Genomic DNA, 57,671 nt, shown 5'->3' on the forward strand with positions numbered 1-57,671 from the left:
CGACCACCGAGATCTACACCTCTCTATTCGTCGGCAGCGTCAGATGTGTATAAGAGACAGGTATCAGCCCAACTCAAGGAGCGGACTTCCTGGGACCTACTGCTATCATTAAATCGGTTTCGAAGATGGCTTGTGACGATATGAACATAGGTATGGTTCACAACTTTAAGTTCATGTCTGGTTTGCTCGACACACCTGAAGGGGAAAATGGCATAATTACATTGCTGAGAACTGCATCTACACTTGGCAACGGCCACATGCAATTCAACTACCTGGATAATGAAACATTGCTTGAAGCACAGAAACATCCTGAACAGTACCGTGACCTGGTAGTTCGTGTGGCAGGGTACAGCGCATTCTTTGTAGAATTGTGCAAAGATGTGCAGGATGAGATCATCAGCAGAACAATGCTAAAAAAAGTTTAAAATAAATGAGTGAGCTTGAAAAATAAAGATCAGTTCAGCAGGTGATCGAGGATGAGCAATACAGATGCGGAAGCAATTGAACAAAAAGCTTCCATTTTCAACGTGCAAAGGTTCAACATATATGATGGACCCGGAGTGAGGTCCATAATATTTTTCAAAGGATGCCCACTGCGTTGTAAATGGTGCTCAAACCCCGAAGGCTTAGGGTCAGGATATGACGTGATGTTTAAAAGCAGTGTGTGTACCGATTGCGGTGAATGTGTAAAGGTCTGCCCTGTGGGGATACACACAATCCTGGAAAGCAATAATAAGCATAAGGTGCGACGCGACATTAAATGCATCGGCTGTCGCAAATGCGAGAGTGTTTGCCCCGCATCTGCTTTATCTATATCAGGAGAAGAAAAAAGTATTTCTGAGCTTTTAGAGATCATCGAGAAAGACAGAGCTTTTTATGATACTTCGGGCGGAGGAATTACCATTGGCGGCGGCGAACCTCTGTTGCAGCCAGAAGCTGCCGCAAATTTGCTAATGAAATGTAAGCAGGAAGGGATAAACACTGCAATCGAAACATCCGGTTATGCAAAGCAAGAGGACCTGTTAAAAGTGGCAGAGTTTGTGGATTTATTCCTTTTCGACATAAAACATATTTCGCCGGAGAAGCACCTGGAATTTACGGGAGTTCGCAATGAGCTTATTTTAAGCAATCTGCAGGAACTTATTAGGCGCGGATATAATGTGCTTATCAGAATGCCTTTGCTTAAAGGTGTAAACAGCAGCAAAGAAGACATAGAAAAGGTCATTGAATTTTTAAAACCTTTCCGTGAATGCAAGAATTTTAAAGGCATAGATCTGCTTCCATACCACAAGATGGGGGTACATAAGTATCAGCAGCTTGATAAAGAGTACCTCTGTAAAGAGGAAGCGAGCTTAAATGCGGAAGAGATGAAAGAAATTGAAGGTTGGTTCAAAGCGCAAGATTTCAATGTGAGAATAGTCAACCATTAAAATGCTTTTCATAAGCGCAAAATAAACAGAAAATCTTTAGCTGTATAGAATTAACACATATATAATATTTTGAATGTTGTTGAAGATTGGGGGTTTAACATGATTTTGGGGAATAAGAAGATAGTTGTTGCTACGGATGGATCTGAGAACGCAAATAGAGCAGCCGAATGGGCAATTGGCCTGGCAAAAGATAGAGGTGCAAAAGTATTTGCTGTTCATGTTGTGCAGTATACTGGTGCAGTTGGAGCAATCGCATTAAAGGCTGATGGAGAAAGAGCTACTGCATATGTAGCGGAAATGGGGAAAGAAGCAGGTGTAGAAGTCGAGTCTGTAATAGTTGAAGACAGGATCCCTGCCGAAGGCAAGAGCACTAAGATGTCTGCCGTAGGCAAGAACCCTGCCGAAAGCATCATAGATATTGCTGAAGAGAAAGATGCAGACCTCATAGTGGTGGGAACAAAAGGTATGACAGGACTTAGTCATATCCTGCTTGGAAGTGTTGCAGAAACTGTGGTTCGCCATTCAAAAAGGCCAGTACTTGTAGTTCGCTGATTCCGGGAGGCATACCTGCAGAGAATGTCAATCCTTCCAAAAAGTGAATTTTCAGAATTGGCAGGTAGGTGAATAATATAAATGTATATAACTTGATGCTTGAACGATACTTCTAAGGTCAAGTAACAAATATAGGAGTTACGCAGTTGACTCTTAGCATCTCGATTTTCTCAACTCCCTTTTTATATAAATTAGTTTAATGTGTACAGAGGGTTATTTAAATATGCAGTCACTGCCACTTTTCTAATTTTCATGGCACTTGCAAACCATGATATTCCACTTTTAATTCTCTGTAATTATAGTCTGAGGAAAGCTCTTAATGAGAGCATTATATGTGCTCTTTGTGCCTCTTCCTTTCTTGCCTGACACTTTTTGACACCACAGAACAAATTCTGGATTAAAACCACGTTCTTTGGCTTTGTCAAGCATATCGAGGAAATGGTCATTCTTTGTTTTGTCGTCTTCATCGATGTTATAAATTCTGAAATCGATAGGTATAACGGTTGTACCGTTTGTCCAAACTAAGGTAATCAGACCTATCCCCTTTACAGTACGATGATGTTTACCACTCCACCGATACCGAACAAAACCCATCTTTTCAGAATAAGGTTTATCCAATACTGTATTGTCAACAATCAAACAACTTTCTTTAGGAGTAACAAATTTCCTTACTTCAGCCCATAAAGATTCTGTATCTGGAGATTGATTTTGAAGAAGGCGAGTAAAACAATCATGAGAAAGGGCATTGACTAAAGATGAATGACAGCGAGCAGCTTCGGTACAACTAAAAACGGTAGATGCTGCAATAAGAAAATCGATGTAAGTAAGGTCATTACATTTAGGTGGGTTTACGGGTAGAACTCCAACAAATATTATATTATATAAAGCAGGGTATTGATGATTACGAACATCAACACCGTGGTTGGCGGAAGGCCTGTAAACAATACAATTAGCAAGAGAAGGAAAAGCACAAGTGACGGAAGCCAAAGCAAGCGCAAATCCCGTAAATTATCCGGTTCCTTTCCCGCTACTTCGGGCCACCATTTCAAATAGGTAATAACCCCGAGCAAAAAGACCGCTGCAGTTAGCACCCCGAAGATGATCTGATTTTTTGCCAGTTCATCAAGCTGCGTGGGCTTTCCCCCAACCTGCAGCAATTCTCCGCCCAGTACGATAATAACCCAGATTGCAAATATTACCAGTGAAGTAGGCCATGGTTTTCTTGATGAATTTATATTTATCTTCCCCAATCTGATTAGATACAGGCGTTGGGCTCAGTCCAGGAGGTTAACTGCTGGAATTAGTGGGCTGGATGTGATCCGGGTGCTAACTGCCTGATTCTTGCACCCGGTTTCAGTTATTATATGTCAGTAAATGTCAGCCTTAAAGCACCTGACCTGTTCTCTTTCCGCCTCCACTTTCAGGTGCTTCCGATTCCCTGCAAAAGCTTGTCCATTACCTGATCGACGGTAAAGCTGGCCGCTTTCTGACGTGGGGGGTACTCTTTAAAAGTTGCCAAAAAGTCTCCCACGACACCCTGGGCAGGCACAAGCAGGAAGGCATGGTCCAGAAGCCAGTCGTAATAGGTGTTTGAGGTCTGGTCCGCCCTTTCATAAGGGTCGGTGCGCAGGTTGAACAGCTTTGGGACGCGCAGCGGGATAAAAGGTTCAGCCCAGACCTGTAAAGTGCCGATGGCACGTTGCTCCATGAAAACAAGTTTCCAGTTATCGTACCTTAGAGCTACCAGGTCGCCGTCATCGGAAAAGTAAAAGAACTCAATGCGCGGGGATTTTTTCTCCTTTCCTGTAAGGTATGGGAGCAGGTTATAGCCGTCAAGATGCACCCTGAAAGTTTTGTCCCCTGCTTTGTAGCCTTTTTTGAGCTTTTCCTTAATATCCGGCTCTCCGGCTGCTGCAAGGAAAGTTGGCAGCCAGTCAAGGTGGCTCACCATCTCATTAGAAATCATGCCTGCCGGAATCCTGCCAGGCCAGCGTACTGCCTCAGGAACGCGGAAAGCCCCTTCCCAGCAGGAGTTTTTCTCGTTTCTGAACGGGGTCATGGCTGCATCGGGCCAGGTGTTCATATGTGGGCCGTTGTCCGTGCTGTAGGCAACGATGGTATCCTCTGCGATGCCAAGTTCGTCCAGCAAATCCAGAAGCATTCCCACTTGCCGGTCGTGTTCGATCATGCCGTCGTGGTATTCCGACTGCCAGCGCCCTGATTGCCCCCTTATCCTGTCCGGGATATGGACCCGGAAGTGCATCCAGGTGGTATTGAACCAGACAAAGAAAGGCTTGCCGGCCGCGTGCTGGCGCTTGATAAAATCGATGGTTGCCTCCAGAAACTCCAGATCTACGGTTTCCATGCGTTTTCTGGCCAGCGGGCCGGTGTCCTCCATGTGCCCGTTGGCATAGCTGTGGATTACCCCCCTGGGAGCATAGTTTTTCCGGAAATTGGGGAAGTCCTCCTCAGGAGGATAATCGGGGTTTTCAGGTTCTTCCTCAGCATTCAGGTGATAGAGGTTGCCAAAGAACTCGTCAAACCCGTGGTTGGTGGGCAGGTGTTCATCCCTGTCACCAAGATGGTTCTTTCCGAACTGTCCCGTGGCATAACCCTGAGCTTTTAACAGTTCGGCGATGGTCGGGTCCTCGGACTGTATCCCTACCTTAGCCCCTGGCATGCCCACTTTGCTCAGCCCCGTCCGGAAAGCGCTCTGCCCGGTGATAAACGAAGCTCTTCCGGCGGTGCAGCTCTGTTCCCCATAAGAGTCGGTGAACCGCATGCCCTCATTTGCGATCCTATCGATGTTGGGCGTTCTGTAGCCCATCAGGCCGTCGCTGTAGCAGCTGAGGTTGCTAATTCCTATATCATCTCCCCAGATGACCAGAATGTTCGGTTTCTTTTCTGCCATTCTTAACCCCCCTGGAATATATTGGTTGATTGATTGGTTGATTGATTGATTGATTGATTGATTGGTTGATTGATTGGTTGGTTGATAAATATCTCAAATCAACACTTATTAGCAGTCTTTAGGTGCTTAATTGAACAAAATATGGATTTCTTCTTCTCTACTCCCCACTTTGTTCCTTTCAGAATCGTACAACAGGTCCGGACTGCGGCTGATCCCTATTCTTTATCTGCTTCCGGTCCTTCCTTTCAGGTCCGTTTTTCTTGAGACCGTGACAGCGTTTGAACTTGAGCCCGCTGCCGCAGGGGCAGGGATCGTTTCTTCCTGCCCGGGCAAAAGCGTCTTCAAGAGCCATGACCCTCATCACCTCTGGTGCCGGGTAGCCCCTGCGTATCAGGCCTGTCATGATCTGCATCGGAAAGTCGATGTGCCGGAAGAAAGCTTTCCAGCCTTCGCAGAGGTAGTTCAGTCCCGGTTCCCCTTCCGTGGTTGTCAGGAAACGGTTTTTAGGACATTCCCCCATGCAGGCAAAGAGCACATCACATTCCCGGCATACCTGCGGGAGAGTGTCTCGTTTATCCTGCCCGAATTTGTACTGCTTTTCCGAAGCTGCAAGCTCGCCTATCTCTTTCTCCATGATATTGCCCAGCAGGTATTCCGGCTCCACAAAATGGTCGCAGGAGTAGAGGTCCCCGTTGTGCTCCAGGGCAAGTCCCATACCGCATGTTTCCTCAAAAACGCACATGCATGAAGGCATCCCCAGCCATCTACGTGCAGAAGCTTCAAAAGTCTGCACGAAGACCCTTCCCACATCATTTCTCACCCACTCGTCAAAAATGAGGCTCAGGAAACTTCCAAACTGTTCGGGTTGCACTGAGCGGTCCGAAACCGTGTTTCCCTTCTGGTAAAGGGTCTGTCCCTCCTCATTGATTCGCTCTACGACCGGAATAAATTGAATCCAGTCTGTCTTTGCTTCATCCCGCAGGAAGCGGTAGACCTCAAGCGGATAATCGGCATTTCTGCGGTTGACAGTGGCCAGGACGTTATATTCCACGCCGTGTTTTTGCAGGAGCCGGAGCCCCCTCATGACCCGGTCAAAACTCCCCTCCCCCTTTTTGTCCACCCTGTAGGCGTTGTGAAGTTCACGTGGGCCGTCGATGCTGATCCCTATGAGAAAGTCGTTTTCCTTAAAGAACAGGCACCATTCGTCGTCCAGCAGCGTGCCGTTGGTCTGCATTGTATTTTCAAATGTCATTCCCGGCTTCCTGTACTTTTCCTGCAGCTTGATGGCGCGCCGGTAAAAGTCGATTCCCATCAGGGTAGGTTCGCCCCCCTGCCAGGCAACGGTCACCTGTGGGCTGCGGTGGACTGCGATAAGTTGCCGGATGTAGTTCTCCAGCACTTCATCTGACATGCGAAACCTGCTGCCTGGATAGAGTAACTCCTTGTCCAGAAAGAAGCAGTAGGAGCAGGCCAGGTTGCAGATTGCCCCGGTAGGCTTGGCCAGCACATGGATTCTGGGAGGCAGATAGTGTTGTGTCATTTAGCATTTCCTCCCTGCGCCGGGATTCCCAAGCTCAAATTTGAGCTCCATGCTTCGGGCCACGATTCTGATCATGATCTGGACCATACTTCGGGCCACTATTAGGACTTCGTAAGGTCTGCCTGTATTTTCTGTCATTTGAAATTCTCCTTTTGTCCCGTGCATCCGGACCATCTACTCCTCTGCAAAAACTCCTTCCTCGCGTAAGCGGTGCACCGTCTGTATCGCTACTGCAGTCAGCGGCACGGCCAGTATCATGGCCAGGGCTCCCCCGACAACGCCGGCTGCGATTGTGACCAGGAACACGACCAGCGGGTGAACCTTGAGAGTCGTCCCCAGAGCCCACGTATTTATGGCATTCTGCAGCGCCCCGTTGGATATGGTCACCGCCACCGCAATAATCAGCGCTGTTTCTGCTCCCCCTGAACCAAAGGCGATAATCACGGCAAAAGCCCCTCCAATGAAGGCGCCTATGTAGGGGATAAATGAAGTAAAAAAGTACAGGATTAGAATCGAGCCTATAAGGGGCACTTTGAGGATGATCAGGGGCACGGCCACCACGACCGCCGTAATCGCCGCAGTAAGCGCGGTGCCCCGGAAATAGAGGCGTATTGACCGGCTGATGTCAGCAACGATAGCCGTACCGGTCCCGGGTTTTAACTTGAACTGCCGGGCCAGCCAGACCTCCATTTCAGGCCCGTCCCGCAGGATGAAAAACAGAATGAACACACTGAAATATACCCCAATCAGGAGCGTGGCAGCACTCGAAAACGTGCTGCTGAGGAGCCCGATAATCCCCTGACCCAGCGCAGGCAGGGCATTTGCGATTGCGGTGCTGATGGAATCGAGGGTCTCCTCTTTGACCGGGAACTGCAGCAACCAGGCCTCCAGGCTGTACCAACCTGCTTCGAGCTGGCGTACGATCTCGGCTCCCTGATAAATAAAACCCCTTATCAGGATAACAAACAGGGCAGCGGCACCCAGAAATATAAACAGCATGGTCAGCACCGTGCCGATATTACGGTGAACACGCCGCCGCTCCAGCATGTCTACCAGGGGCCGAAAGACAATCCCTATAACCACCGCAACGAGCAGTGGGACGGTGATACTGCTCACTGTCGCAATGACGCTAAGGACGGTGCTGGAGGCGAGCACGATGCCTAAGAAGAGCCAGCTAAACACGCCGGCACGGCGCAGCCAGTAAGGTGCGCTCCGGGCAAAGTCACTTCGAGGTTGTTTGTCCGTAATGATTCTCCCTCCCGGGATAGGACTGGAAGTTCCCGGATCGCCTGGTTGCCTGCCAGTCCTCTGTCCTATCCTGTCCGATCCAGTCTTCCGTTCGATCTGCCTGGCCAGAGCCGTGCAGATATCGGTTTCGTGGATGGTTAAGCTGTTTACTGCCTTGCCATAACTATCCGCATCTCGGCTTCCTTGTCCTCGATTAGCTTGCCGCTCACATCCACGGTCACACTGTAGATCTTGCCGGTGAACTCAAAGGGAGGCTGGTAGTCGGGAGTAACCGGAGCCCCAGGAGCTGAGCCACAGGTGACTCCGCTGGTTAGCCCGAGTGCAAGCGGAGTCGTTACCGGGACCTCAGCCTGTCCGACCAATTTCCCGTCTATATAGAGCTGAGCCCTGCCGGGTGCGCCCATGCCCCTGACCAGGTCCGGCTTGCCTGTAACTTCGAACTCGAAACGGAGTTTATGCCGCCCCTCGGGAACGTTTTCTATGGACTCGACGTGATAGAGAGTCCTGGATACGTAGTTGTGAACCCAGTGTAGCTTTCCACCTTTCATATAGAATGAATAGCCGGAGTCGATGCCCCCATGGGCCAGCAGGACTCCTTCAGCCCCACCGGCAGGGATCTCGACATCAGCGGTGATGCTGTGCGGGCGGTTGAGGACCCTGACCGCTGCATTTGAAGGAACCCCCTGAGTTCCTGGATAGTAAGTGTAGCGTGTCCGGTTGGTGGCAATCTGTGGCCTTTCATCTGCAAGGCGCATCACTCCGCGGCCGTCTATAGGCAGCACGTTGTATTTTCCGGCCTCTACATACCAGGTGGCAATCATCTCGATCAACGTCGGCCGGTTTTCCGCAGCTACATCATGGTTTTCAGTCCAGTCCTTCTCAATGTGGTAAAGTTCCCAGCCTTTTGCATCCAGCTCGGCCAGCTTTTCTGCCGGGATCGGTTCCCCGAAAGACTTCCCTGCTTCGGCAAACGAAGGCCCCGGCCAGGGGCATACAGCCCTCCATCCATCGTGGTAAATGGAGCGGTGCCCCATCATTTCAAAGTACTGGGTGTGGTGCTTTGAAGGCGCGTCGGCATCTTCGAAGGTAGGTGCAAAACTGACGCCTTCGATGGGAGCCTGGGTTACCCCTTTGATAACCGTCGGGGACTCAATTCCCAGGCATTCCAGTACGGTAGGTACCATGTCAATAGCATGGGCATACTGGGTGCGGACCTCGCCTCCGGCCTTTATTCCCACTGGCCAGTGGACGATAAAGGGGTCGCTGATTCCGCCGCGGTATGTTTCCCGCTTCCAGCGGCGGAAAGGCGTATCTCCCGCCCAGGTCCAGCCCCAGGCATAGTGGTTGTAAGTTTCCGGGCCCCCCAGCTTATTTAGGGCTGCGAGGTTTTCCTCCAGCGATTCGGGTACATTGTTGAAGAAGAGGTTCTCATTGACTGAACCCGTGGGGCCCCCTTCGGAACTTGCACCGTTGTCGGAAATCACCATGATTAAAGTATTATCAAACTCACCGATATCTTTCAGGAACTGCAGCAGCCTCCCGGTGTGGTAATCGGTATGTTCCAGGAAGCCGGCAAAGACTTCCATCATGCGGGCGTAGAGCTTTTTCTCCTCAGGCGAGCATTCATCCCAGGGTTTGACATCCGGGTCGTGACGGGATAGTTCGGCGTCTTTAGGGACTATGCCCAGTTCCTTTTGACGGGCAAAGGTCTTTTCCCTGTAAGCCTCCCAGCCGTCATTGAACTTGCCTTTGTATTTGTCAGCCCATTCTTTGGGGACGTGGTGAGGAGCATGCATGGCTCCGGTGCAGAAGTACATGAAAAAAGGCTTGTTGGGTGCGACCTGTTTGGCATCGGCAATGAACTGGATGGCTTTGTCCGCAAGGTCCTCATTCAGGGTGTAGCCCTCTTCGGGAGTTTTGGGGGGATGTACGGAGTGACTATCGTAAACCAGCTCAGGATAATACTGGTGCGTTTCGCCTCCTAAAAAACCGTAGAAGCGCTCGAAACCCCGGCCCAGAGGCCAGCGGTCATAGGGCCCTGCTGCCGAGATCTGGTCTGCCGGTGTCAGGTGCCATTTGCCCACGGCATAGGTGTTGTAGCCGTACTCCAGAAGGATCTCTGACAAAAACCCATTCTCAAAAGGTATGTAGCCGTTGTAGCCGGGATAGCCGGTTGAGCCTTCGGTGATGCAGGCCATGTTGTTCGAATGGTGGTTCCGCCCGGTCAGGATACAGGTGCGAGTGGGAGAGCACAGTGCTGTTGTGTGCATATTGTTGTAAACAAGGCCTCCCTCTGCCAGGCTGTCCAGATTGGGTGTTTTGATAGGGCTTCCATAGCAGCCGAGTTGTCCGAAGCCGGTGTCGTCCAGCACGATAAATAACACATTTGGTGTGCCTTCTTTAGCCCGCAGGGGTTCAGGCCAGGCGGGTTCTGACTGGTCCGTCGTCCTTCCTATGACGCCGGAGAAGGCAGTTCCGGGTTTGTATTCTTTTAATGGCATTTATCCTCCGATAATTGCTTGGATTTTCCGGAAAAAACATGAAAACAAAAATGGGGAAAGGAACTGACTTTTCGCTCCTCTCTCCTAATTCTTTTTATTCAAGAATCGATATTTTCCTGTTTTACAGGCAGTTTCCGGGAATGCAGGTATCCCCGAGGTGGCGGTTTTCAGGTCAAAGCTTACATTGCCGGAGCTGCCTCTTCTTCTTCGGCAAACATCTCGCGCATCTTGTCCTCTTCTTCTTTGGACAGGTTGGAAGCAATAATTTCGAACTTGAGGCCTTTGACAGCTTCTGCTACCTTATCATGCACAGCATCGCTGGTAAGCAAAAAGAGGGCAGAGGTGCCTTCGGTCACTTTACTGCGGACCGACTTGATGAAATCATCACTGATTCCCACGTCAGCAAAGGAGCCGGACAGTGCACCGACAGCAGCTCCGACGACCAGGCCAAAGATCGGGACCAGGAAGATCAGGCCGAACAGCATGCCCCAGAATGCGCCGCTCAGTGCACCTACTCCGGTCATGCTGGTTAATTGTTTCGTTTTTGGCTTTTTTTTGCCCATCGGCCAGGAAACGATTGCTGCATCCTGCAGGGTGATCAGCTGCTTCTTGCTCAAATCCTCTACCACTTCAAGTGCATGTTCTGCACCGCCAGGAGTGTCAAATTTTAAAACTGTTAGAGTTGCTATATTCAAACCTCCTTTTATATTCACATTTTTTCTTTGTTGCTTTGTTTTTATGCCAGCTTGCCAATCAAGGCGGAACCGGCATCTCCACTATCGTTTTGTAATTCTTGAAAAAGCCGGGGTACCATGTCTTCTTCTCTGGCTTACGCATTTTCTGCTGGCTTAGCAGCAGCATAGTAACCGGGAAAAAGCCTTACTCAAAGCCCACAAACCGTTTTGTGCCGAGGGTCAAGGAATAATCACTTCTGGCAATCGCTTCTGACAGGGAAATTTACAGTATTTTTTTTCATTTGTTGTCCCATGTGAGTTTTATTAATGTGATTTCACAGGGTCTAAAGATACTGATATTCTGCCATAGCCAGAGCTATTCAGAGCGAGATGAATTCCATTTAAATGTCTTTTTTGACTATTATCGGTTTGAGCCTGAAGGCTTGAGATTCGTCAGGTGTCTTTTATTATTCCTGAAAACCGCCTGTCAGGTATCTACCGTAAATTTTGATGCCGTTAACCCCCACTGAACCTTCGAGATCACTTCCCCCAAGCTCGATGTTCAATTATTCGCTTTATATAATTCTTCTTTTATACATATTACCCTATGCATGTTGATTTATTTTATCGGGTCTGCCGAAATGGATTGCTCCTTTCTATTGGAGAAAGGGGACTAAATAATATATCTATCTGATCCGTGCAACATTATTTGCTATCGGTTTCGTTCTTGTCACACTCGACTCAGGAGAGCGGTCTTTCCCGCAAAAAAGCCCGAAAAGAAGATCGAAAATAAAAGTCAGCAAGCAAAAACGATCGAGGAAACCGTAATATCGAGGAAACTGTAATATCGAGGAAACCGTAAGACCCAACAAAAAAGAACAAATCAAATTCTGCCTGAAAAATACTTTTTTAAGTCTCTTTTTCTGCTCTTTTTCTGCTTTTTTTGCAGGGCCGCCAGACAAGCTGGCGGAGGCGCTTGGATTTACCTGTAAATTAAAAAGCAGCCTCGTGGGTATTAAAGAAGATATTTTTTTCAGTCCCCGGGGCATTTCTCCAATGTATTGTTTCTCTTTATTGCGGTGTTGTTTTGTCGGGCACTTTTTATCTGGCTGGCAGGCTGGCCCAAGCTCCGGGCGACACAGGGAAAGAAAACTGAAAGCTCCCGTCTCCGGGCTCCGGAATAGATCAACTGATTAATCAGGAATCCCCCGAATCCTTTTCCTATCTGGAAATTTTCAGCTCCTGATCCGGGTCCGCAAAGTGAACAATGATGTCGGAAGAAGGATTAATATATTCGCATTTATCAGGGCTTTATATATTGCCGTGTTGAGCCTGTCCTCTGAAACCCAGATTTCCACGTAATTTTCTATCCCGCATCTGGCTTTGAACTCCACTCCTGATCCGGTAAACCTGAGTAAGAGAGCCTGTACAGGTTGTTCATGCATGATCCAGGTTTCCTGCTTCATAGCCTCAATAATCAGAACATAATCGTCAGTTATATTTCCTCTTCACTATCTATTATAGGTCAAAATCCTCTCCTGCTGCCTGATCCCCCCGCATTCCAGGTAATGAAAAATAAAGAAAAAAAAGTAACTTTGCACCTTCTCATGCTCACTGCCTTTAAAAACGAGAAAATGAAAGCTCTATCTTCCGTTTTCCTCCGGGTTTTCGGTACTGATCCGGAGCAGAGTGTCAGGTCTTAAAACATTCGTAAAATCGGCGTTTAAGTTTTGGTATTTTTCAGGGTGTCGCTGCTGCCATTCCAGGCTTCTTTTCCTCTGCAAATTTTACCGCTTCTGCCAGTTCCGCTCCAACTAAAGCAAGTAGTTCAGGTGTTAGCATGCCCTGGGAAACCAGCACTCCGCCCGCGTCTCGAATCGCCTGTTTGAGATTCTTTGCCCAGAGGTGTTCGATGATAAGGATGGCAGCGGCAGTACCTTCCGGGATGGCATCGGTTACCTCCAGAATATCTTCATCAGTGATCCCGTAGTTTTCCTGGGCGGCTGCCAGAATTCCTGCCTCTGTGCCTTCCCTGGCTCCCTCTTCGCCTCCGGCTCCATAACCGATAAGTCCTCCTACGACGGCTCCGAATTGCATTTTCTCCTCCTGGTCCAGTTGTGTGGCTTCCATAGACTTAATGTTCCCTTTTTCATCTTTCCATAAGAACAGCAGGTCAATGAGTCTTACCATTCCTTTTTCCATGACAGATTCAAGTTCTCGGCGGATCTGTCCATGGAATTTTGGATTATCGAATACAATGACTAAGAGCTGCATAGGTCCATACATTGCTTCGGTCATTTGTTTTCCCCCTTTTGAAGTTCTTCTCCCTCTTCTTCTGCTGCCCCGCTTTCCGTTGCCTAACTTTCCATTTCTCTAATCCTGATCGATGACCTGGGGATTATCCGGATAAGCCGCGAAATCTCCTCACTTTTCCGGCGGCTATTTTCTCCTTCCCCTTCGCCTTGTCCGGAACTCAGCACCCGAAAAACAGATTCAGCAGCATTAACAATGTGATATATAAGTCCCAGTTTATATAAAATTGAGCACATATAAAAATGCACTTAAGATCAAAAATTGCTGGAAAGCAGGGAAGATAGATTTAACTCCGCAGGCTGAAAACTCCTTTCTTCAAAAGCCTGAGAGAGGGGGAAAATTCCCCGTCCTTTCTGCCCATGTTCTCTGCAGTATTGACGGCTCTAAAGAGTGTTTTTATTCTTCTGAGTCCCCATTTCCTTTTCCCTGCTCTCTTATCGCTCCTTTGCTCTATCTTCCGTTGAAACGCTCATCAATCTGCTCAACAACCGCTTCTCTTTGAGATTCCCAGGGATTATTTTCAAAACCATGTATTTTTGAAATTTGTAGTCTTTAAAAATCTCAGGATTCATTATTGTCCGCGTTTTCCTCATCCTGACCTCTATCCCCACTTGATTCCATCAGTTTAGCCATCAAGTATGTTTCGTCGGAACTTTCCAGAATTATCTTTACAACTATTGTAAGGGGTACGGCAATCAAAGCACCTGCAGCTCCCAGTATGAAAGACCAGTAAAACAGGGAAAGAAATACAATCGTGGGAGATAATTTAAGGCCTTTTCCTGCAAGGGACGGGAAAAGAACATTTTCCACGAGCATATTGATAAGACTAATACCGACAAGGACAGCCACTGCCCCTATAGGCCCATACTTGAACAGGCCAAGGAGCATAGGTGGAACAGCGGCCAGATAAAAGCCCAGGTAAGGTATATAACCGAACAGGAATGTCAGGAATCCCCAGAGAAGAGCAAAATCTATACCCCCAATAAAGAGCAGTATGGCAGTTCCAATTCCCCCAAGCAAATTGGTCTCAGTCCTCAGGAGCATGTAATTTATAACTTTGCTGCTTAATTCGGTAAACTTCGAAAGACGGACTGGTTGATCTTCAACTTCTTTTTGAACCTTTTCTGGCGCACTTGCAGAATCCAGAAGTAAAAACGTTGTCGTGATAACAATGAGCACAATTGTTGATCCGGCACCTAAGGCCCCTGAAATAATTTCCCCAGACACTCTGAAAGCAAATGCTGCAATATCGCGCAGTACCGATTCCACTGAAACTCCAGCTATAGGCAAATATGTTGAAATACTGTTCAGAATACCCTGCAACTGAGTTTCATAGTTTGGAATCTGGTTACTGATCTGGATTAAAGAGTTCACAAACAGAACTGCGGTTCCAAAAAAAACAAAAATGAAAAAAAGGATTACAAGAAAAACGCTAACTGTTCCCGGAACCCCTTTCCTCATGAGCCAGCGAACCAGAGGAGCAAAGATTAGAAAGGCAAAAAGAGCGAAAAAAACCGGTACCAGTATAGTTGAAATCGCTTTCATACCAAGTGTAAGAAGAACTGCAGCAGTGCTGTAAATTAGAATTTTGGCTGGCGTTGAACTGGTATTTGCATTTATATTTACATCCCCCAAGCTTTCTTACTCCGGATTTTTCTTTTGCTGCCTCTTTTGTTTTTCAAATTTTCATAGATCAACTTCCCTGTCTTGCTCTCTAATTTCCATGCATTTCAATTGAGAAGAATTAAAAATCAGTAACTTCGCATCCTGTCTTTTTAGCTGCCATTTTAATAAATGAAGAAAGTAAAGACTCCAGCTCCCCCATCTAAAGAAAGAAGATAAAAACCCCAATCTCCTCTCATTTTTTAATTAAACTATTAAGTCACTGAATGGGCACAATATATGTATAAATCCCAGAATATATATAAATTAGCACATATAATTTTAGGATTTTCTCTTCTATATTTCCTTATTTTCTTTTTCCCCCTTTCCTTTTTCCCAGTTTCCTTTTTGCCTATTTTCTCTTTACTTAGTTCTCTCCCTGGAGTTTTTTAGCACGCCTTCGGTAGCGGTAAAGCCCTGACGTGCAGGCAGTTCCTTCACTTCCATTCTTTCCGGCACATCCTCAGGCAGTGCAGCTACTATCCGTGAATACCATTCGCCTGCAGGGCCTGCGGAAATTCCGTGGGCAAAAATACTTATGAGGACTGTGGTGAGCACGACAAGAACTATCGTTTCAAGCCCCGGAATCCCTTTTGCCTCTTCCACAGCAATGAGCAGAAGGACGACCGATGCCAGGCCTCTCGGGCCGAACCAGCCAAGGAAGAGGACGGTTTCGCGGTGCAGACCCGCACCAATCAGAGAGATTGCTACAGGGACCATACGAATTACAGTGAGGCTCAGTACTGCATAAACGACCTCAGACAAACCGATGGCTGGAAGCCTTGTTGCGGTTACGACCCCGAATATGAAGAAAACTGCAAGGCTCAGGATGCTCCCTTCGGCTTCCGTAAGAATTATCTCTTCCTCCTCGACCTTTCTGCCCATAGCCCCGCTTGCCATTCCCGCTAAAAAAGCCGCTATGAATCCGCTTCCTCCCAGCGTATCGGCCACAAGCCAGGAGATGATGGCAAGTGCCAGAAATTCAATCCTGCGGTAAAGCGTGGAAGTCCATCCTGCCCTGATAGCCCTGCCGGAAAGCCATCCTCCAAGCAGACCCAGTGTGATACCGACCAGAGCTCCATACCCTATCTGTTCAATTGTTAGGGATAAAATAGTAGCTATCGGCTGGTTAAGTTCCTCTCCTTTAGCCAGTGTAAGGAAGAAGATGAAAAGAGGAATTGCTCCTCCATCGTTGAGCCCGCTTTCGATGTTTAGGCTCTGTCGGATCCGGACAGGTATTTTCGGGTTGCTTACGATAGGCTGGCCCAACCCGGCATCTGTAGGGGCAAGAATAGCTCCCACGAGTGCAGCTTCGGCAAAGTTCAGGTCCAAAAATATGATAGCAGCAGCAACAGTCCCTGCGATAATAATAAGGGGCAGGGCAAAAAAGAGGAGGCGGTTTTGCAGACCTTCCTTCTGGCCCAGTGACCTCAGTTTGATCCTGGAAGCATCGGCGAACAGTGTGAGTACCAGAGCCACCTCAGCTACCTTGAGGATGAAACTGCTCCCTTCTGGAAATTCTACCATGTCGAGCCCTTCCGGGCTGAGCAGCATTCCGGCCGCAACAAAAATTATCGGGGTAGTGACAACGGTTTTAGAGATTCTTTGGGAGACAAGGCTATAAACAAAGAGTAGTGCAGCAAAGGCAATGACAAAGCTTGTTGTTTCTGCTGTCGTGGAAATTCCTTCTGCTTTCGGGTGCAGACTGTCACTTTTGCGCCATCAGTTTTTTTGAGCTCTCAGCTGCTTTTTTGCATCTCCCCTTCACCTTGCCGGTTCCGTGGAAATTTTTTCTGGGGTACTGTCAGGGAGAACCCCCATGCCCAGTATGCTGGTAAGCACGAAGATCAGTGTGGCAAGGACGCCTACAGTCTCAAGGATATTCAAAAAAGAGGTGGTTTCACCCCTTCTTTTCTCCCCTCTTTCCCCTTCTTTCAAACCTCTCCCTTCAGTCGTGTGCCATCTGGTCAACAGCCACAGTAATTGCCAGGATTAGAGCAGCATCCTGTCCGGGAGAAATCTCCACTCCATAGGTATCTCTTATCCGGAACCACTTTTTGGAGACCTCTGCAACTTTATCTCTCCCAGCTTCAATCTTGTATTCGTGGTCCAGAATATTGCCCTGGACATTCATTTCAGGACCATTTGCGACTTCAACTTTCCAGCGGTCGCGGAGAGGCGTTATCAGGGCTTTTTTTATTGTTGCGGCTGTTTTGCCGTCCCCATCCTGGATTTCCAGCGTATCCCTGATCCTGAGTAGCTTCTCCTTGAGTTTGTACAGCTCGTGTCCCTGCACATCCTTGATGATCAGGGTGTCGCGAATACGGAGAGCTTTGCCGTCAACATAGAATGCCCTCTCCCCAGCCTCATTTTCGATCCAGTAGTCATCCCCTATGGAAATGAGTTTTTCGTGCATTTTGTAGCGTTGTGTGCTTTCTGCTCCTCGGCCTCTGAGACCGCCCAAGATTCGTCCCATTAAAAATCACTCCCCTTTTATTGTATTCCATGTCTCTTCCCTTGTAGAGTGTATAAATATAAATGATATATATTCAAATTGATTTATAATTTGGCATCAATACATGACTTTTTTTCGATCACATAGCTTTCCTGTAAATTTCAATTACATCTTTACGATTTCTCTAACCCGTGCAACCATATTCGCTATATTGAGTCGATTTTGTCCCGCTCAACGCAGGAGAGCGATCGTTCCCACAAAAACAGAAAGAAGACAGAAAGAAGAAAGAGAACGGAAAGAAGAAAGAAGACAGAAAGAAGAAAGAGAACGGAAAGAAGAAAGAGAACGGAAAGAAGAAAGTGACAGCTGTTGGATGTGTTTGTGAGTAAGCACGAGAACTATACAAACAAACAGGACTAAATTTCGGTCTTCATTTCTCTTCCATTTATTCTGCTTTTTTCCTTTGGGAAGGGCCGCCAGACAAGCTGGCGGAGGCACTGATATTTAGCTGAAATTAAAAATTGGTTTCCGGTTTTAAGAAAAGTACCCTTCGGACAGGGAAGACAGTTCTGAACTCCATTTTTCTTGGTGACGGTATGAATGCGAATGTTACTTTTTTGCGTTGCATAAGAGACAACTTCACCCTGCAAGGAGCAGAACAGAAATACAAAAGATTCCAGCTTCGAATATTTTGAATAATATCAACCGTTAACTCGGAACCACGAGAGTATGCAAAGATGAGTCAATAGTTCGCAGACACGGATTGTTTTTTCAAGACGTGCAGCTATTTAAGAATTCAACCCTAATTAAATATACATGAGTGGGGGCAGGCTTGGAGCAGATTTTCTTTCAACGTATGAAGAGGGAATAAAAAGAGAATGGATTATAGGCAACGGGCTTGGAGGATATGCTTCCTCTACAGTCATCGGGGCAGGGACCAGGACTTACCACGGACTGCTTATAGCAGCTCCGGAGAATTCTCCGGGGAGGCTTTTGGTGCTTTCTTCCCTTGATGAGGAAATCTCAATCGATGAAGAAGTATATCGGCTTGCGACCCATAAATACCCGGACAATATTTGTCCTATGGGCTTCAATTACCTTTCCGAATTCACTCGTGCCCCATTTCCCCTCTGGGTTTACCAGCCCGGTGATTTTGTCTTAAAGAAAAAAGTCTTCATGGTCCATAATAATAACACAACCTTCGTTCTCTATGATATTACATCCGAAAAAGAGGGAGCTTTGCTAAGAATTTACCCTCTGGTAAGCTCAAGAGACTTTAATCTCACTGCTCGCTCCGGATACCTTTCCTTCTTCCAGAAAGCTGGTCCTGCGGGAGTAGAACTGGCAAGTTCTAATGGTTTTACTTTTTCGCTTTCATCCAATCTCCAGTACCATGCCGAACCAAAGTGGTACTATAACCTGGAGTATGATGCTGAGAAGAACCGGGGACTTAACTTTCAGGAGGATATCTTTAATCCGGGTTATTTTGAAAGCACACTCGAGCCGGGGACTTCCCGCTTTTTTATTGCTGCTTCAACAGGAGATATTTCTTCTCTTACTCTCGAGAAAGTTGATAAACTCTATACAAGGGAAGCAAATCGGCAGAACCTTCTTGTTCTCGATTCGAAGCTTACTGAGCCATTTGCTCTCAAACTTCTCAAGGCAACTGACCCTTTTGTAGTGAAAAATCACTTTACAGGTGAAAACACAGTTATTGCAGGATATCACTGGTACTCTGACTGGGGAAGAGATGCCATGATTTCTCTGCCTGGCCTGTTTTTAATTCCTTATCGGTTTGATGAGGCAAAGTCCGCTCTCAAAAATTTTGCCCGGTATTGTCGGAGAGGCTTGATCCCCAATACTTTTCCGGCTTTCGGAGGAGATCCGGTTTACAATACAGTGGACGCTTCTCTCTGGTTTATTCATGCTCTGGACCGCTATTTCGCATATACGAAAGATTTCCTTTTCCTCTCGGATATCTGGGATACTGTAGGTGATATTATAGACAATTATTGCGAAGGCACAGATTTTGGAATCGGCATGGATTCTGATTGTCTTATTCGGCAGGGACCTCAGCTAACCTGGATGGATGCTAAAGTAGGGGAATGGGCAGTGACCCCAAGAGCAGGTAAAGCCTGTGAGATAAATGCTCTCTGGTATAACGCCCTGAAAACTGCTTCTTACATGGGTACTCTTCTCGGCGAAGATATTTCCTTATATGAAACTCTTGCAGCCGGGATAGCTTCGAATTTTGAAAATGTTTTCTGGAACCCGGAAACTAACTGTCTCTTTGACCTCGTATATCAGGATGAGACCGGAAACCAGGTTAAAGACCCTGCAATCCGCCCTAATCAAATCTTTGCTGTCTCGCTCCCTTATACTATGCTTTCTCCTGAAAAAGAAAAAGCGATTGTAGACCGAGTTGAAAAAGATCTTTTGACTCCATTCGGGCTCAAAAGTCTATCGAGTGATCACCCATTATATATAGGACAGTACCGTGGAGACGCCCTTACCAGAGATACGGCCTACCACAACGGGACAGTCTGGCCCTGGCTCCTCGGGGCCTATGTGAAAGCTTACCTGAAAGTCCATAATTCTTCGAACAGCAGCCTTGAGGCCATGCGGGCTCTTCTTGAGGGCTTTGATACGCACCTTGAAACCGCAGGTATCTGCACCATTTCTGAAGTGTTTGATGGGGACTATCCTCACTCTCCAGGTGGGGCTATTGCCCAGGCCTGGAGCGTTGCAGAAATTTTCAGGGCATACGTAGAAGACGTGCTTGGGATCAAGCCTTAAAAAAGGAATTGTGTGTGCAGCCTTTAATAAAGGAATAATATTATCTATATGATCTGGAAGGGATATGGTGGGATGCCTGCAAAATAGGCTTATCCCCTCAGCCAGATCGTGAATATGGAATCTGATGCCGATTATTCACTGAAAAACCGTAAACAAAAGAATAACACCCAGGGATGATACGAAGCGATAAGCTTTTTAGCTAAGATAGCCGGCGTAATTGATGGGAAAAATCTCATATTACCTTAAGAAGTCAAAAATAGACCGAATTTGATGATTCATGCGGCTATATATCTCTAATCTATTCAATAAAGAGATAAGTTTATTAACCGTAGATAGTTATTGGGACTGAAATCACTTATAGAGAACAGCCACCTCTGAGATGATATCAATGGATCCACTAGAAAAAATTTTCGGGAAAACCGCACAGATGACAGTACTTAAAAACCTGATCGAAAACCAGAATGAACCAACCTACCTTTCAGGTATAGCCGAAGCAACCGGATTGTCTCACTCCAGCGTATCAAGGGTCATCACACCTTTGGTCGAGTCAGGCGTTATCCTGGAAAAACCCCTCGGAAAGCAAATCCGCACTTTCCAGCTGAACATGGAAAGCGAGGCAGCAAATTTAATCGTAGATTTTTACAACAAAATCAACCAGATGATTAAGTCTGATTAATAAGAAGCATGGAAAGTTGAAATTCAAGAACATAAAGACTCATTTATCTTTCTTTCCAGGCTTTGCATAGATACCGGACTTACGCATTGTAGGTTCAGGATATCTATTTTTTCTTTTTTACGTTCCGAGCTGATTTTAGAGCTTAAAATTTGAGCTTTGAATCTGGTATTTTGAGTGATTAATTGAGTTTCTGATAATTAACCTACTTTTCGCAGTATTTTTTCGAAAATTAATATTTTCTCTGATAACTTGTTTAAAATATCTCCAAATAAAAGAGAATCAAATTGAAACTTGATGATAACTGAATGCTACCGTTTTTTGTCTTTAAACCACCATCTAGCCGTTTTAACTCCTGCATAAAAATCCAAGATTGATGATAACTGAATGCTACCGTTTTTTGTCTTTAAACCACCATCTAGCCGTTTTAACTCCTGCATAAAAATCCAAGAAATTCACGTTAAGATTGAAAATCGATAGCAGAATAAAATAATAAATGTCCAAAAAATACTGTATAAAGTGAGTCTTATATCCAATTTTTCCTCGGAAAGAGGACAAATTGTGTAGCCTTAATAAGGCTACCTGAACAGTTAAGTTTCATGTTATTTTTCTCTGTTCTATTGCGTAAGTTCTAAACGGTTAACTATACCTTCCTATGTTGATCTGGCTGCCATTTTCTCCCGACTCTTTTGAATAAGTTACTGAAGTATGTCCTGCACCAATGCAAGGAGAGTTTGGTTTCAGGTGGTAATCATGTTTATTCCGGTTTACAAAGAGCGGATCTACATAGATGTCAGTGGTTGATGTGCAGTTCAGGTAGTTATCTGCAGAGTTATTGTACAGACAGTTATTTTCCAGCACAAAAGTATGTGTTTCAGAGAGATAATTGATTGCTGCATATCCTGTCCCATCAGGATTTTTTGTGCGCTTCCGGGTATTTACGATAATATTATTGCGGACAATTGTTGTATATCCTGTTCCTTTAGGTGAAAGATTGGGATGACCTTCATATGTAGGATATATGTGAGTACCTTTAGGATACATGTGAATAACTGCAGAATGATATACACCGTCAAAGATATTGTTTTCAATGAGGGTATCATAAAATCCACTTGTTACTATGCCTCCAACCCAGTCAATACCCGGGTTTGTACCAGTATTATAAAAGATATTGCGATAAATGTGGACATTCTGTGCATCTTCCCTGGTATAAAGCTCTGACCAGCCTATCAACCAGATCGCGGGTCCATAAGTATTATGGATAGTATTGTTATAGACCTCCACATTATTGACTACACCTGTTGTTTTCTCAATCAGAATTCCAGGGCCTCCTGCACTCCAGTGGTAAAAGGAGTCGATTACATTATCATGGAATTTTACGTGGTTTGAGTTCAATACTCTAAGACCGCTGTCAGTCCTGCAGGTTATTTTATTGTTCCAGGCCTCTACATTCAGGCAATCGATAGCAAAAAGTCCATTATGCCCCAATTTATACACGTTGTTATTGTAAAACTGAATATTATAACCACGATTTGCTTTCAACCCTTCTCCATGCCCGTCATGCATGTACATGTCATGAACTTGAATGTCCCTGGAATTGAGGAAGTGGACCATATTGTAATATCCGAGTCCTTTCTTTTTGTCTTGATTATTGTCATGATTTCCGTCAATTTCAAATCCTTTTATAGCGACTCCATGGATTCCGGTATTGTTCATCTGCGTTATCAGGGGCTTACCCACTGGCCATTCCGCTTTGTCTTTAAGCTTAATTACGGCTGTAGGATCTCCTTCCAGGGTCGTATTATTTCCAATGAAAATACTATCTGAAATAACGTATGTATTTGGACCTTTCAAATGAACGGTTGTGAACAACGGATTTTCTGCAACATATTCAAGAGCTTGATTTATCTCTACCTGATCATCACTCCCATCACAGGTGAAGTTTTCACTTCCATCTCCCGCTACATAAACCGTCTTATCTGATGGTATGTATGAAGAATTGGACTATATGTTATGAAGAGTGAATATCCCCAGTGAAATCACGAAAATTAGACTTAAAATGGAAAATCCTATTTTTTTCCTGTTTTGCAGTACGTACCTAAGATATTTTTCGTTCATTTTATCCCCTACTTTCTATTACAAACCCCAGTCAAGGAAATGTCTTGAAAGGAAATACTTACTCAAAGATGAATAAATAAACACATAATCAATCATTAGAAATATATTTATGAATAATTATGAATAAGAGTTTCAATAGAAACTCTTAGGCCATATAATATTTTCTATATTTTAACGACTGAATAACTTTTTATATAAACAAAGAGCAAGAAAGACGAAGTTTCTCCATAAGCTATAAGTGAAAAATGAGGGTCAAAACTTAATAAATTAGGATCTACGGGTCATTCAAAAATATTTAAAGGCAGTGTGGCGGAAGTTCTATAAATTCGAAGAAAGGCATAACCCCATGAAATGTATACAAAATCGTAAAAATAGAATTCACTACTGTTTAGCTGAATCAAGTCATTCCATACTTTTTGCATTTCAGGGATATGCGGAACTGCAAAGTTAAGGGGTTTGGCTGCACTTTTTTGGACGCTAAAATCTTCATCCCCGGTGAGTTCCTGTACCTTAAAATAACTTTTAAAGCTCACTACTAACGTGTGCTTATCTTCCAGGGTTTGAAAAACGCCTGGCTTTTTTTGGCTTAATATTTTTGGATGTCCACTGTAGTTCTTCTGTTTGAGTTTACATATAGACTGAGTCGTATTAATAGGAATTTTCGATATAATCGGAATTTTCGTTTTTTTTGGTTTTGCAATAGAAGAAGGAGATATTATCCCTATTTAACAGAGTTTTTTGGTGAAACCGGAAGATAGGTAAATTATATTATTGATCCGGGAAATTAATAATATAATGGCTATAATGGGTGGAAGGGAAGTAGGAAGAGGGCCTCTGCAACTGGACATAGGTATAGTTGTATCAGGCCTTGGAGGGAACTCAAATGAGGAAAGGAATCAATTAAATGGCCTTTTTTCCTTTTCTGGCATCGATTTTGGACTCTATATCGGACCATCATATAATCCGTTTCGGACTATAGGGCCCAGTATCGGCATTGGTCTGGTCATAGGGTCGAATGGTTTTCTGGCTGCAAAATTAGGTATACATTTCAGAAGAGCGTTTGGTCTGGCTATGCTGTTTCCTATAGTTCCCATTTATGGTGTTACCGGAGCGAGCTTTTTAGCTGCGCTGCCTGTTTCAGAAGGAGTTAAAGCTGCAGCAACTGTCCCGTTACTGTTAGTACCAGCAGCTGTTGTATACCAGGAAGATATCAAAAAATTACGTAAACGTGGGACAGAAGTGGTAAGGAAATTGAGGTCGTATATTTCAGGATAACCAGTACTTCATGATATTAATTCTGAATATTGAGATTTTCGTGCTTCCTTTCCCGGAAGTTTCTGAGTTTTCCGTCTAATTTCACCAATCGACCTAACCATAAATATATATCGTTCTTATTCAAAATAGCCACTTGTGACCTCTGGAGAAACTGTGCGAGCGGAAATATTCGTATCCGGAAGGGTACAGGGCGTGGGTTTTCGAAGGTTTGCAAGAAATGCTGCCGAGCGCTTTGGGGTGGACTGTAACCCTATAAACCTCAGGGATGGTAGTGTTTTTGTTCTCGCTGAAGGCAGGCAAGAAGCCCTCGAACTTCTGATAAACGAGCTTCGGAAAGGGCCGACTTTTGCTCACGTAGAAGACGTTGATGTTACTTTTAAAGAAGCCCTGGGAAATGTGTACGATCTTTGAGATCCTCTTTATAGCCTGTAATTTTTGCTCTGTTCCTGAAAAAAGAGTATTCCATTGTGAACCTGGTTCCGGGAAGCCCTAATGGATGAAGCTCCAAAAAAACAATATATGAGAACTATACTCTTCTTATTACTTAAAATTTAAAATAAATTATTCAGTACTGATGAAAATTAATAAACGCTTTATAAATATCCAATAATCTCTGAAACTGACCACCATGTTTCTGAAACTCTTTTCCCTATTTCTGATTATTCCCCTTGTTGAGATTTATCTCCTGATCACGATAGGGGGCATAATCGGAACTCTAAACACCATACTTATTATTTTGATTACTGCGACCCTTGGAGCTTACCTGACAAAAAGCCAGGGCTTTCGGGTGCTCCGCCAGATCCAGGAAGCAACAGGACAGGGATATATGCCGGGAAATGAACTCCTGCACGGGCTCTTTGTATTGATCGGAGGTTTTGCCCTCCTGACTCCCGGCTTTCTGACCGACGCTATAGGATTTTCCATGCTAATTCCTCAGGTTCGAGAAATCTATGTGGGAATAGCAAAAGGGATCATCAGGAAAAAGATACATCAGGGCAACTTCCAGATGCGGATGTATACGGATTTCAGGTAACCTGCAACCGCAGAAGCGGCAGAAAAAAATCCTCGAGGATGTAGACAAAACAGAATTAAGTGTAATCTGAAATAGTATCTGAAATAGTATCTGAAATACTATCTGAAATACTATCTGAAAAACACTCTTTTTCACTTATATTCTGTTTCACACCTTTTTTAGTTTCATTATTTTTTGGGAGTTAAGCTTCTCAGGATAGAAGCCCGAACACGTAAAGCAGCGCTGGCGCTAGAAAAACCGTAATCAAACCGGCAATCCCTATTGCAAGCCCGCTCATTGCTCCTTCGGTTTCCCCTATTTCTATTGCCCTTGTTGTCCCGAGAGCGTGAGCAGCTGTGCCGATTGCAATACCGACTGCAACTCCGTCTTTTATACGGAAGCAGCGGCAGATGAATGGCCCTAGCACAGCCCCCAGGATTCCTGTTACTATAATTGCAGCCACTGTTATTGCAGGCAGGCCTCCTATCTGTTTTGAAATCTCTATTCCTATGGGTGTAGTCACGGATTTCGGGACAAGAGAATTGGTTATGGCTTTATCAAGCCCGAAAAAGCTGGAGAAAATAAGAATGCTTGACATACCCGCAATGCAGCCTGCACTAATTCCTGTAATTATAGGGAGGGCATCGCTTTTCAGGAGCTGGATTTTTTTGTAGAGAGGCACGGCAAGGACAACGGTTGCAGGCCCGAGGAAGAAGGAAATGTAGTCTCCGCCCATATTATAAGTCTCAAAATCTATCCTGAAATAAAGGAGGAAAAGAATCACAAGCACAAAGCCCACAAGAAGGGGGTTGAAGACCGAAGAACGGGTCTTCTTATAGAGCAGAGTACCTATCTGAAAAGCAACTAAAGAAATAAGAATTCCAAATAAGGGTGTATTGAGAAACTCATTCAAAAAACCAACCTGCACTTCAGCTCACCTCTTTCGTTTTTCTTTCGCGTGCCTGTATTCTTTCGGATGCCTGTATTCTTTCGGATGCCTGTATTCTTTCAGATGCCTGTGCTTTTTGAGGATTTTTCCCGACCGTAACTTTCCCTTTTCCGGAAAAAGCCATCTTCATCGACCTTCTCTGGAGGAACTTTTTGACAAACTCTACTGTCATCCCGGTTACACCCAGAATTATCACTGTTGAGATAATGGAAACCCCGATGACGGCGGTCAATTTTCCTTCAAGCACAGCAAAGCAGGTTATAAGGCTGACACCTGCGGGAAGGAAGAAAAAAGCCAGGTTATCGAGCAGAAAATCACTTACCCGGTCTATCATTTCGAGTTTAATTACACCTGTATACAGGCCGAAGAAAAGGATTAACATACCCAGGATATTGCCCGGAACAGGCAACACGAATGCTTTCTGAAGCAGCTCGCCCAGAAAATATATGCCAAGAATAATAGAAAATTGTTTTAGCAAAACCTCTTTTGCCTCCTGTTAACTGGAACCGGACTAAAGAAATCGAATTATAAATACCTTCGTAGTGATTGGAAAATTATTTGCAGTGTAATCCAGGCCGTCGGTACAACCTGATATTTTTTATTTTCAGATACTTTCCCCATGTACGTTCCTTCAGATACTTTCACATTTCCGATACTTTCGCACCTTCATGATACAAACTGAAAGTTTTCAAAGGGCGCACAATAAATTCATATCGAGCAAACTCCTATTTTCCCTGGGGGTTCTGATGGGAGAGAAGCGCTTAGTATACATGGACCATGCAGCCACCACTTTCACAAAACCGGAAGTGGTTGAAACTATGCTGCCTTTTTTGAAAGAACATTTCGGCAATCCTTCGTCCCTGTACTCAATAGGGAGAGAAGGCCGGGAAGCCGTGGAAACCGCCAGGGAAAAGCTTGCAAAGGCGCTAGGGGCCAGGCCAGAAGAAATATATTTTACTTCAGGCGGGACCGAGTCTGACAACTGGGCTGTCAAAGGCACGGCTTTTGCCAGGCGAAAGAAAGGAAAGCACATCATCACCACGCCAATCGAACACCATGCAGTGCTTTACCCCTGTGAGTATCTGGAAACACAGGGCTTTGATGTAACCTATCTGCCTGTAGACAGGTATGGGCTTGTAGACCCTGCGGAGGTGGAAGCCGCAATAAGAAAAGATACCGTCCTGATTTCGGTCATGTATGCAAATAACGAAATAGGGACAACCGAACCCATTTTAGAGATAGGAAAAGTTGCCAGAGTACACGGGATCCCTTTTCATACCGATGCAGTACAGGTAATAGGGAAGGTCCCCCTTGATCTGCAGCGGGAACATAAGGATGTGGACATGCTCTCTCTTTCCTCACATAAATTTTATGGGCCAAAGGGGGTCGGAGCCCTTTACATAAGAGAAGGGACAGAAATTGATAATTACATGCACGGGGGCGCGCAGGAGAGAGGAAAACGCGCAGGGACAGAGAATGTCGCAGGGATCACAGGCATGGGAAAGGCAGTTGAACTTGCAACTGCAAACATCGAGGAACATAATGAAAAGCTCAGGAAAATGAGAAACCGGCTCATGGCCGGAATCCTTGAAATTCCCCACTGCAGGCTCAACGGGCATCCGGAAAAACGTCTTCCTGGGAACCTGAACTTCAGTTTTGAGTATATAGAAGGGGAGTCCCTGCTGCTCATGCTTGACCAGATGGGGATCTGCTGTTCAACAGGTAGCGCCTGCTCTTCGGGTTCTTCCGAACCTTCACACGTGCTCAGGGCAATAGGAGTGCCTCCGAAAACCGCCCAGGGTTCTCTGCGCCTGACCCTTGGGGATGCAAACTCAGAAGAAGATATTGATTATGTACTCGAGGTGCTGCCTGAGGTCGTTGGAAAATTGAGGGCTATATCTCCATTCTATAAACCTGCGGATAAGAGTGAATAAAAGTGGATAAAAGTGGATAAAAGTGGATAAGGGCTGATGAAAGCTGATGAAAGCTGATGAAAGCTGATGAAAGCTGATGAAAGCTGATGAAAGCTGATAAGCCTGAGAGAAAAATCGCAATCTAAGAAGTGAGGGAAAAGCGAGGGGATTTTGTGTATAATAAAAAGGTGATGGACCATTTTATGAATCCGAGAAACGTGGGGGAAATAGAGAATGCTGACGGCGTCGGAGAAGCCGGAAACCCTCATGGGGACCAGATGAAAATTTTCCTGAAAATCCGGGACAACAGGATCGAGGATGTAAAATTCAAGACATTTGGCTGTGCAGCAGCAATCGCATCAAGCAGTATGGCAACAGAGCTGATAAAAGGCAAAACCCTCGAAGAAGCCTGGGGGCTTACAAACGAAGCCGTGGCTGAAGCGCTTGAGGGGCTGCCCCCGGGAAAACTGGAGTGCTCGGTAGTGTCCAGGGAAGCCATTCACAGGGCAATCAATGAATATCGTAAAAAGCAGGGATTTGAGCCTCTTGCAGAGCAGGCCTGAGATCAATCACCTCGCTGAAACCCCTGTAAGCCTCCCGAATATCTTTATCGTAAACTTGATAATAAGGGTACCAGATCATACCCTATGAAAAAAATAGGGATCGCAATTACTGACCCGGAAGACTGGACAGCCCGGGCCCTCATCAATGCAGCGAAGGAAAAAGGCTTTTCTCCTTTTGTTCTCGACCTAAGGACAGCAGAGGTCAGTGTAAGTTCAAAAACTCACGAGCCGGCAGCTCTTTTTAAAGCAGGGGAAATCCTGCTCTCAGACCTTGATGCCCTCATTGTCAGAGATGCAGGGGCAGGGGCTTTTGAAGGAGTATCTTTCAGGTTTGATGTCCTGAGAGAGCTGGAGGCAGAAGGAGTTCCGGTTATAAACTCTCCGGAAGCTATCCGGAATGCGGCAAACAAGTACCATGCTTCTTATCTCCTGGCAAGAGCCGGCCTTCCGGTACCTGAAACCATAGCCGTCCAGAGTGTGGAAGCAGCCTTAAGGGTAGTATCCGGGTTCGGAGATGCTGTCATAAAACCTGTTTTTGGTTATAAGGGAAAGGATATTGCAAGGGTAAAGGAAGGAGAAATCAGGTTTTCAGATCGAAAAACCGGGCCTGTACTTGTGGAAGAGGCTCTTGAAAGCCTGCTTGAAGAAAGGGGGATGCTGTATATCCAGGAGTTTATAGAAAACCCCGGGAGGGACATAAGGGCTTTTGTTGTAGGGGGCACTGCCATAGGCGCAATTTACCGAAAAGCCGCAGCAGGTTCCTGGGTAAACAACCTCAGTCAGGGAGGAAGTGCAGACAGATGTGTACTTACCGATGAACAAAAAGAAATTGCAGAAAAAGCTGCCCTTGCAGTAGGCACGACATTTGCAGGTATTGATATTATAGAAGGCCCTGAAGATCAAAATGAAAATAAAAATGAATCTAAAAATAAATCTAAAAATGAATCTAAAAATGAATCTAAAAATGAAAATAATAAAATTGAAGATAGAGGCAATGGAAATAAACAGGGTTCCCGGATACTTGAGGTTAATGGGACGCCTTCAGGAAAAGGTATTTTTGATGCATGGGGAATAAATACTGCCGAATATATTTTGGAATACCTTCAAAATATTATATGAACTAACTATAAATTGTATTGAATATAATATAATATAATATAATATTTTTAGGAAGATTATTAATAGAGGTTTTATCAAACCTGGAAACTATAGATCTATGAAAACAGTACTATCAGATATTTGAAAACAGTAAAGCAGTCTGTAGGACTGAAGCAGTCTGAAGAAGGTTGTGAGAAAGCCTGAGAGAACATCTCAAACTCGATCCGGAAAGGCTGCACAGAAAACATTTAAGATATAGGCTGTCTTTGAATAAGCCCGAGGCAAAAAATGAGTGAATACAAACAGTGTATAGTAACCCGGGATGACCTGAAACTTTCCAAAGGTAAGTTTGCTGTACAGGTGGCTCATGCTGCTCTTTCTGCGGCTGAATGGGCAAGCAAAAGCGACCTTGAAAAATGGAGGGAAGGAGGACAAAAAAAAGTTGTCCTGAAAGTTCCCACCCTTAAGGACCTTTATGAGCTTAAGGAAAAAGCAAGACGGGAAGGGCTTCCAACCGCTCTGATACAGGACGCAGGACTTACGGAAATTCCTTCCGGAACAGTCACAGTGCTCGGAATCGGACCGGCAAAAGAAGAGCTTATAGATAAGATTACTCGGGATCTTAAACTTGTTTAATTACCAGAGTGCCCGGATAAAGGGACTAGAGACCCGTTTTAATAAAGTGATAGAGGATACCTGAAGAGATGTTTTCACTGACAGAAGAAAGTTCTGCCTGTTATTCTATTCCGGAGGGTATTAATGAATAACCCAGGGGTTTCAGGAAAAAACGCAGCCTTGAAAATTGCTGTCTTATGTATATGCCTTGTACTGGTTACAATGGCTGGATTTTTCATTTCGGACTCAATTGGTAATTTTACGCATGAGTTAAGAGATTGTCTTGGACTGGGTGTGAAGCCTGAAAGCTCTGAAAAGGTATTCACACCTGATACGGCTTCTTTTACTTTTCCGGCAATACCTTCATATTCCACTGCGAAAAAAGAACTTACTCCTGTCCTGAGAACTCCACTGCAGCCTGGTTTTTCTCTGAGCAGCAGTTATCAGACCTCAGATTTTTTCCAGGGAGGAATAAGTTATTTTAAAATAAGTATCAAAAACGAAGGTCGAAACCCAATCTTTATTGATAGGTACGGAGTTTCTGTTAACGCCTCCGAAAACAAGATCTTTTCCGAAGACTGTGGAGCTTTACTTATCCCGGGAGAAGAGCAGAGTCTCGGAATAATTGCAGTTCAGGTACCCGAAGAAGAAAAAGCCAGCATCAGCATCGTCCTCTGGCTGCTTGCCTCGACATCGGAAGGCAAATGGCATGAATACGAGCCCTATTTAATGAACGGGTTCACTACGGATCTAAAGCCGATGTCCGAAAAAATTACTCCAAAATACAGATACAATCCTGCTTATTACTTTAATAAAATAAACCGATTGGTGGAACCAGCCGAGCCTGATGTAAGGAACAGAGCAGCCGAAGTAGCCCGCTCATATCCCGGAGCTTATAATATCTATCAGGTCTGTGCCCTTTTTGATATGGTAAAAGAGGAAGTCGAATATGTAAGTGACCCGAGGGGTAACGACATATGGGAGCCAGCCAACGTTACTCTGAGGATCGGAGCAGGAGACTGTGAAGATCAGGCAATTCTCCTCTCATCCATGCTCGAAGCTGTGGGGGGTACGACTCGAGTCTATCTGACAGACACCCATGCCTTCGCAGGTGTCTATATAGGCAACGGAACCCATTCAACTGACGCCGCAGTTAAAGGAATAAGGGCTTATTACGGAAATGTTGACGTAAACTACCTGACCGATGAATACGGTTCCTGGCTCATGCTCGACCCTACTTCCAGCCTTTATGCAGGCGGACTTCCAGGAAAAACAGCTCAGGCAAAGGTTCAGGCAATCGGAGAAAACGAAACTTACAGGAGCTGGACCTTCGTAAACACAAGCGAAGTAAAAGTGATTGACATCAGCACCAGAGCAATTAAATAAGTTCCACCTATTAACCTCGGAAGCACACGGGAAGAAAACACTTCCCTGGAAGCTGTTGATCTGCACCATTAATCAGCAGATCTTATCCTTTTAATTCTTAGTCAGTAATCCAGCCGTAAATTATACCCATCAAATTTTATCCCGTAAATTATACCCAGTAAATTTTATCCAGTAAATTTTATCCCGTAAATTATACCCAGTAAATTTTATCCAGTAAATTTTATCCCTTAAATTATACCCAGTAAATTTTATCCAGTAAATCAAGCCGTAAATTTTTACCAGGAAATATTACCCAATTTATTAAAGGAGTGTTTGCAACTTATGGAAGTTCCGGAAATTGAAAAACAGATAGGAATGAATCTTTACTTTACTGATACCGAAGGTCTTGGAGGGCAGATCCGCCAGGAAATAGAGGATTTTATTGTAAAAGAGATCACAAACCGGGAGGAAGGAAAGGAAGGAAAATACCTCATCCTTGAACTTACAAAACGGGACTGGGATACACACCACATGACCCGGACCCTCGCAAAAATCCTGCAGGTAAGCCAGAAAAGAATCAGCGTTGCAGGCACAAAGGACAAAAGGGCACTCACCACCCAGAAGATCAGCATATTTGATACCGATGCATCCGAAATTGAAAAAATCCACTTAAAAGACATAGAATTAAAAGTGCTGGGCCGCTCCCGGAAGTCCGTGGAACTTGGAGACCTGTGGGGAAATGATTTCATAATTACAATCCGGAATATTGAGAATTCTCCCGAAGAGACAGGTTCTCTGCTCAAAAAGACAACTGACGAAATTCTTGCGCAGGGCGGCGTTCCCAACTTCTTCGGGGTCCAGCGTTTCGGCTCTGTCCGCCCTGTGACTCATCTGGTAGGAAAAGACATTGTTGAAAGAAACTTTGAAAAAGCAGCCCTTCGCTATATTGCTGATCCCTTCCCGGATGAACCTGAGGAGACAAAAAAGGCCCGCCAGTTTGTCAAAGAGACCCGCGATTATAAAGAGGGCCTGAAAACCTATCCCCTCCGGCTGGGCCACGAACGGGCAATGATGAACCACCTTATAGCAAACCCGGAAGACTATTCCGGAGCTTTCCGCGTACTCCCCCAGAACCTCTACAGGATGTTTGTACACGGCTACCAGTCCTATATTTATAACATAATTCTCTGCCGCCGGATTGAACGTGGCCTCCCCTTAAACCAGGCAGTAGACGGAGATCTCGTCTGCTTCAGGAATGAAGCCGGCCTTCCGGATTCCTCAAAGACTGAAATAGTCACCTCCGAAACCGTAAACGCCATGAACCGCCTGATAAAGCTAGGCCGTGCTTTCATCACAGCCCCACTTCCGGGCTTTAAGACTGCATTTGCATCCGGAATCCCGGGAGAAATCGAAAGCGAGGTCCTTAAAGAACTTGAAGTCTCTCTCGAAGGCTTTAATATAGAAGAGTTCCCGGAAATGAGCTCGAAAGGAACCCGCAGGGAAGTCCTCCTGCAGGTGGAACCGAAGTTCGAGGTCTCGGAAGACGAGCTGAACCCCGGAAAATCAAAGGCAGTGCTTGAATTCATGCTGCCCAAGGGAAGTTATGCAACAACCGTGCTGCGGGAATATATGAAAGTTGACCCTCTGCAGATGAGCTGAGAACTCAAAACAAGCCGGGCTGCAGAAAATTCAGTCCGCATGAAAACCGGGCTGCTAAGTAAGGCAGCCCTCTACTCTTTTTAGCTATGACAGCCGCCGGTTTCCCAAAACGTTCCCACCTACACTCGACGCAATCGAGAGGCTTTTGCCCCCTTGACGTCCGGGTCCTTGAATTCCGCATACAGGGGGTTCTGACTACAGTGTTCGCAGGGGGCATGGAAGCCTTCTTTAGTTGGTTGGAGTTAATACAATCTCAGAAGCAAGGGAGTGGCCTTCCTCACTTACAGTTTTTCTGCTCCTGAGAAAACCAAACTCCCTCCAGAGCAAGCCCAGTACAACCACAAGCATCAGGAATTCCGCAGCCGGAGTTGCGAGCCAGACCCCATCAATGCCCAGGAAGGAGGGCAAAATCCAGAGCAAGGGGAGGAGGAAAAGAAATACTTTTCCTAGCTGGATGAAAAGGGAAGTTCTGACCCTGTTTATGGCCTGGAAATATACCGAACCCAGCATGACCGTTCCCTGGGCAAGGAGGGCAAAAATGAAAATCCCCATGCCGTTGAGGGTAATTGCCAGGAGTTCGGGGCTGTCGTGGTTGAAGATACGGATAACCTGTTCCGGATATACTGAGAGAAAGAGAAATCCGCATGCTCCGGTTCCAATGCAGGAAATCGCAGCCAGCTTCAGGGTTCCTGCAACCCGGGAGTAACAGCGGGCTCCGTAATTGAACCCGATTATTGGCTGGGTGCCAACCGCGATTCCTTCAAAGATAAGGGAGAAGATCGAGAAGGCATATCCTATGATACCGTAGCCTGAAACCGCAAGGGCCGATCCGTACCTGAGCAGCATGTAATTGTTTGCAAAGAGCAGGAAGAAGGTTGAAAACTGAATTGCAAAGGACGGAAGGCCTGCCTTTATGATCTCAAGAATAACTCCCGGCTCCAGGCGAAAGGCCCGGGGTTTTAGCCTCAGTCCGGCCCACCTGCTGAAAAGGTAGAGCGACAGCAGGATTCCGGAAAGGGAAAAAGCGATTACGGTGGCAATGGCAGCTCCCGGAATTCCCATGCCCATGCGTACGATGAAGAGGTAATCTAGCCCGAGATTTACGCCAACACCCACAACCATACATAACATGGCAAGGCCGGGTCTTCCGTCGTTTCGGACCAGGGGATCGAGGGCGATTGCCAGGAGCAGGAATACCGATCCTGCAAAAAGAATCCTGAGATAGTCATCGGCCATGGCAAAAACCGGGCCGGAAGCTCCCAGCAGCCGGAGGTAGGAATCCGAGAAGGTTAGCCCGAAGATGGTAAGCCCTATTCCCGCAAGCAGGAGCAGGGGAAAAGCATTATGCACAAGTCGATGAGCCCGCTTTTGATCTCCCCTGCCAAGGGCCAGGGCTACAAGGCTTGATGCCCCGATTCCTATCATGTGACCTGCTGCGGCTATGGCGATAAGCGTGGGAAACGCAAGGGTCACCCCTGCCAGTCCCTGATCACCCACGGCGTTTCCGATAAATAAACCGTCAATAACTCCCTGGATTCCCACAACGATCAACCCGATGGTTGTAGGGAATACGAATTTCAGGAACAGCTTCCCGATGCTTGCATCCCTCATTTCCTGCTCATCGGTCATGCATTTTCCTCTTCCAGACCGGCGGCGATTTTCTCAAAAATCTTCTCCAGAACCTCAAGTTCTTCATCATCCAAGATTTCCCGGACTTTTTCGAAAAACTTCATGTCAGCCCCGTTTTCAATCTCAACTACCTTTTTCCCTTTATCGGTAAGCCTTAAAAGGCAAACTCTTCCGTCTTTCGGAGAAGCCCCTGTTTCAACCAGGTCTTTTTCCGCCATTTTAGAGACCATGTTACTTGCAGAAGGTTTACTGACCTCCATGGCCTTTGCCAGTTCGGACATTGTGGGATTGCCGAGGGAATTTATTTTCCTGAGGTAAAGGAATGTATTGAAGCTGATATCGCTGTATTCTTCGGAGAATTCATATTCTTTTAAATTTTTTTGATAATATCGGTCAATTTTTTCAAAAAACTGAGAGATTGCCATTTTTGCTCTCCATTAACGAGATTAGTGGGATTTAGTTAGCCAGACTAACTAGTTAGTTAGTCTAACTAATATTTGAGGTTTTCGTTTGGCAAATATAATTATAAAACCCGCCTATGCATCCCGGAAACACCTTCCTAAGCCAGCATATTTGAAAAATGGAGGTGAAATATATTTTTTCACTACTGCCTGTTTTTATGTAAGTAAGCCCATTATCCATTAAAAAAATCCTGTTTATTCACCACCTCCCTTAAAAAATTCTCTCAAAAACATGGTGCTTGAAAATGACAACCAAAACAGTTCATATAATCTTCACCGAATCGGCGGGGGGCTCCTTGAAATTTGCTCTCCGCGGCAATCCCGGGGAAACTGTCCTTGCCCTTCCGGATGACCTGAGCCTCGGCCCGATCTCCCCATATGACCTGGAATATAGGACAAAATATTTTGAATCCCTTTTTGCAGAAATGGAAGACGAAGCAGCCTACATGACCCAATCTCCCGAAGCCGAAATGTTCTGGAACCGGGTGAAAGACTTCTGGAAGCAGGTATCTGAAACCGAAGCCGAAAAGATCGTCTGGTTTACCCGCAGGTCCGTTATTGAATATACGGGATTCCTGGAACTGCTCTCCCGGGAAAAAAATCCTTCCGAACTCCTTGTTGTTGACCTCACCGAGGGCCTTGACGTTGTTCATGAAAACGGGATAACCGAGCGTATAGTCCCGATTTCCCTTGGGGAATTACGGCCTGAGTGGCTCCTATCCAGGAAAAATAAGGCAAGACGCTTAACAAAAGAGGAACTTGCTTATTACCTGCGCAGGTGGGAAGAACTAAAAAAAGATAATATGCCGCTTCGGACTCTCTGGAGAGGGCAGCTGTATTCCGAATCCCCCGATATTTTTGATGAAAAGATCCTGGAAAGTGTACCTGAAACCTGGGCCAGTGCGGCAAGAGTTGTCGGGGAAATGCTTGGTAAACTCTCGGAGGAATACCATCTGGCAGGGGATATGTTCCTCTATTCCCGCTTGCTCGAACTGGCAAAAGCCGGGCTTGTCGAGACGGAAGGAGAGCGCCGTGCTATGAGGTTCCTGAAAGTCAGGAAAATCCAGGGCAGCTCGCATTAAGAAAACTGCTCAAGCGTTGCCCAAACTTTTTAACTTTTTCAGCCTCACCCACGAAATCGGAGCCGTATACTTTCTTTGCCGGGACCTGTGTCCACCCGGCTCCCTTTCCCAACCCTCATTTGATCACCGGATCTGGATTTATTCAGAATTCAAAAACCTCAATACTCTAATTTTAGTCAGATTATTTCGAATTAAGAATCATTTTTATTCCATTTCCCTAACCATATCAAGGAGCACAAGTTTTCTTGCTTCCTGTATAGGGATAAGGTAGCCATCGACCTCGTCAAGTTTAGGATTTGCCGGGTCTACCCTATATTTTTCAATATAGTCTTCCCTCGCCTCTTCTATTATTTTTGACATTTCCTGCTCGCTTATTACCACATCATAGTGCTCGCCTTCTATCGCACCCTCTGGCGGTTCTCCGGTTTCGCTGGCTATGACTCTAAGATCGCTGTGAAGAATTGTACCATCCAGATAATTTGGAAGTTCTCCCCTGGCAAATTTGAGGTCATTTTCCGTAATATTGTATTCTTCGTACATCTCCTGAAGTTCCTCATCCGTATAACTCACATTGCCAGAAAGAACCACATCAGCGGCTGCTTCAACCTGGCTTTCGTAAAATGCCCCGAGAATTCCGAAAAGACATAAAAAAAATATGATTGCTGCTACCCATGTTTTATTCATGAAAGACTCTCCACGGATCAATGTAGAAAATAAGAAATCAATTACATTACAAAATAATAGAGAAATATTAAATCATATAACTTTTCTGTGGAAAATCAAATATTAAATTATTATAAAATAATTTAGTAAAATAAAATTCAAACTTTACTCCTGGTTTGATGGTTTGGAGAGAAAAAGACAAATAAAGCTTGCATTTAAAATGTAAGGGAGTTGAACAAAAGTATTCAAACGAGAAAAAGAAAAACGGGAAATGAATTGCAGTAAGGAATATGGGAAACAAATATGAAATTTGGAATATCTGCGCTGGTTATAGCAGTATTGCTGGCGGCCGTTTTCTTTGCACCGACTGAGGGCACACAAAAAGCTGCAGATAAGGGGGAAGAGGAAGAAGAGACAGAAGAAAAACCTGCGTATGCGCCCTGGTTTAATGAAGGCGACCCATGGTTTGCTGAAGGTGATGAATTAAACCGGCTTAGTGGTGATGAACTTCGTGCCCTTGCCGAGCAGAACGAGACTGTAAGGAAAATGCTCGAAGAGGACCAGAAGCTTGAGCCCGTCCGGATCGAAAGTCTTGAGGATATAGAGCACCTTCCGGAAAACTATCCTGAAGAATTAAAAAGACAGATGATCGAAGATTACCTTGCTAGACAGAATCTCTCGGAACAGCAAAACAACAGTTCCGATGATTTCCCGGAACCACCAGCTGGTGAAGTAAACGAACCAACAACAAATGATGCTAACGAGTCAACAACAAATTGAGATCGTGCGCAGGCAGCTACAGAGGAATAAAGAGAACAGCTTAGCTTTCCTTAAGGGATGAAGACAATTTTGACCAGGCTTGATCCTGATTCCACGAAGGAGAAAGGCAAAAATGTTACAAAAAATATCCACCCGGGCTTTAGCAATGGCCTCTTTAGTAATGTTGATACTTGTTACAATTTTGTATTACATAAAAGAGTTCTTTTTTCCGGGGCAAGTTTCTTCTTTTATGCTCTTTAGCCAATTCGTGGGCGGAGTGTTTTTTGTCCTGCTGATAGTGGCCGTAGGCGCTCTAAGCATATCAGCCTTCAAACTCGTTTTCAGGCATATTAAAGGAAATTAAACAAACGGTTAGATATTGTATAGAAATAAAAGCTAAATGTGAAAAAGGGGTTTGGGTAACTGAAAATAAAAAACTGCCTTTCACTGGAATTCGTTTTACTGATATTATTTTTAATGATAATACCCGCAGGTACCGCTGCAGCAGCTACGGGCATCACTGTGGATGAAAACGGAGGAGCAGACTATACCTCCATACAGGAAGCTGTAAACCATTCTAAATCCGGGGATACAATTCTCGTTTTCAACGGAACGTATACGGAAAATGTGGACGTGAACAGGGAGTTAACCATAATCTCAAAGTCCGGAAACCCGGAGGATACGATTGTCCAGGCAGCCGACCCGAGCGATCATGTGTTCCATATGACGGCAAGTAATGTTACAATTAGCGGCTTTAACGTTACAGGAGCAAACAGTACCGGGAAAAGCCGCGAGCCTTGTGGGATATACCTTGACGGAAGATCCGAATTATTCAGGGCTCCGGAGGAAAATGTGGATGATGGGGTAAATGAAGGAGTTGATGGAGAAGTAAATGGAGGAGTGAACGGGGGAATGGACGGAGAAGCAGATAGCGGAGTTTATGCCTGCACCCTCTCCAACAATAAAATATCCAACAACATCCTGGGCATTTTCCTGGAAGATGCCGACAACAACACCCTGAGCAATAATACCGCGTCGAATAACTATATCGCTATCTTTCTGGCTGCATCTGACAGCAATGAACTGAAGGGCAACTCCGCGTCGGACAATAAGGGCGGAGTCTTTATGTTCGGAGGCGCAAACAACGCATTTAGCGAGAACAGGATTTCGAGGAGCGGGACCGGTTTTCTGCTGGAATATTACAGCAGTAATAATATTTTTAACAACAACACCGCCCTGGACAATGAAAACGGCTTCTATATCCGGGGCGCCGAAAATATCACACTGATAAACAACAATGCAAGCTCGAACAATGAAACCGGGATCTGCCTGGACTCCTCCTCAAATAACAGCCTGGAAAGCAACAGGGCAGACCTGAACAGGAAATACGGCATCCATCTCAACCATTTTTCCTGGAACAACGAGCTTAAAAACAATACTGCTTCAAGGAACGAGAACGGGATCATGCTGTATTATTACAGCGAAAACAATTCCCTGACAGGAAACACTGCAAACCTTAACAGCAAAAACGGGATCTACCTGAACGAAACCTCCGGCAACACCCTTGAAGCAAACACTGCAAACTCGAACAACGGGCACGGGATCTATCTCAAGTCTTCCACCTTCAACACGCTCAATAACAACACCGTAAGCTCAAACAGCCTTTACGGCATCTACCTTGACCCCTCGAATAATAAAACAGTGAACACAAGGATAGTGACCGAGGATTTCAAGTACTGCAGGTTCCTCGAGGACTCCAGCAACAACAATACGGTAAGCGGGAATTACCTGAATGGTAATAGTGAAGCCATCGTGGCAAATGGTTCGGAAAACAGCATTTATGATAACCATTTCGAGGAAAAAACAACCCTGGAAGTACCTTTCCCCGTCAGGGTAACGGCAGTGATCGACAGAATAAGGTATTTTTTATTAGCTCCCCAAATTCCGGCGAATTGATTTTGTAGAAATGCTGACCATTTCGGGAAAAGGGAAGTTTCCGGAGTCCGACCGAACCTTAACAGTTTACCCGGAGATACTATTCCGTGAATCCAGAAAAGAAAAAAAATATTCAGGCCAGAAAAATCCGGCCGTAAACGGATATAACATCATTCTAACGTTTTTACAGACCATAGCCTGCTTTCCTTTCCACTAACCTTCCATACAGGTTTGCAACAAATATCGAATTTGTGAAGAACATTGCAGGTATGCCCACAAGTACAATTGAAAGGACTGCAAATATAATAAAAAGAGCATACTGTTTCAGTACGGTAATGATATATTCCCCAAGGTTGTCCCTGACGACGTTCAGGATGTCAAACTCAAAGAAAGACTCAACGGTCTGTTTCCTGAAGAAATTAACGGCAAGCATAGGGATCACAAAGAACCCTAACAGCAGGTTGACAATGTTCCCCAGGGTTTCATTAACATACATTGTAGCAAACAGTACAACTGTATATGCAATGTAGAAAGGAAGAGACTTCAGGAAAACCATAAACCCGAGTTTCAGGTCTTCCATAAAATCGAGTTTAATAAGCCTCTCATACCTGCCCTCAATAAATTCATTAACGAGCCTTACAACGTAGCCGAAAAGTGCAAGCCACCCTATTATGGGAATAAATAACAAGAGTATGTAAAGAAGCCTTTGCGGCACTTTGAACGGATATTTAACAGCTTCAGAAAAACTTATGGTTTCTATAATAATCACCAGATATAGTCCTATTTTGTAAGTATATAAAACTTTGTAAAAATAAAACTAGAGAAATATATAAAGTAACATAAATTAATTTACAAAGATCCTGTCCCTGAAAAAGTAAAGCCGAGAAGTAACAATCAGGAAGTATAAGTAAACGAAAATCAAGATATAAGTAAACGAAAATCAAGAAAAATGGAGATACTTACTGTAAAAGCCCGTTCGTAACTGAGCTAATCCCAAAACCAGCTTTGTTCCCAAATCATTAACGTTTTTAGGACTGTTTTCTATGAGCAAAAACTCGATTAAATGTTTGAAATAAGGGACTTGGAGACGTCATTTTGAGTTTTGGGATTAGCTTAATGTATGAGTGTAAACAGTCTGAATTTGATTTTTGAAATGGAAAGCTTTCAGATATGGGTTTTTTCTAACCCCTCCGGATCTTTGCATAAATTTGTTGAGATGAAAAACTTGCCCCGGTTATTTTTTCTTTTTATCTTTTTCGAGCATTTTCTTTGCTTCCTTATCGCCGGAAGAAGCTTTTTTCTGCAGATTTTCCATTTCTTTGCGAGCTCTGGAGTTAGAGATCTTTTCCATATCTTTCTTAGCCATTGCCATATAACAAACCTTCAGCGAGACTGCTTATGCAACCTCTTCGTAATGTTTATGCAGCTTCAACTCTATTACATATTGCTGCAAGTATGGCGCATAAGTGTTGAAAATATTTAATAGTTTCTGTCCGGAAGGAAAAACGCAAATAAGGCAGATTAAAATAAGAAAAATGAAGAAACTGGATAATGAGAATATCCAGGACCAGACTTAAAAAGAAGGGTTTTGGAATATACATTTACGGATTAACTGCATTGGGTCATAGAATCAGGGATTTTCAAGCCCTATAAGCATAAATATCCCTATTAAGAACAACAGAATCGGAAGGAGCACAGCTACTGCAGCCCTTTTTGTGCTAATGTTATGGACATGCTTTCCCCCAATGGTTTGCAGATAGGGTGTGTAAATGATGGAATGAAAAACAGGTACGGAATCAAATATTCCCGGAGCCTCGGCATAGGCAACAAGTCGGTAAGTCCCCTGATAGCTGCCAGTGCCTCCAACAAGTCTGAATAAAATATGGAGTATTGCTCCATAGATAAAGTTCAATAAAATAACACCAATTACTAGCAAGAGAAGGCCGGACAAAAAAGAAACGTTGCCTGCTTCCCATATTACATCCAGGTGAGGATCAAAGATCCTGCCGACTGTGGATGTGAGCAAACCTGCAACCAACGTATTCATGGCTGTAAAAACAACAGGATCTGCATAACCTCCTTTTTTTGGCATCTCTCGGAAAAATCGGTCAGGACTGAAAACGACCTCTTTCCATGTATCTATGTAACTCATCTGGAAGACCAACTCCGGCAAATAAAGAGTAAAATATCTTATAAAGGATTCAGTAGCTCGAAAATTTTAGAATATTTGATAATGTAAGCAAGCATTGTGAATAATCTAAATCTCACTACAAACAAAAGAAGTTATATAAGTAATTTATTCAGATATTTTTATCTTTTCCAGACAATTGTTTTTAAGCAGTAACCTCTGACTAAAAATAGATCGAATCTAAAATTGGCTCACCTGCCAGGAGAACATTTTTTCAGGAAAACGAATATAGAAAAGAAAATTGGAATTGATAACTCCCTGCCTGAAAAGATAATCCGAACAGAGAATCCGCACGAAATGAGAGCTGTGCGTCTGCGTAAACGCTACGGTCTGATTTATAAAGCTGAAGAGTGGCGAAAAAGAAAGCACGCAAGAAGTTTCTGCAGGAAATGCGGAGGGTCAAGGGAACTTCTGATCGAAAAGTTTGAGTCTAATTCTAATATTTCCGCTTGAATAAATAATCATTATCAATGAGCATAGTAGATAGGGAGATTAAAAACAGATAAATTACACCGTAATTGAGAAGAGATTTTCGGGACCGGATTTTAGAAATTCCCGGTCCCTCTCACAAATGTAAGACAAAAAGGAAAAAAATTATCAAAGGGTTATTTTTTCTTTTGCTTTGCAAGTTTCTTCTTTGCGTCCTTGCTACCTGCGGCAGCCAGTTTTTCCAGCTCTCCCATCTTTTCTTTCTTAGCGCTCTTCTTCTTATCCATATCTTTTTTAGACATTGCCATTGTATATACCTTCATAAAATTTGGTGAAATCGCAATACCTGTACATGCTACTGAAGTACAGTGCTGAAACAGATACCATCGTAATCTATTATTCTCAGTTTTAGAAGTATTTATCATTTTCCCGCGAAAGGGAAACTCTTTGACCTGGGCGTGAGTTAATGGGTTAGAAACTGGCTTTATAGATCCCAATAAGGGTAAAAATGAGCCAGAAAAGAGGATTTAAGAGAATAATAATTCCCTCCAATCACTCTGATGGGGTTACTGTCCTTCCCTTTCTTTCCTGTATTTGCACATTGCCCTGACGAGGCCCTTGAACGGGGGAGACGGCCTTCCCGGTCTTGACCTGAACTCCGGGTGGAACTGAGAAGCAAAGAAGAAACGCTTGTCAGGAATTTCGGCGATTTCCATCCGGTTTTTGTTTTTGCCGGAAAAGACTATGCCGAAGGGTTCAAGCCTGTCCACGAACTCGGGGTTCACCTCATACCTGTGGCGGTGGCGCTCAACAATATAATTGGTGCCGTAGAGCTTTGTGGCAAGGGAGCCTTCTTTAAGGATGGCTTCGTAATCTCCAAGGCGCATGGTGCCGCCCATATCCGCAACTCCGGTCTGCTCCGGGAGGATGTCAATGACCGGGTAAGGAGTATCTTCATCAAACTCCGTACTGTTTGCGTTATCCAGCTTCGCCACATTTCTTGCAAACTCGATCACAGCAAGCTGCATGCCAAGGCAGATTCCGAGGAACGGGATATTGTTTTCCCTTGCATATTTGATTGCAAGCATCTTACCTTCAGTCCCGCGCCCGCCAAAGCCTCCGGGAATCAGGATGCCGTCAACCTGCATGAACTTCTCAACCTCTGCAGGATCGTCTTCCAGAGTCTCGGCCTCAACCATCCTGACCTCAACCCTGCACCCATTATCTATTCCACCGTGCTTGACAGCCTCAAGTATACTCAGGTAAGAGTCCTCAAGGTTTGTGTATTTGCCTACAATTGCCAGCTTGACCTCGTCGGTTGTGGACTTCATCCTTGCAACCATCTCTCTCCACCTGTCATCTTCAACACAGGACTCAAGTTTCAGGTGCTTCATGAGCTGGGTGGTCAGTCCCTGCTCTTCAATGACAAGAGGCACTTCGTAAATATCGTCTGCATCATAAGCGCTGATAACCAGTTCCTGTGGCACATCGCAGAAAAGGGCAATCTTTTCCTTGGCGCTTTCCTGAAGAGGAGTCTTTGACCTTGCAACGATTACTTCGGGGCTCAAACCAAGAGCTCGGAGTTCCTTCACCGAATGCTGGGAAGGCTTGGTTTTCTGTTCGCCCTGAAGGTCTTCCATAACAAGGGTAACGTGGATAAAGACTATATTTTCGGAAGGTTCTTCCCTGTGCATCTGGCGGACAGCCTCAAGGAAAGGCATGCTCTCAATGTCTCCGACAGTCCCTCCGATCTCAACAAGGCAGATATCAGCTCCGCTCCTGGCTGCAACCTTTCTTATTTTATTTTTGATCTCGTTTGTAATATGGGGAATGATCTGGACGGTCTTTCCGAGGTAGTCTCCTCTTCTCTCCTTGGCGATTACTTCCTGGTAAACCTTGCCTGTGGTGAGGTTGTGGTCTCTGGTAAGTTCCGTGTCAAGGAACCTCTCGTAGTTTCCGAGGTCCAGGTCAACTTCTCCTCCGTCCTTGAGAACAAAAACTTCCCCATGCTGGTAGGGGCTCATGGTGCCTGCATCAATATTGATGTAAGGGTCGATCTTGATAGCCGTAACTTTATATCCTTTGTTTTTCAGGTTCCTGCCGATGGACGCGATGGTGATGCCTTTCCCAAGCCCGCTCATCACCCCACCGGTAACTACGATATATTTCATGGGTAAGCTTCCTCGATAATTTTTCTAATAAAGGGGTTTTAGATCAAAAGATTCCTGTGAACTTTAGACTAAAAAGCAATCAGATGAACAACATATACAAATGATTAACTTCAATTCTTGCGTACGAACACAATACCAATATCTTCATGATATAAAAATTACTCTCTAATTCCAGGAAAAAATAATCTCAAATCACAAACGAAAACCAAAGCAGGATTACAGCAAACGAAAAACAGAGCAAGCTTACAAAAAAGCTAAAAAAAGAACTCACGAAGCTCGATTAAGAATTAAAACAAGAAGGAAATTCAGATAAGCGAGCTTATCTGAGGACCTCAGTTTACTTAGAATTTTATTTTCCTGAAAGTATGATTTTTGCCGATGATATATTTCATCCATTTTAGCCAAATATATTTCATCCGGACTACAAAATGAGATATGAGCCCGGTTTCCCGGAGTTGCTCAACCTTCTTCCATAATTTTTAGCAGGATGTAGGCTATACAGGTCACAAATAGGATTGAGAATAAGAGGGCCTGAGTAAAACTGACACTGAACTGAAGTCCAGCTGGCAGAATGAAGTAAAGGAAGAATAAGAATACAAGCAGTAAAAAACCTCCAAAAGCCAGGGCCAGAGGAAGCCTTTCATTCTGTCCCATACCTTTTCTGGTTCTTTTTCCCGAAGTGGATGAAAGCCCTCCCTTAAAATTCCTCAGGAAGGACGATGAAAACCCGCTATATCCGCTTCTGCTTCCGCTTCCTGTCCTCGGACGAGAGGCTTTTATTACAGGTTCCACTACGGAAGGCCTTGAGGAATTTAACTCTTCCGTGTCTTCTTCCCTTTTTGTAGCCTCATCCTTTGAGGGCTCCTGCGGCTTTGCCCCTGCATTTCCTAGATTGACTGGAAAACCTTTCTTTTTCGAGCCGTAACCTGCAGTGATATAAATATGACCCTTTGTAAGTACCCTACCTTCCTGTGGGATTCTTGCAACTGCAGAAACGTATTCTTTCTGGAGCACATAGGGGTTGTCCCGCAAAAAAGTGATCTGGCCTTTTAGTTCTTCACTCACTGAAAGGTGGATATGGGTTGGAGACCCGTAGTTTGTAACCAGGATTTCGAAAGTCTGCTCTCCGCCTGGATAAAGAGGAATCTCAATGCTTTCGTTTTCAAACTCAATAGAGTTTATTTCCTGCCGGTTAATGATAACATTCTGGAATATTTGCTCCAAGTTCAACCCTCACATCATTTCCTGAGGTCTGGAGGAAGCAAATTCGGAATCCCCTCATCTATGGGATAATGCTCTTTACAGACAGGGCAGTAGAGGGTTCCGGATATGACCTCTTCTTCGTTTTCTTCAACAACGTTCAAAATAAGGTCGCCCTTACATATAGGGCAGGCCAGAATATCCATAAGATCTTTTTTCACAAAAATTCACCATCAAAGCCACTTTTGCGATAGGGGAAACAGAATTTTACTTTTAGTGGGGATATTTAAAGGTCCTGTAATCAAATGATCCTGATTCTTATTTATTCTTCATTCTCAGACATGAGAACCTTATCCTACTATTTACATTTAATTCTTATATATTCGCCAGGGTTATTTACTTATATCTTTTGTGGACCTGGCATTCTTTCGCAGAGCTCGTGTTCCTGATCCTTGCTATTTGGTTTTCTGATACCTTTATCTTCAGGCATCGATTTATTCCTGACGATTCCTATTCATTGACTTAATTATATATTCCATTGACTTCTCTTTTGACTTAATTATATATTCCATTGACTTCTCTTTTGACTTATTTATATATTCTATTGACTTCTCTTATCCGTATCCTTTGATCCATGTTATGCAGGATACTTATTTTATTCAGTAATCTTCCTTCAATTCATCTTCCTATTTTAATGTGATCTAAGTATCAGGTAATCTATCATTTTACAGGCTATTTATTAGTTGAGTTTTTAGTACATCTGTCTGAAGGAATAACTTCAAATATATATTAACACGTTGCGTTTTTTAAAAAAGTATATAATATGATAACATTTGATAGTCCTAAACAATTTTCTCAACTTAACAAGTTGAGCTTCAGGAACAAGATAAGGTTTAGCTCAATTTATTTTAGGATCACGTGTTTCAGAAGATACTCCCTAATCCAGGAATCAAGAACGGAATTTCGGGAAATTTTCTAAAACATGCAATAAGATGTGGGATAATAAATGAGACAGACAGCATTTGAGAAAAGCATTGACTCTGCAAGCCAGACCATGCTCCAGAAAGCGGAACAAGAAGGCATAGAAACTGCCTGGGATAGGTATGAGCAGCAACTGCCTCAATGCAGTTTCGGGCAACTTGGGGTCTGCTGCCGGAACTGTAACATGGGCCCCTGCAGGATAGATCCTTTCGGGGAAGGGGCTGAGAAGGGAATATGTGGCGCTACGGCAGACATTATAGTTGCTCGAAATCTCTTACGGATGATTGCAGCAGGAGCAGCCGCACATTCCGACCATGCCAGAGATTCAGTATTAACCTTTAAGAAAATGAGCGAAGGAGAAGCCGGCAGCTACGAGATAAAAGACGAAGCAAAGCTGTTCTCCCTGGCTTCGGAGTACGGGATTCCCGCAGAAGGAAAGAGCCGTGAAGAAGTGGCAGCTGAACTTGCCAATGCGCTGCTTCTGGAGTTTGGAAAACAGAATGGGCCTGTTTTATGCACAAAGAGGGCGCCCGGATCAAGGCTCAGGCTCTGGTCAGAGCTTGGGATAGAACCCCGGGGAATTGACCGGGAAATTGTAGAATGTATGCACAGAACCCATATGGGCGTGGACAATAACGCAACTCATCTCCTGCTGCAGGGACTGCGTACAGGGCTTTCGGACGGATGGGGAGGCTCCATGATTGCTACAGATGTCCAGGATATACTCTTCGGGACCCCGGAACCAAAGAAGAGTACTGTAAACCTTGGAGTGCTCTCCCTTGATAAGGTAAACGTAATTGTCCACGGGCATGAACCAATCCTCTCGGAAATGATTGTGGAAGCTGCAGAAGATCCTGAGCTTCTTGAACTTGCAAAGGAGAACGGAGCAGCAGGTATCAATGTTGCCGGGATTTGCTGTACCGGAAATGAAACTCTTATGCGTCACGGGACACCCATAGCAGGCAACTTCCTCCAGCAGGAACTCGCAGTGATTACAGGGGCCGTAGAAGCTATGGTCGTGGATGTACAGTGCATTATGCCGTCTCTTGGAGGACTTACCGGCTGCTACCATACAAAATTTATATCCACGTCTCCAAAAGCCGATTTCCCGGGAACTGTGAGAATGGAATACCATGAAGATGAGGCTTATGAAACTGCAAAAGAAATTGTAAGGGCAGCCGTGGAAAATTTCCCGAACCGGAACCGCGAAAAGGTAAGTATCCCGGAAGAAAAGCAGGAGTGCATGGTCGGTTTCAGTGTCGAAGCAATCCTCAATGCCCTTGGAGGAAGCCCTGACCCTCTCATCGAGGCGATTGCCGGAGGTTCGGTGAAAGGAATCGGAGCGGTTGTTGGATGCAATAATGTAAAGGTCCAGCACAATTACGGGCATGTGAACCTTGTAAAGGAGCTGATCAAGAATAATGTCCTGGTAGTGACCACCGGATGCAATGCGATTGCCTGTGCCGAAGCCGGGCTTCTTGTGCCGGAAGCTGCTGTTCTGGCAGGAGACGGACTCAAAGGCATCTGCGAAGCCCTTGGCATTCCTCCTGTCCTGCACATGGGTTCCTGTGTTGATATCAGCCGCATCCTGGTGCTTGCCTCGGCAATTGCAAACCGCCTGGGTGTGGATATAAGTGACCTTCCCGCTGCCGGTGCAGCCCCTGAATGGATGAGCGAAAAAGCAGTGAGTATAGGGGCTTACGTTGTTTCTTCCGGAGTGTTTACCGTGCTCGGCACGATCCCCCCTGTCCTTGGCAGCCAGGCAGTTACAGCTCTTCTGACAAAAGGCCTGGACAGTGTTGTTGGAGCAAGTTTTGCAGTTGAGCCTGACCCCTTCAAAGCTGCAAACCTTATGCTTGAGCATATTGAAGGAAAAAGAAAGGCACTGGGCTTGAAGTAAGGGAGGCATTCACAATGAAAGACGTGATAATCCGGCCTGAACGCTGCCTGGGCTGCCACTCCTGCGAAGTTGCCTGTGCTGTTGCACATTCAAAGAGCAAAACCCTCTTTTCGGCTTTAGGAGAAGAACCTGCCCCAAAAAAACGCATCTCTGTTGAATACATCCCTGCCCTTGAAGCCTCCGTGCCGATCACCTGCCGCCATTGCGAGGATGCTCCCTGTGTTTCGGTTTGCCCCACAAAAGCTCTTTCCAGAGACACAATTACAAGCACTGTAAGCCACAACCCGGAACGCTGCGTGGACTGCTGGACCTGTTCTACGGTCTGCACCCGTTTTTCTTCTCTGTACCAGTTAATTCTTGCTGCAGGGTGCTGGACCTCTTCCATGGCCTGCAATTATGGAGTGATCGGCAGGCGGACTGAAGAGGGGACTGTGATAAAATGTGACCTCTGCGAGGGCAGGGAGTTGCCTGCCTGCGTGGAGGCCTGTCCCACACATGCCCTTGTGTTTTCGGAGGTAGAAGGGCGTTAAGGAACAAAATGCACTGAGGCTTCCCTGAAACCTCCAGGGTGAATCAAAACTACGCTGTCAGACCCCTTACGCCGGCAGACTTCGTTGAAGGTAACGGGGTTTTGTTCACACCACGCTTTAATTCTGCAAAAGGAAACAATAACCTGATATGGAGTATAATGTCGAGGTAAAATATCAGGTGCGTTCCATCTTTTGCCATCCTGGTCCCTGTTTTCTAACAGGAAACTTGATGCCTTTAGCTCGTTGAGTTCCAGGATGATATATATAAATGATTATTGCAATATTGACATAAAGAACCGGAAAAGAAAAAGGGGAGTCAGGTATGAACAGTAATATTTACAGGAAGATAATGGTTGCAACCGATGGTTCGGAACTCGTCAAAAAAGCGGTTGATACTGCTGTTGAAGTCGCAAAACTAAGCGAGGCAAAGCTCTATGCCGTATATGTTGTCTCTTCGGGAGGGGGGTCGATGGCTCATCCTAGAGATGTGGGGTGGGAAAAAGCAATGAAAGAGCATCTCGCTACCGAAGGAAAGGAAGCAACAGCTTATGTCGAAACCGCAGGAAAAGCTGCGGATGTTGAAGTTGAATCCGTTATCCTTGAAGGAAGTCCTGCGCATGAGATTATCGATTTTGCAGAAAAAAATGACATCGACCTTATCGTAATGGGGACACTCGGCAGGACCGGAATCCAGAAGTTTTTGCTGGGAAGCGTGGCTCAGAATGTGGTGAGGCATTCCCGGAAAGCCGTACTGGTTGTAAAGGGAATGGAAGCAAAGTAAAACTAAATGTAAAACGCTAAGTGTAAAATGCTAAACGTTAAAAAACTAAATATAAAAGCTGGGATTTTTCAGGGCAGGAGTCCCGGATTTTTTCGGGATAGATTGATTTACCTGCCCGGCCCAAATAACTTTCAATGATAGGACTTTTCCTCAACGTACTGGACTTTGCGCTTCCGATACTGTTTATGATTTTTGTGGGGCTTATGGGTACCAGCGTGCTTGTGGAACTCGGCCTGATGCAGAAGGTCTCAAAATTTGTAAGCCCTATTTTTGCCTATACGAACCTGCCAGAAACCTGTGCTTCAGCTTTCGTTGTGGCAATCGGATCTGCTGTTGCTGCAAACAGTATGCTTTTTCAGGCAAAAAAGGAAAACTGCCTTAACGACCGGGAGACCGTGCTCTGTTCAATGATGAATGCAACCCCTGCCTATTTTCGTGAACTCTTCACCTATCAGATTCCTATCGTGCTGCCTGCGCTAGGTCTCGTAGTAGGGGGATTTTACTCTTTTGTATTTGTGGTCACTGCAGTGTTTAAGATCCTGGTAATTGCGGTTGCAAGCAAGCTTTTTCTTAAAGGCAATTCCTGCAGAGCCCCTGAGACCCGGAGTACGGAAAAAGTGTCTTTGAAGACCGCGTTTAAACGTGCGTTCAAAAAAGAGTTAAGGGTTTTTCTGAAGATTGCAGGAGTTTACCTTATAGCAACCACCATCATCTTTGTCCTTCAGGAGCAGGGAGCTTTCGAGATTTTCAGTGTGCTTCCCCTTGCCGAGCTTTTTAAAATACCCCCGGAGACAATTGTCCCTCTGACAAGTTACGTTGCAAGCCCTATACTCGGAATTTCACTTCTCGGTCCCATGATCCATTCAGGAGAGATAACAAATGTGCAGGCAATGATCGTGCTTATGCTTGGCAGTATGTTCATGCTCCCGATTTTTGCCATCCGCAGCCAGCTCCCAAAAAAAGTAGCTATTTTCGGGACACGCCTTGGAGTCCAGATTGTTGCGTATTCTACGGCAATAAGCATATTTGTAAGGCTTGTAATTTTGTTATTACTGCTGAGTATGGCTTCCTGAAGCACCAGGAATTGCATAAGTTCTCTAAAACAGTATAAGAACCGAGAAGAGCAGGTTGAGAATAGTACCGGGTATCCCGGGCAAATAGAAGTTTCCAGGACAGTGAAGGTTACCCTTAGCAGGGAAGTGTTTCCTGAGAAAGACTTATTCATAGGGCAATGTTTAAAAAAATATGAGAAGAGCGATTCAAAGGAAAGAAAAATATACAAAATCGAACTCAAGTTTACTTGCATAAACTTACTAAAAATATAATGAGCAAATCAGTGAACGGGGGTTTTTGGAGGAGGTTAAAATATGTTGGATTTGAATATGAGCAACAATATCTGATTTTGAGCTTTACCCGTTCACCAAATACCTCAGAGGATTAAGCCATATATAAGCGTTTTGGCACATAATTAGGATAATGCCTTTTTGTGCCATAATAAAGAGGAAATCACTAAGTTTCAAGAGTTTTTATCCTGAAATGGTGAATTAAAAGAATTATTAGCGCATAAATAGAGGAATCCGGGTACCTTTATAAAAATAAAACGGTCTAAGGTAGAAACAAAAGGAGTAAAGAATCTCTGCCAAAGATATTTCGTAAAATGTATTTCAGTTCTAATACCAAAGGACGGTATAAATCACTTAAGATTATATGGAAAAGCGACGTATAATAATTGGAATAGTATAAATTTGGATCGCATATAATGTGATGCAGGTATAACTGACACGCACATATGCGCCGATCAGATGGGGGTCTGTGCCGGATAATACTTCAGAAAGCCGGAGCTGATCACAGGCTAACAGAAAAATAAGACCGGAGAATAAAAAAGAGGGATTTGGTATGAGAGAGGGAACTTATAAAAAAATAATGGTTGCAACCGATGGTTCGGAACTCGTCAAAAAAGCGGTTGATACGGCGATTGAAATTTCCAGGCTCAGTGGAGCTAAACTTTACGCTGTATATGTGGTAGTCCCGACGATCCATTCTGCCAGGGACTTTGGCTGGGAAAAGGCTGCCATGGAGCACTTCAGGAATGAAGGAAAAGCAGCTACGCGTTTTGTGGAAGATACCGCAAAATCTACAGGAGTAGAAGTGGAATCTGTACTTCTGGAAGGACACCCCGCAGATAAAATAGTAGAATTTGCGGAACAGAATGGCATCGAAATGATTGTGATAGGAACACTCGGGAAAACCGGGCTCGACAGGTTCCTGCTCGGGAGTGTAGCTGAAAACGTGGTGAGGCATTCAAAGACACCTGTACTCGTGGTCAGAGGCGAATTCCCGAAATAAAGTAAAGTCTACATGAAAAATGCTCTTTTCATTATTTTTCAAATTTTTTATTTCGTTCTCTTTTTTATTTCGTTCTCTTTTTTCGACGAGCCTCCAGACAAGCTGGTGGAGGTACCATATTTATTTTGGATTCAAAACAGACTTTTGAGATCAGGAAACATATTTCCCGGACCATGTGAAGGCGTTTTCTAGAATTTCTCTATAGAACCCGAGTAGTTAAAAAGAAACAGAAAAAAATTGACCCGAAATTGACCTGAAATTGACCTGAAATTGACCTGAAATTGACCTGAAATTGACCTGAAATTAACCCGAAATTGACCTGAAATTAACCCGAAATTACCAGGATACGTAAAAACCGGATCAAATTTTCAGAAAAAAAGTTGACCTCAGGAGCTTACTCCAATATTAAGTTCTTAACAACACGAGGTTAAGTTCTTAACAACAGAGCCTTTGAGGTCAAAAAACTTAGCTGCAGTAATTTAAGATATTAACTCTTATCCTATTACACTCATGCCGGAAACCCGGATTGAAGGCGTGATTATGCCTCCGACTTTCCTTACGTCAAAGCCTGCACCTGTGATGTTCTTCAGGAGTTCGAAGGCGTTGCCTGAGATCATGAGAGATTTTATAGGCTTATCCAGGGCTCCGTCCTTGATTGTGAAGGCATTTCTGGCTTCTACGGAAAAATCCCCGGAAATTGAGTTTGCAGTATGGGCACCGATAATCGTGTTTACGAAAACTCCGGAGGTAGTATTTGCAATAATATCTTCCTGCGGGTAGTCGATAACAAAGTTCCTGAGCCCTACTGAGGGAGGACTTGTATAGGAGGACCTTGAGCCGTTTCCTGTGCTTTTCACACCGGCTTTTCCTGCGGTATAGCTGTCATAGAGGTAGGTTTCAAGCACACCGTTTTCAATAACTGTGGTATGCTGTGAAGGAACACCTTCATCGTCCGAAGCCGAGGTATCTATGCCTGCTTCAACCAGCCCGTCATCATAAATACACAGTTCCGGGACAGCTACTTCTTCCCCGAGCTTCCCTATCAGGCCGGACCTTCCTTTCTGCACATTGTCCGCATCAATTGAAGGAGCAAGTGCTTCTTCGAGGATGTCCGAAAAGGCAAATGGATGAAAGATAACATCGGTTTTCTGCTGCTCTATTTTTATTCCGCCCCTGGATTTCAGGGCAAGATCGGAAGCATTTTTCCCGAGCGCAAAAAAGTCAATGTCAAGGGAACGGGAAACCGCAAAGTCATAGGCTGTAGAGGTGTCCCCGTTTACGGTTATCACATCAACAAAACCGGAAACTGCTGTGGATTCTTCTTCAATTTCGATCCCGTTTGTGTTCAGGATAAGCTGCCTGCTCTTTGAACGGGTAAAGCCGCCTGAAGTAGGGAGCGTACCTGGCATCTCTTTTGTCCCTTCAACGAGTTCTACGGCATAGCCAATGCATTCTTCAAGTTCAAGAGCCTCAATCTTTTTATCGAAAATGCCTGAGACCTGAGGGTATTTCCCGTTGGAAGGGAGGGCTACCCAGTCAGGATCATTTTCCCTAACCCTGGCTTCTGCAACCGCAATCTTTACGGCGTTCTCGAGGTCTCCTGCAAAGTTGGTGCTGGCAAAGCCCACTGCACCGTTTACAATGGCACGGATTCCCAGGCCTTCCGAGAAACGGTCTTTAGCGTTTTCAAGTGAATCCTTTTTGAAATTGACGCCTGTTGAATGGTTTGCGGCGTAATAAATTTCAGCTTCTTCAGCCCCAGCTTCTTCTGCCAGTTTCAGGGCTTTTCTTGCAAGCTCGTACACTTTCAGGCACCTCCTATAAGGGCTTTTGAGATTGCAATATGAGGAGAACCATCAGATACAGGCACAAGCTGTCCGGATTTTCCACATCTTCCGGCAGTCATTTTCAGGTCATTGCCCACATGGGTTACATGTTTCAGGATCTCAAGAGTATTCCCTGAGAGGGAGACATCCCTTAAGAGCCCGGAAAGCTCTCCGTTCTTTATAAGGTACCCTTTTTCGGCATTGAACTGGAATATGCCTTCTCCGGTGTTTACCTGTCCGCCTCTTGACCCTACAAGGTACATGCCGTCTCTGACGTCCTCCAGCATCTCTTCAAATTTAGAATCACCGTTGTCAATGAAGGTATTGCTCATCCTGACAACAGGCATGGAATAGCCCTGAGCCCTGCAGTTTCCGGGAGTTCCCCCGAGTTTGGCTGCGGTTTCCCTGGAGTGAAGATAGGAATTGAAAACTCCGTCCCTGATTATTTCGGTCCTTTTTGATTCGGAACCTTCGGCATCAAAGGGATAATACCCGAATTCGTGCAGAGTAGGGTCATCTATCATCGTTATCAGCGGGGATGCAATCTGTTCTCCAATCCTGTTTTCAAGAATGGAATCCCCTTCAAGCACAAGGTCGGCTTCCGAAGCATGTCCTACAGCTTCGTGGGCAAATACTCCTGCAAGTTCCTGATCAAGCACTACAGGCATTTCTCCACCTTTAGGGGTTTTAGCCTTCAAGAGCTCAATTGCGGTCTTTCCTGCATTTCCGGCAAGTTCGAGGACGTTTTCTTTCTCAAAAAGCTCATAACCATACCCGAAACGGCTTTCTCTGCCTGCCTGGTAGACGCCGTTTTCCGAAGCAACGGCAGAGACTGCAAAACCGACATTCAAAAGTTCATATTCACATTCCAGACCTTCGGAACTTCGGTACTGGACTTTAAATTCGGATTCGAGATACATTACCTTTGTACTGTGAACGCCTGCAATCCTTGCATGCTCTTCAATACTCTTCAAAAGGTCTACTTTTTCTTCAATTGCAATGTCTCTCGGGTCGATCCTGACTTCAGGAAGGTCCTTTACATCAGGAGAACTTACGGCTGCGAGTTCGACTTCTTCTTTAGGGGTGCTCGCATTCATAGAAAAAGCAAGTTTTGAGGCAGCATCGACCCCTCGCTTGAGGTCGATATCCCCTTCAACAGCCGTATAACCCCAGGAACCTCCGCAGAGGGCCCTTACTCCGGCCCCCCTCGTGAAGTTTCTGGATATTTCTTCGATCTTTCCGTTATCCAGGATGACAGAAGTGGAACTGCCTTCTATCACCCTGCAGTCATAAAACTTTATGTCCTGCATAATGCCTTTCATAATTAGTTCCTGCACCCGAAGAGGTTCATGGACTGTACGGAAGCGGGTGATACTTCCGGAATATCGAAACTAAGTTTTGTAATATTTTTGAGTTTTTCGATAATTGTATTCTTTCTCGGGCCCACAAGGCTGTGTTCCATTACTTCCGCAATAGAGGAAACAGGAATGATCTGGATCTTATCCCTGTATGCCTTTTCAACAAGAACATCTGCCTCATTGGCTTTTGGGATAATGACTTTCTTCATGCCGGCCCGGGCTGCAGCTTCGATCTTGTAGGTGACCCCGCCAACAGGCAGGACATCTCCCCTGACAGAAAGAGAACCCGTCATTGCGACAGTCTGGTCCACAGGGATCTTTTCGATCGCAGAGATTACGGCAGTTGCTATGGAAATCGATGCACTGTCCCCTTCCACGCCTTCATATGTCCCTACGAACTGGATGTGGACATCGTGGCGGGAAATGTCTGTGCCGGTCATGTTCTTGATCACGGCAGATACATTCTGCACCGCTTCTTTTGCAATGGTCTTGAGCTTGCCTGTTGCAATAATTCGCCCTTCGGCTCCGGAAAGAGCAGGAGTGACTTCGGATACGATGGGAAGCACGATTCCTGAATCTCCGCCCATAACTGCAAGCCCGTTGACTCTACCCACAGCAGAACCTCTCCTCATGAAGGACTCGTAGTCCCTGCGCTGTTCGAGGTAACTGTCTGCAAGCTGCTGTTCGATGGACCTTGCGATCCTCTTTGCCGCAAGCACATGCTCGGAAGTTGTGATTGGAGCCCCTTCGGAGTGGGCAATGTCTCCTGCCACACGCACAAGCCCGCCAAGGTCACGGAGCTTCAGAGTAAGGTGGCCTTTCCTGCCTGCACGCCTTCTGGCTTCCCTGATTATATCTTCTACTGCACCTTCGTCAAAGTGAGGGATGTGCCCGTCCCTGACGACTTCCTGGGCAACGAAGCGAACCAGTTTCTTCCGGTTTTCGGGACTGTCTTCCATGGAGTCTCTCATGTAGACCTCGTACCCGTAGCCTTTTATCCTTGACCTGAGTGCAGGGTGCATTTTCTGTACTGCATCCAGGTTCCCTGCAGAGACCATAATGAAGTCGCAGGGTACAGGCTCGGTCTTAACAAGAGCTCCCGAGCTTCTCTCGGACTGCCCGGTAATCGGGTATTCCCTTTCCTGAAGTGCAGTCAGGAGGCTCTGCTGGGACTCAAGCCTGAGAGTATTGATTTCGTCAATGAAAAGCACCCCTTTGTGGGCTTTGTGGATGTCTCCGGCTTCTACCCTGTCGTGTGCAGGGGTCTCAAGCCCTCCGGACTGGAAGGGGTCGTGCCTGACATCCCCAAGCAGAGCTCCTGCGTGGGCTCCGGTTGCATCGATGTAGGGTGCGTGCTCCTTGTCATAATTTGAAACCGCCATTTTCGGAATCATCATTTCCTCTTTGGGAAGGAACTGGCGGGTTAACATGAGAATCATAATGCCTGCAATGATACCCCAGAGCAGCTGGGCGACGAAGTAAGAATAGATGATAATACCCAAAACAAAGAGCATCATAAGCATGTTCCGGGCCTGGGCTTTCTTTCTTGCCTCCATCTTGTGAGCCATGACAATTTCTCTGCCCTTCCCTGCAGGAACCTCTCTGATCTTGGGATTGTTAAGGTCTTCCAGGTTAGGATATACAAGGATATCCTTGAGCTCTTCTTTTGGGAGAAGTTCTGCCATTGCTTTTGCAAGCAGGGACTTTCCTGTTCCCGGAGTCCCTATCATCATGATGTGCCGTCTCTGGCTGGCAGCCTTCCTTACGACTTCCACTGCATGTTCCTGTCCCAACACCTGGTCAATAAGGAGTTTTGGGACCTCTATGTTTGAAGTGTCTTCAAACTGGAAGCCTATGTCATCTTCGTCTATTTCGTCACTTAACTCAGACTCGGCCATGACCTGAGTAGGTTCATCCTTCGTCTGGTCGGCCGCAGACGTGTCTACTTTTGGACCAGCTCTAACCACGTCAGGGGATTGTCTGTCCATGTTTGGAACAGCATCGTCCACTTCAGGGGATTTCCTGTCCATATTCTCCGAAGACCCGTCTATGTTCTGATTATTATTATACACCATGGTTAGCTCACATATTAGAACGTTATTGGATAGAC

Annotated in this window: 51 protein-coding genes and 1 pseudogene; 23 read left to right on the top strand and 29 right to left on the bottom strand. The window is 45.1% G+C overall.

Annotation, left to right across the window (positions count from 1 at the left end):
* Window positions 1-62 precede the first annotated feature (62 nt).
* The 3 genes from EO95_RS11105 (at window position 63) to EO95_RS11115 (ending at window position 1,982) form a co-directional block, all read left to right on the top strand.
* A complete protein-coding gene (locus tag EO95_RS11105) occupies window positions 63-425 on the top strand; it encodes a glycine radical domain-containing protein (protein ID WP_268767904.1) in 363 nt (120 codons plus the stop codon).
* Window positions 426-476: 51 nt separating this feature from the next.
* Window positions 477-1,430 (top strand): choline TMA-lyase-activating enzyme, encoded by a 954-nt coding sequence (cutD, locus tag EO95_RS11110; RefSeq protein WP_048134752.1) that lies wholly within the window; start codon window positions 477-479, stop codon window positions 1,428-1,430.
* Window positions 1,431-1,529: 99 nt separating this feature from the next.
* Window positions 1,530-1,982 (top strand): universal stress protein, encoded by a 453-nt coding sequence (locus tag EO95_RS11115; RefSeq protein WP_048134753.1) that lies wholly within the window; start codon window positions 1,530-1,532, stop codon window positions 1,980-1,982.
* 381 nt (window positions 1,983-2,363) lie between these two features.
* On the opposite strand, the pseudogene EO95_RS18770 reads toward EO95_RS11115, so the two are convergent.
* The 13 genes and pseudogenes from EO95_RS18770 to EO95_RS11195 form a co-directional block, all read right to left on the bottom strand.
* Window positions 2,364-2,858, bottom strand: a pseudogene (locus tag EO95_RS18770) (IS701 family transposase); the annotation flags it as partial.
* A gap of 544 nt (window positions 2,859-3,402) precedes the next feature.
* Window positions 3,403-4,893, bottom strand: coding sequence for an arylsulfatase (locus tag EO95_RS11130; protein ID WP_048134754.1), 1,491 nt, complete (start codon window positions 4,891-4,893; stop codon window positions 3,403-3,405).
* A 178-nt stretch (window positions 4,894-5,071) separates the two neighbouring features.
* Window positions 5,072-6,433, bottom strand: a complete 1,362-nt coding sequence (locus tag EO95_RS11135; RefSeq protein ID WP_048134755.1) for an anaerobic sulfatase maturase — start codon at window positions 6,431-6,433, stop codon at window positions 5,072-5,074.
* Window positions 6,434-6,571, bottom strand: coding sequence for a hypothetical protein (locus EO95_RS17660; protein WP_156164047.1), 138 nt, complete (start codon window positions 6,569-6,571; stop codon window positions 6,434-6,436).
* A 36-nt stretch (window positions 6,572-6,607) separates the two neighbouring features.
* The gene (locus EO95_RS11140) at window positions 6,608-7,615 is read right to left on the bottom strand and encodes an AI-2E family transporter (protein ID WP_052733577.1); all 1,008 of its coding nucleotides are present in this window, start codon (window positions 7,613-7,615) and stop codon (window positions 6,608-6,610) included.
* 212 nt (window positions 7,616-7,827) lie between these two features.
* Window positions 7,828-10,182 carry an arylsulfatase gene (locus tag EO95_RS11145; protein ID WP_048134757.1) on the bottom strand — a complete coding sequence of 785 codons (2,355 nt, stop codon included), beginning with the start codon at window positions 10,180-10,182 and terminating at the stop codon, window positions 7,828-7,830.
* 179 nt (window positions 10,183-10,361) lie between these two features.
* Window positions 10,362-10,877: a DUF1269 domain-containing protein gene (locus EO95_RS11150; protein ID WP_235282977.1), complete on the bottom strand. Its 516-nt coding sequence runs from the start codon at window positions 10,875-10,877 to the stop codon at window positions 10,362-10,364.
* A 1,214-nt stretch (window positions 10,878-12,091) separates the two neighbouring features.
* Window positions 12,092-12,322: a hypothetical protein gene (locus EO95_RS11160; RefSeq protein ID WP_156164048.1), complete on the bottom strand. Its 231-nt coding sequence runs from the start codon at window positions 12,320-12,322 to the stop codon at window positions 12,092-12,094.
* A 274-nt stretch (window positions 12,323-12,596) separates the two neighbouring features.
* Window positions 12,597-13,154, bottom strand: coding sequence for a DUF1269 domain-containing protein (locus EO95_RS11170; RefSeq protein ID WP_048134761.1), 558 nt, complete (start codon window positions 13,152-13,154; stop codon window positions 12,597-12,599).
* A gap of 576 nt (window positions 13,155-13,730) precedes the next feature.
* A complete protein-coding gene (locus EO95_RS11185) occupies window positions 13,731-14,804 on the bottom strand; it encodes an AI-2E family transporter (protein WP_048134764.1) in 1,074 nt (357 codons plus the stop codon).
* A 390-nt stretch (window positions 14,805-15,194) separates the two neighbouring features.
* Window positions 15,195-16,535, bottom strand: a complete 1,341-nt coding sequence (locus EO95_RS11190; RefSeq protein WP_327037163.1) for a sodium:proton antiporter — start codon at window positions 16,533-16,535, stop codon at window positions 15,195-15,197.
* Between the two features lie 60 nt (window positions 16,536-16,595).
* Window positions 16,596-16,769 (bottom strand): hypothetical protein, encoded by a 174-nt coding sequence (locus EO95_RS17665; protein WP_156164049.1) that lies wholly within the window; start codon window positions 16,767-16,769, stop codon window positions 16,596-16,598.
* 10 nt (window positions 16,770-16,779) lie between these two features.
* The gene (locus EO95_RS11195) at window positions 16,780-17,307 is read right to left on the bottom strand and encodes an LURP-one-related/scramblase family protein (RefSeq protein WP_048134766.1); all 528 of its coding nucleotides are present in this window, start codon (window positions 17,305-17,307) and stop codon (window positions 16,780-16,782) included.
* Between the two features lie 795 nt (window positions 17,308-18,102).
* Here EO95_RS11195 and EO95_RS11205 point away from each other — a divergent pair.
* Window positions 18,103-20,082, top strand: coding sequence for an amylo-alpha-1,6-glucosidase (locus EO95_RS11205; protein WP_048134768.1), 1,980 nt, complete (start codon window positions 18,103-18,105; stop codon window positions 20,080-20,082).
* A gap of 388 nt (window positions 20,083-20,470) precedes the next feature.
* The gene (locus tag EO95_RS11210; RefSeq protein WP_048134769.1) at window positions 20,471-20,758 is read left to right on the top strand and encodes a MarR family transcriptional regulator; all 288 of its coding nucleotides are present in this window, start codon (window positions 20,471-20,473) and stop codon (window positions 20,756-20,758) included.
* Window positions 20,759-21,394: 636 nt separating this feature from the next.
* On the opposite strand, the gene EO95_RS11215 is transcribed toward EO95_RS11210, so the two are convergent.
* Window positions 21,395-22,627: a right-handed parallel beta-helix repeat-containing protein gene (locus EO95_RS11215; protein ID WP_327037161.1), complete on the bottom strand. Its 1,233-nt coding sequence runs from the start codon at window positions 22,625-22,627 to the stop codon at window positions 21,395-21,397.
* A 1,041-nt stretch (window positions 22,628-23,668) separates the two neighbouring features.
* Here EO95_RS11215 and EO95_RS11225 point away from each other — a divergent pair.
* The 3 genes from EO95_RS11225 to EO95_RS11235 all read left to right on the top strand — a co-directional run bounded on the left by EO95_RS11225 (window position 23,669) and on the right by EO95_RS11235 (window position 25,181).
* Complete coding sequence (locus EO95_RS11225; RefSeq protein WP_235282978.1) at window positions 23,669-24,148, top strand: hypothetical protein; 480 nt, start codon at window positions 23,669-23,671, stop codon at window positions 24,146-24,148.
* A 135-nt stretch (window positions 24,149-24,283) separates the two neighbouring features.
* Window positions 24,284-24,559, top strand: coding sequence for an acylphosphatase (locus EO95_RS11230; RefSeq protein WP_048134771.1), 276 nt, complete (start codon window positions 24,284-24,286; stop codon window positions 24,557-24,559).
* Between the two features lie 217 nt (window positions 24,560-24,776).
* A complete protein-coding gene (locus tag EO95_RS11235) occupies window positions 24,777-25,181 on the top strand; it encodes an FxsA family protein (RefSeq protein ID WP_048134772.1) in 405 nt (134 codons plus the stop codon).
* Window positions 25,182-25,371: 190 nt separating this feature from the next.
* Here EO95_RS11235 and EO95_RS11240 read toward each other — a convergent pair whose 3' ends face one another.
* Together EO95_RS11240 and EO95_RS11245 are read right to left on the bottom strand one after the other, a co-directional pair.
* Window positions 25,372-26,088 (bottom strand): LrgB family protein, encoded by a 717-nt coding sequence (locus EO95_RS11240; RefSeq protein ID WP_048134773.1) that lies wholly within the window; start codon window positions 26,086-26,088, stop codon window positions 25,372-25,374.
* Between the two features lies 1 nt (window position 26,089).
* Window positions 26,090-26,587: a CidA/LrgA family protein gene (locus EO95_RS11245; RefSeq protein ID WP_048134774.1), complete on the bottom strand. Its 498-nt coding sequence runs from the start codon at window positions 26,585-26,587 to the stop codon at window positions 26,090-26,092.
* Between the two features lie 268 nt (window positions 26,588-26,855).
* Between EO95_RS11245 and nifS the strand changes: the two genes are divergently transcribed.
* The 6 genes from nifS (at window position 26,856) to truD (ending at window position 33,322) form a co-directional block, all read left to right on the top strand.
* Window positions 26,856-28,043 carry a cysteine desulfurase NifS gene (gene nifS / locus EO95_RS11250; RefSeq protein ID WP_048134775.1) on the top strand — a complete coding sequence of 396 codons (1,188 nt, stop codon included), beginning with the start codon at window positions 26,856-26,858 and terminating at the stop codon, window positions 28,041-28,043.
* A 152-nt stretch (window positions 28,044-28,195) separates the two neighbouring features.
* On the top strand, window positions 28,196-28,585 hold the full coding sequence (gene nifU / locus EO95_RS11255; protein WP_200895038.1) for a Fe-S cluster assembly scaffold protein NifU: 390 nt from the start codon (window positions 28,196-28,198) through the stop codon (window positions 28,583-28,585).
* A gap of 84 nt (window positions 28,586-28,669) precedes the next feature.
* Window positions 28,670-29,704 (top strand): tetrahydromethanopterin:alpha-L-glutamate ligase, encoded by a 1,035-nt coding sequence (mptN, locus tag EO95_RS11260; protein ID WP_048134776.1) that lies wholly within the window; start codon window positions 28,670-28,672, stop codon window positions 29,702-29,704.
* Between the two features lie 267 nt (window positions 29,705-29,971).
* Window positions 29,972-30,319, top strand: coding sequence for a peptidyl-tRNA hydrolase Pth2 (pth2, locus tag EO95_RS11265; RefSeq protein ID WP_048134777.1), 348 nt, complete (start codon window positions 29,972-29,974; stop codon window positions 30,317-30,319).
* A 123-nt stretch (window positions 30,320-30,442) separates the two neighbouring features.
* A complete protein-coding gene (locus tag EO95_RS11270; protein ID WP_048134778.1) occupies window positions 30,443-31,684 on the top strand; it encodes a transglutaminase family protein in 1,242 nt (413 codons plus the stop codon).
* A gap of 321 nt (window positions 31,685-32,005) precedes the next feature.
* Window positions 32,006-33,322, top strand: a complete 1,317-nt coding sequence (gene truD / locus EO95_RS11275) for a tRNA pseudouridine(13) synthase TruD (protein ID WP_048134779.1) — start codon at window positions 32,006-32,008, stop codon at window positions 33,320-33,322.
* 228 nt (window positions 33,323-33,550) lie between these two features.
* Here truD and EO95_RS11280 read toward each other — a convergent pair whose 3' ends face one another.
* On the bottom strand, window positions 33,551-34,951 hold the full coding sequence (locus tag EO95_RS11280; protein WP_048134780.1) for an MATE family efflux transporter: 1,401 nt from the start codon (window positions 34,949-34,951) through the stop codon (window positions 33,551-33,553).
* The gene (locus tag EO95_RS11285; RefSeq protein WP_048134781.1) at window positions 34,948-35,376 is read right to left on the bottom strand and encodes a MarR family winged helix-turn-helix transcriptional regulator; all 429 of its coding nucleotides are present in this window, start codon (window positions 35,374-35,376) and stop codon (window positions 34,948-34,950) included. Before EO95_RS11285 ends, EO95_RS11280 begins: the two co-directional genes overlap by 4 nt.
* A 281-nt stretch (window positions 35,377-35,657) precedes the next feature.
* Here EO95_RS11285 and EO95_RS11290 point away from each other — a divergent pair, with 281 nt between their 5' ends.
* Window positions 35,658-36,494: a DUF3658 domain-containing protein gene (locus EO95_RS11290; RefSeq protein WP_048134782.1), complete on the top strand. Its 837-nt coding sequence runs from the start codon at window positions 35,658-35,660 to the stop codon at window positions 36,492-36,494.
* Window positions 36,495-36,698: 204 nt separating this feature from the next.
* On the opposite strand, the gene EO95_RS11295 is transcribed toward EO95_RS11290, so the two are convergent.
* The gene (locus EO95_RS11295) at window positions 36,699-37,178 is read right to left on the bottom strand and encodes a hypothetical protein (RefSeq protein ID WP_048134783.1); all 480 of its coding nucleotides are present in this window, start codon (window positions 37,176-37,178) and stop codon (window positions 36,699-36,701) included.
* Window positions 37,179-37,460: 282 nt separating this feature from the next.
* Between EO95_RS11295 and EO95_RS11300 the strand changes: the two genes are divergently transcribed.
* The gene (locus EO95_RS11300; RefSeq protein ID WP_048134784.1) at window positions 37,461-37,937 is read left to right on the top strand and encodes a hypothetical protein; all 477 of its coding nucleotides are present in this window, start codon (window positions 37,461-37,463) and stop codon (window positions 37,935-37,937) included.
* Between the two features lie 456 nt (window positions 37,938-38,393).
* Entirely contained in the window at window positions 38,394-39,872 is a 1,479-nt protein-coding gene (locus tag EO95_RS11310) for a right-handed parallel beta-helix repeat-containing protein (RefSeq protein ID WP_048134786.1), read from the top strand.
* Between the two features lie 163 nt (window positions 39,873-40,035).
* Here EO95_RS11310 and EO95_RS11315 read toward each other — a convergent pair whose 3' ends face one another.
* The 3 genes from EO95_RS11315 to EO95_RS11320 form a co-directional block, all read right to left on the bottom strand.
* The gene (locus tag EO95_RS11315; protein ID WP_235282979.1) at window positions 40,036-40,620 is read right to left on the bottom strand and encodes a DUF4013 domain-containing protein; all 585 of its coding nucleotides are present in this window, start codon (window positions 40,618-40,620) and stop codon (window positions 40,036-40,038) included.
* 465 nt (window positions 40,621-41,085) lie between these two features.
* Window positions 41,086-41,223, bottom strand: a complete 138-nt coding sequence (locus EO95_RS17670; protein WP_156160967.1) for a hypothetical protein — start codon at window positions 41,221-41,223, stop codon at window positions 41,086-41,088.
* A gap of 258 nt (window positions 41,224-41,481) precedes the next feature.
* Window positions 41,482-42,003, bottom strand: a complete 522-nt coding sequence (locus tag EO95_RS11320; RefSeq protein ID WP_048134787.1) for a YIP1 family protein — start codon at window positions 42,001-42,003, stop codon at window positions 41,482-41,484.
* 222 nt (window positions 42,004-42,225) lie between these two features.
* Between EO95_RS11320 and EO95_RS11325 the strand changes: the two genes are divergently transcribed.
* Window positions 42,226-42,492: a hypothetical protein gene (locus EO95_RS11325; protein WP_048134788.1), complete on the top strand. Its 267-nt coding sequence runs from the start codon at window positions 42,226-42,228 to the stop codon at window positions 42,490-42,492.
* Window positions 42,493-42,644: 152 nt separating this feature from the next.
* Here the strand turns inward: EO95_RS11325 and EO95_RS18490 are convergent, their stop codons facing one another.
* From EO95_RS18490 to EO95_RS11340, 4 genes are all read right to left on the bottom strand, one after another.
* Window positions 42,645-42,776, bottom strand: coding sequence for a hypothetical protein (locus tag EO95_RS18490; protein WP_255350243.1), 132 nt, complete (start codon window positions 42,774-42,776; stop codon window positions 42,645-42,647).
* Between the two features lie 258 nt (window positions 42,777-43,034).
* Window positions 43,035-44,639 carry a glutamine hydrolyzing CTP synthase gene (pyrG, locus tag EO95_RS11330; protein ID WP_048134789.1) on the bottom strand — a complete coding sequence of 535 codons (1,605 nt, stop codon included), beginning with the start codon at window positions 44,637-44,639 and terminating at the stop codon, window positions 43,035-43,037.
* Between the two features lie 459 nt (window positions 44,640-45,098).
* A complete protein-coding gene (locus EO95_RS11335; protein WP_048134790.1) occupies window positions 45,099-45,863 on the bottom strand; it encodes a hypothetical protein in 765 nt (254 codons plus the stop codon).
* Between the two features lie 14 nt (window positions 45,864-45,877).
* Window positions 45,878-46,060 carry a methytransferase partner Trm112 gene (locus tag EO95_RS11340; protein ID WP_048134791.1) on the bottom strand — a complete coding sequence of 61 codons (183 nt, stop codon included), beginning with the start codon at window positions 46,058-46,060 and terminating at the stop codon, window positions 45,878-45,880.
* Between the two features lie 785 nt (window positions 46,061-46,845).
* Between EO95_RS11340 and cooS the strand changes: the two genes are divergently transcribed.
* The 5 genes from cooS to EO95_RS11365 all read left to right on the top strand — a co-directional run bounded on the left by cooS (window position 46,846) and on the right by EO95_RS11365 (window position 52,377).
* Window positions 46,846-48,720 carry an anaerobic carbon-monoxide dehydrogenase catalytic subunit gene (gene cooS, locus EO95_RS11345; RefSeq protein ID WP_048134792.1) on the top strand — a complete coding sequence of 625 codons (1,875 nt, stop codon included), beginning with the start codon at window positions 46,846-46,848 and terminating at the stop codon, window positions 48,718-48,720.
* 14 nt (window positions 48,721-48,734) lie between these two features.
* Entirely contained in the window at window positions 48,735-49,250 is a 516-nt protein-coding gene (locus EO95_RS11350) for a 4Fe-4S dicluster domain-containing protein (RefSeq protein ID WP_048134793.1), read from the top strand.
* A 322-nt stretch (window positions 49,251-49,572) separates the two neighbouring features.
* Window positions 49,573-50,031, top strand: a complete 459-nt coding sequence (locus EO95_RS11355) for a universal stress protein (protein WP_048134794.1) — start codon at window positions 49,573-49,575, stop codon at window positions 50,029-50,031.
* Window positions 50,032-50,165: 134 nt separating this feature from the next.
* Window positions 50,166-51,104 (top strand): nucleoside recognition protein, encoded by a 939-nt coding sequence (locus tag EO95_RS11360; RefSeq protein WP_048134795.1) that lies wholly within the window; start codon window positions 50,166-50,168, stop codon window positions 51,102-51,104.
* A gap of 823 nt (window positions 51,105-51,927) precedes the next feature.
* A complete protein-coding gene (locus EO95_RS11365; RefSeq protein WP_048134796.1) occupies window positions 51,928-52,377 on the top strand; it encodes a universal stress protein in 450 nt (149 codons plus the stop codon).
* Window positions 52,378-52,871: 494 nt separating this feature from the next.
* Here the strand turns inward: EO95_RS11365 and EO95_RS11375 are convergent, their stop codons facing one another.
* From EO95_RS11375 to lonB, 3 genes are read right to left on the bottom strand one after another with little or no spacing between them, the layout of a single operon-like run.
* Window positions 52,872-54,182, bottom strand: coding sequence for a TldD/PmbA family protein (locus EO95_RS11375; protein WP_048134798.1), 1,311 nt, complete (start codon window positions 54,180-54,182; stop codon window positions 52,872-52,874).
* A 2-nt stretch (window positions 54,183-54,184) separates the two neighbouring features.
* Window positions 54,185-55,525: a TldD/PmbA family protein gene (locus tag EO95_RS11380; RefSeq protein WP_235282980.1), complete on the bottom strand. Its 1,341-nt coding sequence runs from the start codon at window positions 55,523-55,525 to the stop codon at window positions 54,185-54,187.
* A gap of 2 nt (window positions 55,526-55,527) precedes the next feature.
* Window positions 55,528-57,636 (bottom strand): ATP-dependent protease LonB, encoded by a 2,109-nt coding sequence (gene lonB, locus EO95_RS11385; RefSeq protein WP_048134800.1) that lies wholly within the window; start codon window positions 57,634-57,636, stop codon window positions 55,528-55,530.
* Between the last annotated feature and the right edge of the window lie 35 nt (window positions 57,637-57,671).

Source organism: Methanosarcina sp. 1.H.T.1A.1, from assembly GCF_000979295.1.
Lineage (GTDB): Archaea > Halobacteriota > Methanosarcinia > Methanosarcinales > Methanosarcinaceae > Methanosarcina.

Coding starts and splice junctions, on each gene's coding strand:
- cutD (WP_048134752.1), top strand. CDS start 477: ATGAGCAATACAGATGCGGAAGCAATTGAACAAAAAGCTTCCATTTTC.
- EO95_RS11115 (WP_048134753.1), top strand. CDS start 1,530: ATGATTTTGGGGAATAAGAAGATAGTTGTTGCTACGGATGGATCTGAG.
- EO95_RS11130 (WP_048134754.1), bottom strand. CDS start 4,893: ATGGCAGAAAAGAAACCGAACATTCTGGTCATCTGGGGAGATGATATA.
- EO95_RS11135 (WP_048134755.1), bottom strand. CDS start 6,433: ATGACACAACACTATCTGCCTCCCAGAATCCATGTGCTGGCCAAGCCT.
- EO95_RS17660 (WP_156164047.1), bottom strand. CDS start 6,571: ATGACAGAAAATACAGGCAGACCTTACGAAGTCCTAATAGTGGCCCGA.
- EO95_RS11145 (WP_048134757.1), bottom strand. CDS start 10,182: ATGCCATTAAAAGAATACAAACCCGGAACTGCCTTCTCCGGCGTCATA.
- EO95_RS11160 (WP_156164048.1), bottom strand. CDS start 12,322: ATGAAGCAGGAAACCTGGATCATGCATGAACAACCTGTACAGGCTCTC.
- EO95_RS11170 (WP_048134761.1), bottom strand. CDS start 13,154: ATGACCGAAGCAATGTATGGACCTATGCAGCTCTTAGTCATTGTATTC.
- EO95_RS11195 (WP_048134766.1), bottom strand. CDS start 17,307: ATGGGACGAATCTTGGGCGGTCTCAGAGGCCGAGGAGCAGAAAGCACA.
- EO95_RS11205 (WP_048134768.1), top strand. CDS start 18,103: ATGAGTGGGGGCAGGCTTGGAGCAGATTTTCTTTCAACGTATGAAGAG.
- EO95_RS11210 (WP_048134769.1), top strand. CDS start 20,471: ATGGATCCACTAGAAAAAATTTTCGGGAAAACCGCACAGATGACAGTA.
- EO95_RS11225 (WP_235282978.1), top strand. CDS start 23,669: ATGGCTATAATGGGTGGAAGGGAAGTAGGAAGAGGGCCTCTGCAACTG.
- EO95_RS11235 (WP_048134772.1), top strand. CDS start 24,777: ATGTTTCTGAAACTCTTTTCCCTATTTCTGATTATTCCCCTTGTTGAG.
- nifS (WP_048134775.1), top strand. CDS start 26,856: ATGGGAGAGAAGCGCTTAGTATACATGGACCATGCAGCCACCACTTTC.
- mptN (WP_048134776.1), top strand. CDS start 28,670: ATGAAAAAAATAGGGATCGCAATTACTGACCCGGAAGACTGGACAGCC.
- pth2 (WP_048134777.1), top strand. CDS start 29,972: ATGAGTGAATACAAACAGTGTATAGTAACCCGGGATGACCTGAAACTT.
- EO95_RS11270 (WP_048134778.1), top strand. CDS start 30,443: ATGAATAACCCAGGGGTTTCAGGAAAAAACGCAGCCTTGAAAATTGCT.
- truD (WP_048134779.1), top strand. CDS start 32,006: ATGGAAGTTCCGGAAATTGAAAAACAGATAGGAATGAATCTTTACTTT.
- EO95_RS11280 (WP_048134780.1), bottom strand. CDS start 34,951: ATGACCGATGAGCAGGAAATGAGGGATGCAAGCATCGGGAAGCTGTTC.
- EO95_RS11285 (WP_048134781.1), bottom strand. CDS start 35,376: ATGGCAATCTCTCAGTTTTTTGAAAAAATTGACCGATATTATCAAAAA.
- EO95_RS11290 (WP_048134782.1), top strand. CDS start 35,658: ATGACAACCAAAACAGTTCATATAATCTTCACCGAATCGGCGGGGGGC.
- EO95_RS11295 (WP_048134783.1), bottom strand. CDS start 37,178: ATGAATAAAACATGGGTAGCAGCAATCATATTTTTTTTATGTCTTTTC.
- EO95_RS11300 (WP_048134784.1), top strand. CDS start 37,461: ATGAAATTTGGAATATCTGCGCTGGTTATAGCAGTATTGCTGGCGGCC.
- EO95_RS11310 (WP_048134786.1), top strand. CDS start 38,394: ATGATAATACCCGCAGGTACCGCTGCAGCAGCTACGGGCATCACTGTG.
- EO95_RS17670 (WP_156160967.1), bottom strand. CDS start 41,223: ATGGCAATGGCTAAGAAAGATATGGAAAAGATCTCTAACTCCAGAGCT.
- EO95_RS11320 (WP_048134787.1), bottom strand. CDS start 42,003: ATGAGTTACATAGATACATGGAAAGAGGTCGTTTTCAGTCCTGACCGA.
- EO95_RS18490 (WP_255350243.1), bottom strand. CDS start 42,776: ATGGCAATGTCTAAAAAAGATATGGATAAGAAGAAGAGCGCTAAGAAA.
- pyrG (WP_048134789.1), bottom strand. CDS start 44,639: ATGAAATATATCGTAGTTACCGGTGGGGTGATGAGCGGGCTTGGGAAA.
- cooS (WP_048134792.1), top strand. CDS start 46,846: ATGAGACAGACAGCATTTGAGAAAAGCATTGACTCTGCAAGCCAGACC.
- EO95_RS11350 (WP_048134793.1), top strand. CDS start 48,735: ATGAAAGACGTGATAATCCGGCCTGAACGCTGCCTGGGCTGCCACTCC.
- EO95_RS11355 (WP_048134794.1), top strand. CDS start 49,573: ATGAACAGTAATATTTACAGGAAGATAATGGTTGCAACCGATGGTTCG.
- EO95_RS11360 (WP_048134795.1), top strand. CDS start 50,166: ATGATAGGACTTTTCCTCAACGTACTGGACTTTGCGCTTCCGATACTG.
- EO95_RS11365 (WP_048134796.1), top strand. CDS start 51,928: ATGAGAGAGGGAACTTATAAAAAAATAATGGTTGCAACCGATGGTTCG.
- EO95_RS11380 (WP_235282980.1), bottom strand. CDS start 55,525: ATGAAAGGCATTATGCAGGACATAAAGTTTTATGACTGCAGGGTGATA.
- lonB (WP_048134800.1), bottom strand. CDS start 57,636: ATGGTGTATAATAATAATCAGAACATAGACGGGTCTTCGGAGAATATG.